We start from the raw sequence: 56,855 nt of genomic DNA on the forward strand, positions 1-56,855 counted from the left end.
GCCGATCAGCTTCTCGAACCGGTACCACTTGACTAACCCCGACAGCCGATCCAGCGCTGCATTGGCACCTGCTCCCTTCGGGAGCCAAGCCTCAATAAAACTCGGCTGCCCCGTCTGCTTCACCGCCATCGTCATTCCTCCAAGGCTTTGCCTTAGAGAATCACAATTGACGGATTACGCAACAGGCCCACAAGGGGAGAAGGAAGAAAGTGTTAGAAACACCTCACCTCGGCTTCCGCCTGTGCTCGCCGCAAATCATTCACGGCCGAGTTCGCCTGCTCCGAGGTGCGGAACTGGACGCCGAGATTGCCGCGGACCTGGGACATACTGAGCGCGGTTTCGGCGGTGACGTAGCGCTCATAGGACACGATCGAGGCCACCACGTCGATCGAGCAGGAACATTGTTCGATTGCCTGCCGGCTCTCGCCATTGGCCTTCATGCAGCCATAGACATACTCGGCACGCGCCGACGTCGGATAATCATTGGCCTCTTCAGCCTGTGCACCGAGCGCGGTCGCAGCCCACACCGCCAATGCGGCGACAATCGGTCGTAGCTGTCCGGCCAGATTCATGAGCGTCCTCCCGCTGGTTGCGACGGAAGCTATGCTATGCGTATTGTCCTGAAAAGCACCCTACCAGAGGAAACGGCTCACAAGGTGATGAGAGCATTTGGTCGATCATTGGCGCTCGCGACGACGCTGGCGCTGACACTAGCCGGGCCCGGCCGCGCCGCGGATACGATTCGCCTTGCGGTGCAGAAGACCGGAACATTCTCCTGGGAGCTGGCCGCGATCCGCGCCGGCGGCCTCGACAAGGAGGCCGACCTGTCGCTCGACGTCACCGAGCTTGCGAGCCCCGAGGCCGGCAAGATCGCCCTGCGCGCTGGCAATGCCGACATCATCCTGTCCGACTGGCTGTGGGTGTCGCGCGAGCGCACGCTCGGCGCCAAGCTCACCTTCTATCCCTATTCCAGCGCGCTCGGCGCGGTGATGGTGCCGGCCGCCTCGCCGATCAAGTCGCTGGCTGATTTGAAGGGCCGCAAGCTGGCGGTCGGCGGCGGTCCCATCGACAAGAGCTGGCAGCTGCTCCAGGCGCGCATGAAGCAGGACGGCATCGACCTGAAATCGGAGGCGACCATCGTCTATGGTGCTCCGCCTCTGATCGCCGCCAAGGCGCTCGACGGCGAGATGGATGCGAGCCTCAACTTCTGGAATTTCTGTGCACAGCTGGAGGCCAAGGGCTTTAGACGCCTCACCGGCATCGAGGACATATTGCCAAAACTCGGCGCCAAGGGCGCGGTCTCCGCAGTCGGCTATGTCTTCGACGAAAGCTGGGCGGCAGGTCATCGCGATGCGGTGGCGCGCTTCATCGCGATGACCCGCAAGGCCAAGCAGCTGCTGGTGACCTCGGATGCAGCCTGGGACAAGATCGCACCGCTCACCGGCACGAGCGATGCCACCCTGCTGAAGACCTATCGCGAGCGATATCGCGACGGCATTCCGCGCCGGAGCATCGATGACGAAGAACAGGACGCGCGCGTGCTCTATCGCGTGCTGGCCGAGACCGGCGGACGCGACCTCGTGGGCCCCGCTGCCGAGCTCGATCCCGGCACGTTCTATCACGCAGTTGCCGGAGACTGAGGTGCTGCGTCTTCTGTCGTTTGTCCTGTTGCTCGCGATCTGGTGGACAGCCGCCCTGTTCGTCGGCGCCGCAAAGCTGCCCTCTCCGTCCGCCGTGCTCGACGTCGTCATCGCGGAAGCATCGAGCGGCGCGCTGTTCCTGCATCTCGGCGCCACGCTCGCCCGCGTGAGCCTCGCCTTCTTGCTGGCGATGTCGCTCGGCAGCGCCATCGGCTATCTGATGGGACGGGTGAAGCTCGCCGACCGGCTCGGCGATCCCTGGTTGATCCTGCTCCTGAACCTGCCCGCGCTGGTCGTGATCGTGCTGGCCTATATCTGGGCCGGCCTCACCGAGGCCGCAGCGATCGCGGCGATCGCGATCAACAAGCTGCCGACCGCCATCGTCACCCTGCGCGAGGGCGCACGCGCGCTCGACCGCTCGCTCGACGAGATGGCGAGCGTGTTCGCGATGCCGCGCTGGCGCGCGTTCCGCCACGTCGTGCTGCCGCAACTGGCACCCTATATCGCAGCCTCAGCCCGCTCCGGATTGTCGCTGGTGTGGAAGATCGTGCTGGTCGCCGAACTCCTGGGCCGGCCGAACGGCGTCGGCTTCGAGATCGGCGTCGCTTTCCAGCTGTTCGACACGCCGCGGCTGCTGGCCTATTCGCTGACCTTCGCCGCCGTCGTGCTCGTGATCGAGACCGCGCTGGTGCAACCGTTCGAAGCCCGCGCAACACGATGGCGACCCCGTGCGGCTTGAGGTCGATATCACAGGCAAGAGCTTCAAGAGTGCCGCGGGCGGGACGCAGGAGGTGCTCGCGCCGGTCAGATTCGCGCTTCAATCCGGCGAGGTCGGCGTGCTGATCGGTCCCTCCGGCTGCGGCAAGAGCACGATGCTGCGCATCATCCTCGGGCTCGACCGCGATTTCGAGGGGCACGTCTCGCGCCCGCCGGAAGCGCGGATCGGCATGGTTTTCCAGGAGCCGCGGCTGCTGCCATGGCGCTCGGTCGAGCAGAATGTACGGCTTGCGGCACCCGATGTGACCGACGCCAAGCTCGCCGAGCTGTTCAGGATCCTGGAGCTGGACGCGCATCGCAGTCATTTTCCAGGCGAATTGTCACTGGGCCTCGCCCGGCGCGTCGCGCTCGCCCGCGCCTTTGCGGTGGAGCCTGACCTGCTCGTGCTCGACGAGCCCCTCGCCTCGCTCGACGACGCACTCGCCGGCCGTTTGCGCGACGAGATCGCGACGCTGGTGGCGCGCCGTCCGGTGATGACGTTGCTCGTCACCCACAGCCTGGATGATGCGATCCGGCTCGGCGACCGCCTGTTCTTGCTATCGCCGCGACCGGCGCGCATCGTGCGCGAGGTGCCGATTGCCATCCCGCGCGCGGAGCGCAGCGAGGCCGAGCTCGGCAAGATCAGGGCCGAGCTCGCCGCGTTGCAGCTTGAATCGAAATGAGAACTCATGGTCAATTGGATCAACGACATCTTCGCGGGAGGGTCATCATGCGGCGTACGCTGATTGCGATCGGCATCCTGTTGGTTGCGATGCCCGGCGCGGCGCTCGCGCAGGCCAAAGGCAAGGGTATCCGGCTCTGGAATCTGACGACGGAGACGATCTCCGGTTTCCAGCTCTCGCCGGCCGGGAAGACCGAGTGGGGGCCGAACCAGTGCTTGAACGACAAGGACAAGGAGGTCGATCACGACGAGCGGCTGCGCATCACCGGCGTCGAGCCCGGCCGCTACGATGCCAAGGTCAGCTATCCCAATGCACGGCAGTGCATCGTGCGCGACATCGAGATCAAGGCGGATGCGGTGTTCTCGATCGCCGACAAGGATCTGAAGGACTGCAGCAAATAACGCGGGCTGCGTTACGAGCGTTTCGCCTCATGGTGAGGAGCGCGGAACGCGCGTCTCGAACCATGCAGGCCCGTCTGTCACCTGCGGCCATCCTTCGAGACGCCTGCTTCGCAAGCTCATCAGGATGAGGACCTAAGCCAGTCGCGACCGGGAAGGCGGCGCAGCTCTTCACGCCTTATCGTTCGGGTGCGGATATTCGCAGCGCCACCGCACCGCTTGCCACTTCGGATGGTCGCCAACCCATTGCGCGATATAGGGCGGCGCAGCCATCGCGCATTGCGTCGGCGACCCCGCATAGTTGAACACCAGATGCTGCTCCTCGCAGGTCGCAGGCGAGAGCAACGCACACACAGTCACCACCAGGTCGATCGGGTTCATGCCGGGATCCTCGCAGAGCCGATGAAGAATAGCACAAAAGGCTACGCTCCGAGGAGCCGGAAGTTTCAATCCCGCCACGCGAAATCGAGCGGGAATTGCCCCATCGCCTCTCCCCGCAACCGGGGCGCGAGCGCTAGAAATTAACTCCAAACACCAGCCTCGCCTGGTGGCGCTCGAAATTGACGAGGTCGAGATTGCCGCCCGATCCGGCCGGACGGCCCCAGGCCTGCATGCTCCAGCTCATGGTCAGGCGCGAGCGATCGGAAAGCTGGAAATAAGCAGTCGGACCGACAAAGAGGGCCTGTCCTGCGAACTCGTCGAGGCCGATGCCTTCGTACTGCCGGAAGTAGCGCACCTCGCCGCCGAGCAGCACATCGGGCCGCACGCGGACGAGGCCGGCGAAGGCCGCGCCGATGGTCGAACTCTTTTCGGACAGTCCCGCCATTTCGAAACGCGCCCATTCGGGTTGATAGATCAGGTTGAGCGCGCCGATGGCGAAGTTCGGGATCAGCTCGCGATCGAAGGCGAGCGTGAAATCGGTACCGTACATCCGCCCTTTTGCGCCGGAAGTCTCGTCGATGCGATCGCCATGGAGTTCGGCGGCGACAGTCAACCCGAATGGCGCGCGCTCGCGATCGAGCAGGCGATAGCGCACGTCAAGCGAAGCGCCCTGGAAATTGAACTGGCGGCGGTCGCCGATATCGGGGACGCCGGTGATGTCGTGCAGCGTGGCGGTGCCGCCGACCTCGATGCGGAAGTTCGGCAGCGGCACGATCTCTATCTCGACCTCCTGCGACAGGGCGCGATAGGTCCCGCCGCCTTTGCCGAATCGTCCTGTCGTCTGGGTCTGGAATTCGCGCTCGCCGGGATTGCCGACATCGGTGCCGATCATGAAGCCGAAGATGTGCTCGGTATCAAAGCCCTCTTCGGCGCTGACGCATGCCGGCGCGAGCGCGACGGTGCAGGCGGCTATGGTCCAGAATGTAAGGGCTCTCGCGCGCATCCCCGACACTACCACGGCTTCGATGGTAGTTGCCATCGAAGCCGCGGCAGGTCGCAAGTCTTACTTGCAGTCTTACTTGTGGTCCTACTTGCGCAAAGCGCAGGCGTACATGTTGATTTCCATGCCGACCGACACTTCCACGATCTTCGGAGCTTTCCAGGCCATTCGGGGACTCCCAAGGGATTGAGCGCGACATCGCGCCGGCCAAAACCTAGGGCTGCGTCAGGCACAGCGCAAGTCGGGAATCGCGCCGTCGACACAGCGAACTGTCGCATCGCGCTTGCAAACTTCTCTCTCGGGCAACTCGCCTTCGCTCCCAGTCAAGCGGCGCGGCGCTCACTGCAACAAGCGCAGCAGCGCGCGGCCGGCGCGCGAGTTCAGCTCCTTGGCATCCAGCGTTCCATCCTTGTCGGGATTCGCCGCGTTGAAGCGCTGCTCCACCACGGAGAGATATTCGTCGAGCGTGAGAGTCCCGTCGCGATCGGGATCGGCGGCGGCGAGTTCTTTCGCCGTTAACCGTCCGCGCAACTCGCGGGCGTCAAGCGTGCCGTCATGATCGGGATCGAGCTTGGCGAACAACGCGGTCGCCGCCTTCTTCACCTCGGCAAGGTCGAGCGTGCCGTCATTGTCGGTATCGAACGTCTTGACCGCGTTGCCGGAGGCCGACCATGCCGGACCGGACATCAGTGCAATCGTGAGCGCAAGTGCAACAGAGCGACGCGATATCATGAAAACCTCCCAGACCAAGAGCTCCGATTCGAGCCGGATCGAAACGACATAAGTCCACAAGCGAGCCTCGGTTCAAGCCCCGAATTGCAGGCTACGCCCGTACAACTTGCGGAACCCGTCGGCCCGACCATTGCCGTGGCGCACGCGCCCTGCTCCATGCCGCGGAATTTCTTCAGCGCGTGCGCACAAGTGAGAGTTGCTTGTCAGCTCTCCGTCAGGTGACCGGCTTCCGGCCGCCCACCAGATCGGCGTCGCAACTACGACTTTCGTATTGACGCGTTTTGCATTCGGGCGGAGTGTTGCTGCCGCAGCGTCAATAGGCGCGCATATTGGGAGGAACGGATGAAACGCTTTGCGATGGCCGCGAGCCTCGTCATGCTTGCATCGACTTGTGCAAATGCACAAACCAGCGAGCAGCTGGTCAAGGGTGCGACCGATACATCGAACGTTCTCAATTACGGAATGGGCTACAATCTCCAGCGTTTCTCGACGCTGAACCAAATCAACAAGGACAGCGTCAAGAACCTTGTCCCGGTCTGGAACTACTCTTTCAACGACGATCGCAGCGAGGAATCGCAGCCGCTAGTGTACCAGGGCGTGATCTATGTGACGTCGCACAACGCGACGATGGCGGTCGACGCCAAGACCGGCAAGCAGATCTGGAAATCCAAGGTCGAGTATCCTGCCGAAACGCCGCGCATCGTCTGCTGCGGCATTATCAATCGCGGCGCCGCACTCTATGACGGCAAGGTGTTCCGCACCACGCTCGACGCCAACGTGATCGCGCTCGACGCCAAGGACGGCAAGGAGCTGTGGCGGCAGAAGGCTGCCGATATCAAGGAAGGCTATTCGATGACGGTGGCGCCGCTGGTCGCCGACGGCGTCGTGATCACCGGCATCTCCGGCGCAGAGTTCGGCACCCGCGGCTTCATCGACGGCTGGGATCCGGCAACGGGCAAGCACCTGTGGCGCACCCATTCGATCCCCTCCCCGGACGAGCCCGGCGGCGACACCTGGAAGGGCGATACCTGGAAGCTCGGCGGCGGCTCGACCTGGATCACGGGCTCCTATGATCCCGAGCTCAACACGGTCTATTGGGGTATCGGCAATCCCGGACCGTTCAACTCTGCGGTACGCCCGGGCGATAACCTCTACACCTGCTCCGTGCTGGCGATGGATCCCAAAACCGGCAAGATCAAGTGGCACTACCAGTTCTCGCCGAACAATCCGTTCGACTATGACAGCGTGGCCGAGATGGTCCTCGCCGACATGAACGTCGAGGGCAAGCCGACCAAGGTGTTGATGGACGCCAACCGCAACGGCTTCTTCTACGTGCTCGACCGCACCAACGGAAAGCTGCTTGCGGCCAATCCTTACGTGAAGGTCAACTGGGCGACGGGAATCGACATGAAGACGGGCCGGCCGATCGAGACCGATGTCAGCAAGGACGCGCGCGAGGGCAAGAAGGTCGTTGTCTTTCCGTCGCTGCTTGGAGGCAAGAACTGGGAGCCGATGTCCTTCAACCCGCAAACCGGGCTCGCCTACGCCAACACGCTCGCCTTCGGCGGGCACTACAAGACCGAGCCCGTCACCTTCAAGCAGGGTGAATGGTATCTCGGCATGGACCTCACCGACCTCTGGGAATGGGGTGATGGTCCGCGCGGGCATCTGAAGGCGATCGACCCCATGACCGGGAAGGCCAAGTGGGAAGCGCCCAGCGACATCCCGCGCTTCTCGGGCGTGCTGTCGACCGCGGGCGGCGTCGTGTTCTCGGGCGCGCTGACCGGCGAGTTCGAGGCCTTCGATGCCGACACCGGCAAGAAGCTCTGGCAGTTCCAGACCGGCTCGGGCATCGAGGGACAACCGGTGACCTGGCAGCAGGACGGCGTGCAGTATGTCGCCGTGACGAGCGGCTATGGCGGCGTCTACTCGATCTTCTCCGGTGACGAGCGGCTTGCCACGGTACCGGCTGGGGGCTCGCTGTGGGTTTTTGCGGTCAAGCAGTAGCCACGGCACGATGCTGAAAGAGGTGACGTACAGGACGGTGGCGATCCTTGCCACCGTCGCGGTGCTGACGGTCGCGCTTGCGGCGACGGTTCGTGCCGCGGATGATTCAACCGGCAATCCCGTGCAGGCACAGATCGACCACGGCAAGTCGACCTATGCCGAGAAATGCTCGCACTGCCACGGCCCCAACATGATGAACCCCGGCACCATCACGCCGGACCTGCGCGCCTTCCCCGACGACAAGACGCGCTTCGTCACCACCGTGAAGAACGGCAAGAACAACAAGATGCCGCCCTGGGCCGACATTCTCAGCGACGAGGAGATCGGGAATCTCTGGGCCTTCATCTCGAGCCGGAGAAAACCATGAGGCGCTGGCTGGCCGCTTGGAGCATTGCCGCGATCCTCGCGGCGGCGGCCGCGGCTGCACGCGCGGCCGACGATCCGCTCAAGATTTGCCTCGACGAGGACCGGCCACCGCTGTCGGTGCACCACAAGGGCAAGCCGGACTCGGGTTTCGACGTGCTGCTGGCGGAGGCGATCGCCGACCGGCTCGGACGACCGCTGACGATCCAGTGGTTCGAGAGCAAGCTGGACGAGGATTCGAGCCCGCAGCTCGAGGCCAATGCGCTGCTGTCCGACGGGCGCTGCTCGCTCGTCGGCGGCTACGCGCTGACGACGGACTCCCTCGTCAAGCCCGGCATGAAAACGGCGCGCCTGCCGGATTTTGCCGGCGCCACGCGCGACGACCGGCGCCGCCGCGTCGCGCTCGGCGTGCTCGCGCCGAGCCAGCCTTATGTCTACTCGCCGATGACAGTCGTGCTCGGACCCAAGGCGCGGGGTCGCAAGATCGGCGACATCGGCGACCTCGCCGGCCTGCGCCTGGTTATCGAGAGCGGCTCGCTCGGCGATGCGATCCTCATGACCTTCGACAAGGGGCGCCTGATCGACGACATCACGCATCTCGTCCCCGGCCGCGATGATCTTCTCGGCGCACTTGCCCGTGGCGACTATGACGCGACGCTGATCGACCTGGGCCGCCTCGACGCCCATCGCGCCGCGCACCCCGATACGGCGATCACCGCGTCCGGCTACTACTATCCGATCGGGGCCAATCGCGGCTATGTCGGGCTGGCCAGCGATCCCACGCTGATCGACGCCGTCAACAAGGCGCTCACCGGACTTGCTGCCGAGGGCAAGATCGCCGAATTCGGCACACAGGCGGAGCTGACCTATCTGCCGCCGCGTGAGCCTGCGATCCTCGGCGACGTCTGGATGAAGATCATTCAGCGTTGACCGGAGCGTCCGGCTCCCGGAATGACGGATAAAGTGCTCGGCGATGGGCCCGCTACAACCATGGCTGGCTCGGCGACATTCTGCACCCTATGATGCCGCCGTTTTCATTCGGCCATCTGGTGGCATCGTGAATCCTTCCGCAGGAAGCCTGCGCGATCTCCTCTCGCGCGAAATCAAGACCGGCGAGCTAGTGCGGGCGCTGATCGTCGTCGGCCCGATGGTCGCCGCCTATTTCGTCGCGCGCGAGACGGCGCTGCTGAATCTCGGGTTGGTCGCGGTCTCGCTGCTCATTCCGGCGCTACGGCTGCACCTGCCGCCGAAGGTTATCGTATGGCACTACATTGCCATCCTCCTCACTTTTGCCGCGCTCTTCCTTGCCGCCCCGATCAAGCCGCTATTCGCAGTGCTGACGGCGCTCGCCGGATTCCTTGCGGTCGCGGTGACACGCCATGGCGAACATTTCCGCACGCTCGGAAATTGGGTGTTCATCCCCGCCGTGTATCTCGCCTGCGAGGTGCGGGAGGGCGTGAGCGCCTCGGAAGCCCTTGCGCCATGCCGGCATGATCATCGTGTCCTCTCCGATCGCGCTGGCTCTGGTCTGCGCCATCCGGATTTACGACCAGCGACGGTGCGGCGATGCCGCGACCTCGTTCGGAGCGCCCGCGGCCGAGTGGTTTGTGCCCGCGGCGGCAACCGCCCTTGCAGTGTTCGCTGCGGCGGCGCTGGTCGAGATCCTCGATCTCGCGCAGGGCCAATGGGTGATGTGGTCGGCCGCAAGCGTCGTGGTCGGCGATCTCGCCGCTTCGACCGGCAAGCTGAAACAGCGGGCGATCGGCGCCGTCGCCGGCGCGCCGCTCGGTTTCCTCGGCCGCAAAGCCGGGTCGGCTATGCGCTCGCGGTTCTCGCGGCCACCCTCACGCTGATCGCGTTCTCCCGCTACATCGTCGGCTTCGGCCTGCGCTGCTTCTTCATCGCGCTGGCCGCTTCCTTCGCCGGCAGCGCCAGCGGCATCGCGGAGGAGCGCATCGTCAACGTGCTGATCGGTGGCCGCTTTGGCTTGCTTGCGGTAGCCCTGACCGAAATCGCCTGGCTGCGTGTCATGCGAAAAGTGCGATTGTCCGGATGACGCCCGAATAGGCACAGCGCGGCCCTTCGAATGCGCCAATCTGTCTCGCCTGCCACCCATGGCAGAGGCGACCCGATGCAGTACCGTCGCCGACAACCCGGGAGAGAATCATGTCCGCAAAACTCGATCGCCGCCACTTCATCGCCGCCGGCACCACCACACTCGTGATGCCTTTCGTCTCGCGCGGCGCCTCGGCGCAGGCTGCGTGGCCATCGCGGCAGATCCGCATGATTTGCAGCTATCCCGCCGGCGGACAGACCGATCTGCTCGCGCGCGCCTATGGTGAATTCATTGCCAAGCAGGTTGGAAAGACCGTCGTCGTCGAGAACAAGCCCGGTGCCGCGGGCGCGATCGGGACGGCGGAGGTCGCCCGCGCGGAGCCCGACGGCCACACCATCCTGTGCTCGATCTCGACCACCTACATCATGAACCGGGTGGTGATGAAGACTCCCGGCTACGACATGGACAAGGATTTGACGCTCGTCAGCGTCATTCCGGGCGCCGGCCTGTTGCTGGTGGCGAACCCGAAAACCGGCGTCAAGACGTTGGAGGATTTCGTCGCCTTCGCGCGCAAAAGCGGCAAGGTCAACTTCGGCACCTATAGTGCGGGCTCGGCTCCGCATATGACGGTCCACGAGCTCAACAAACAGTATGGCCTTGCCATCGAGCCGATCCACTATCGCGGCGAAGCCCCGATGTGGACGGGCATGCTGGAAGGTACGCTCGATGTGGCCATGGGCAGCTACACGGCAGCGCAGTCGGTTTTGCAGAGCGACCGTGGCACCGTGTTCGCGGTGCATTCGAAGAAGGTCGACGCCATCCCCGATATCAAGACCCTCCCCGAGCAGGGCGCGACGTCGAAATTCTTCACCGTTAGCGGCTTCTCCGGCTGGGCCGTGCCGAAGGCTACACCGCAACCGGTCGTCGACCGCTTGGCGGAGCTTTGCGTCGCTGCCAACAACGACCCGAAGGTGAAGGAGGTTCTCAACACGTTCGTGCTCGAACCCGCGATCGGCTTCAAGGACACCAACGCCCTATATCAGCGCGAGCTGCCGATCTGGATCGAGAGCGCGCGGTCGCTCGGCCTGGAGCCCTCCTGAACCGGGAGACAAGACGCCCCTTCGCGGCGCAGCATCCGACCAAAGCCTAGTGCCGGAAACGCATTTTCCCGCTATGATTGTGCGATGCCGGCGGAAAGGTCTCGCCGGCGCGGACCAGAAAGGCCGATCCCATGACACCGGATGGCGTCGCCGTAGCCGTCATGATCATCCTGCTCTTTCCGATGGGCTATTTCACGCTGGCGTCTCCGGCCTTCCTGCTGGTGAAGCTGGATATCCAGCCCGTCGCCCAGCTTTTGCGCGGAATGTTCAATGCCCATTTTCTGGTGATGCGCGTTGCCGGAATTATCGGAGCAGTAGCTTTCCTGCTCGACGGTCGTCTGGTCGCAGCGATGGGCGTCGGCCTCCTTGCAGCCTTGGCGATCTACGGACGCCGCGGGTTCATGCAGCGGATGGACGAGCAGCTCAGCGCCACGGACGCCGGCGATGCCGAGGCCCCGCGTCGGCTGCGCCGGCTGCATTGGAGCGGGATGCTGGGCAACGCGGTGCTGCTCGCCGCTCTCCTGATAAGCATTCCCTACATCGCCATATCGGCGTGAGAGACATCGCGGGCGCGTGAGGGGCAACCGCTGTCGTCGACGCCGAACCTGGCGTTTGCCTAGTGCTCGTCCGCCGCAACCGCGCCCTGTTGCGCCTTGTGGATCGAGGACGGCACCACGCCGAAATATTTCCGGAACACCCGGCTGAAATGCGATGAGCTGGAGAAGCCCCAGGAGAATGCGACGTCGGTGATGGTCTTGCCGGCGTGGGCCTCGAGCTCCTGGCGGCAATTCTGAAGACGCGCCTGCCAGATGTAGTCGCTCACCGTGGTGCCGCGCTCCGAGAACAGCATGTGCAGATAACGCTTGGAGCAGCCGAGCTCGCCTGAAATCTGGTCGATGCACAGATCCGGATCGCGCAAATGCTCGCGGATGAAGAACTGCGCGCGCACATAGGTCGCTTCGGGCCCGACGCGATCGAGCATCGTGTCGGCCTCGCGCAGCGGCAGCAGCAAGAGATCGATCAGCGAATCGGCGACGCCGACCGCACTGTTCGCCGACAGCTTCGCCGCCTCGTCGAAGGTCGCATGGACGAAATCATGGGCGATCCGCCCCGTCCCGGTGCGTGAGGTCAATTTGCAGGCGGGCATTCGCTGCGACGGGAATCCGCGGTCGCGCAGCAGCGCCTTCGGCACGATCACCACGTCGTGGCGCGTGAAAGCGGGGCTGATGATCGAATGCGGACAGGAGACGTCATAGGCGATGATGTCGCCCGGGTTCAGCTCGATGTGGCGGCCTTCCTGCTCGAAATAGGACACACCGTAAGTCTGGAAGTGGATCTTGATATACGGGTGTTCATTGGCCTTGGCGCGCGCCAGCGTGTGCGCAATCCGATGCTGGCTGACCTCGATCTGGCAGAGCTTCAGGCGCGAGACGCTGGTGTAGTCGATGCGGCCTTCGAGCGAAGACGCTTCGAGCGGATCGACGTCGAAATGCCCGCACAGGCTCGTCAGCCCGTCGATCCAGCTTTGGATCTGACGTTTCGGCGTCATGCCCGTCGTCGAGAGCGTGTGAATCGTGTCGGACATTAATCCAGCCACTGGTTTGATCCGGAGATTTTACGCGAATCGCGAGCCGCGCTGCCGGAGCCCTGAACCGTGATTGCGTGACGTTTACCTCGATTTTGAGCGATCTTCCAGAACGAGCGCCGTCGTTCCAATGCCACCCTTGTAAGTTAATCCTCCGCCTTAGTTGCAGCGCCGTCAAGGGGAACCTAAGCGTGGGAGACGGTCCCAAAGCGCTGCGGAAGCCGCTGAATTCGCTACTGCAAAATCAAAATCTTCGCGGCCGTGCGCTGTCAAGCAAACCAGCTTCTCTCTTGGGCAAGTTTCCCGATAACGAAGTCGTTAGGGATTGCATCAGGAACAACAAGAACGGGCCGCTCCGCACGTGGACCCGTGGCTCTCATCAGGAGGAGGAAACACCACAGCATCGTTTCTGGTCCCAATCGTGACCGCCCTGCACGAGCAGACGCCGGACGAAAAGCCCGGCGATTAAGCAATGCTTCGGAAACAATAAACGAGACCAATGGAGGAATGACTATGCGCAAGGTACTACTCGCGGCCTATCTTGGCTCCGCGGCGGCCCTCGCCGTCGGCAGCGCGTCGGCCAACGACGAAGTGCTCAAGATGTCGCAGAACCCGAAAGACTGGGTGATGCCGACGGGCGACTACGCCAACACCCGCTATTCCAAGCTGAACCAGATCAACGCACAAAACGTAGGCAAGCTCCAGGTCGCCTGGACCTTCTCGACCGGCGTGCTGCGCGGCCACGAAGGCGGCCCGCTGATCATCGGCAACATGATGTACGTCCACACGCCGTTCCCGAACAAGGTCTACGCTATTGACCTTTCCAACGAGAACAAGATCGTCTGGAAGTACGAGCCGAAGCAGGATCCGAATGTGATCCCGGTGATGTGCTGCGACACGGTCAACCGCGGCTTGGCCTATGGCGACGGCAAGATCTTCCTGCATCAGGCCGACACCACGCTCGTCGCGCTCGATGCCAAGAGCGGTCAGGTGGCATGGACCGCGAAGAACGGCGACGCCAGCAAGGGCGAGACCGGTACTTCGGCCCCCATGGTCGTCAAGGACAAGGTGCTGATCGGCATCTCCGGCGGCGAGTTCGGTGTTCAAGCCCATATGACCGCCTACGACATCAAGACGGGCAAGCTGGCTTGGCGCGGCTACTCCGAAGGACCGGATGATCAAATCCTGGTCGATGCAGAGAAGACCACCGCGCTCGGCAAGCCGATTGGCAAGGACTCCAGCCTCAAGACCTGGCAAGGCGATCAGTGGAAGATCGGCGGCGGCGCCACCTGGGGCTGGATCTCCTACGATCCCGAGCTGAACCTCGTCTACTACGGATCGGGCAATCCCTCGACCTGGAATCCGAAGCAGCGTCCCGGCGACAACAAATGGTCGATGACGATCTGGGCTCGCAACCCTGACACCGGCCAAGCCAAGTGGGTTTATCAGATGACGCCCCACGACGAGTGGGATTATGACGGCGTCAACGAGATGATCCTCTCGGACCAGGCCATCAACGGCCAGCCGCGCAAGCTGCTGACGCACTTCGATCGTAACGGCCTCGGCTACACGCTCGATCGTGCCACCGGTGAGCTCCTGGTCGCCGAAAAGTACGATCCGAAGGTGAACTGGACCTCCGGCGTCGATATGGACAAGAACTCGGCCACCTACGGCCGCCCGAAGGTGCTCGACACCGCTTCGACCGACAAGGCGGGCGAGGACCACAACGTGAAGGGCATCTGCCCGGCCGCGCTCGGCACCAAGGACGAGCAGCCGGCGGCCTACTCGCCGGACACGCAGCTGTTCTACGTTCCGACCAACCACGTCTGCATGGACTACGAACCGTTCAAGGTGAGCTACACTGCGGGCCAGCCCTATGTGGGCGCGACGCTCTCGATGTATCCGCCGCAGGGTGAAACCCACATGGGTAACTTCATCGCCTGGGACGGCAAGACCGGCAAGATCGTCTGGTCGAACAAGGAGCAGTTCTCGGTCTGGTCGGGCGCGCTCGCAACCGCAGGCAACGTGGTGTTCTACGGAACGCTCGAAGGCTACCTGAAGGCAGTCGACGCCAAGACCGGCAAGGAGCTCTACAAGTTCAAGACTCCCTCCGGCATCATCGGCAACGTCACCACCTATGAGAACGGCGGCAAGCAGTATGTCGCAGTGCTCTCGGGCGTGGGCGGCTGGGCCGGTATCGGTCTGGCGGCAGGCCTGACCGATCCGACCGCCGGTCTCGGCGCAGTCGGTGGCTACGCGGCGCTCAGCAACTACACGGCACTCGGCGGAACGCTGACCGTGTTCTCACTGCCCAACTAGGCCTCTCAGCATCGCTCCGGCGCGTGGATCAACTCCACGCGCCGGCTCGTCTCACCGAATGCCTTCCGAGGAAAATCTCTTGCGTAAAATCTGCTCTGCCATTGCTGCGATGTTCTTGGTCGCGTCCGGGGGAATTGCCGTCGCGGACGGCTCAGGCGATCCGACTGCCGTCAAGCAGAACGAAACCGGCGAATGGTCCGACAAGGAAGGCAATCCAACCTATAAGATCACCGACGGATCCGTCGACTGGTACACCTATTCCGGATACCGCCGCTATCACTCGGACTGCCATGTGTGTCACGGCCCGGATGGCATGGGCTCGACCTACGCCCCGGCGCTGAAGGATTCGCTGAAGACGATGAGCTATGCCGACTTTCTCGGCGTCGTCGCCTCCGGCCGCAAGAACATCTCGACTGCCGCAGAGAACGTGATGCCGGCTTTCGGCGATAACCCGAACGTCGCCTGCTACATGGACGATCTCTACGTCTATCTGCGCGCCCGATCCAACGAGGCCTGGGGCCGCACAAGACCCGGCAAGCACGAGGACAAGAACGACGCCTATACCAAGAACGAAGATTCGTGCATGGGCAAGAAGTGAACGAGCGGAGCCCGACCAGGACCTGGTTCTTGGCGCCCTGCTGGAATTTGAGGAGCTTAAGATGAAGACACGTGCCGCCGTCGCTTTCGAAGCCAAGAAGCCGCTCGAGATCGTCGAAGTCGATCTGGAAGGACCGAAGGTCGGCGAAGTCCTGGTCGAGGTCAAGGCGACGGGCATCTGCCATACCGACGCCTACACGCTCGACGGCTTCGACAGCGAGGGAATTTTCCCGTCGATCCTGGGCCATGAGGGCGCGGGCATCATTCGCGAGATCGGTCCTGGCGTGACCTCGGTGAAGCCGGGCGACCATGTCATCCCGCTCTACACGCCGGAATGCCGGCAATGCAAAAGCTGCCTTAGCCAGAAGACCAATCTCTGCACCGCGATCCGCGCGACGCAGGGCAAAGGCGTGATGCCCGACGGTACCAGCCGCTTCTCCTACAAGGGCAAGCCGATCTACCACTATATGGGCTGCTCGACCTTCTCGAACTTCACCGTGCTGCCGGAGATCGCGGTCGCCAAGATCCGCCAGGACGCGCCGTTCGACAAGAGCTGCTACATCGGCTGCGGCGTCACCACCGGCGTCGGTGCCGTCGTCAACACCGCCAAGGTCGAGCCGGGCTCCAACGTGGTCGTGTTCGGGCTCGGCGGCATCGGCCTGAACGTGATCCAGGGCGCCAAGATGGCTGGCGCGGACAAGATCATCGGCGTCGACATCAACGACTCCAAGGAGGAATGGGGACGCCGGTTCGGCATGACCGATTTCGTCAATCCCAAGAAGATCACCGGCGACATCGTCCCACATCTCGTGACCCTGACCGACGGCGGCGCCGACTACACCTTCGACTGCACCGGCAACACCACGGTGATGCGCCAGGCGCTGGAGGCCTGCCATCGTGGATGGGGCACCTCGATCATCATCGGCGTTGCCGAATCCGGCAAGGAGATCGCTACCCGCCCGTTCCAGCTCGTCACCGGGCGAAACTGGCGCGGCACCGCCTTCGGCGGCGCGCGGGGCCGCACCGACGTGCCGAAGATCGTCGACTGGTACATGAACGGAAAGATCCAGATCGACCCGATGATTACCCACACGCTCAAGCTCGAAGACATCAACAAAGGCTTCGACCTGATGCATGAGGGTAAATCGATCCGTTCAGTCGTCGTGTTCTAGCTCGAAAAGCGTCACCCCAAGGAGGATCGACCCATGACTGTTGCACTCCATCCCTCGATCGATAACGGCATCAAACAGGGCAGCGGCAGCTTCGCCGGCGGCACGCTCGTATGCAAATGCAGCGACCATCAGGTCAAGGTCGCCGTCAAGGGCGACGTCGCGCATAACCATGCCTGTGGCTGCACCAAGTGCTGGAAACCGCAGGGCGCTAATTTCTCCGTCGTCGCCGTGGTACCCCGCCAGAACGTCACCGTGCTCGAGAACGGCGACAAGCTCCAGATCGTCGATCCATCGGCGGCGATCCAGCGCTACGCGTGCAAGGCCTGCGGTACGCATATGTACGGCCGCATCGAGAACAAGGGTCACCCGTTCTACGGCCTCGATTTCATTCACCCCGAACTGTTCCAGGAGCAGGGTTCGCAGGCGCCGCAATTCGCCGCCTTCGTCTCGTCGGTGATCGAATCGGGCGTGAAGCCGGAGCAGATGGGCGGAATACGGGCTCGGTTCAAGGAGCTTGGACTTGAGCCCTATGACTGCCTGTCGCCGGCGCTGATGGACGCGATCGCGACCCACGTCGCGAAAGCCAAAGCCGCCTGAGCAAAGGCCGCCTGACGTTTGCCGCGCCCCATTCGCTCGCTGGTTCCACCACACCCAGCGAGCGGACGGAGCCGGCCGGGACGATCGCGGCGATGCCGCCGCTTCTCGACTGCACCTGTGTGGGGGCCGTCAGCTCCCTCAGTCCTGGTCTCTGAATGACTGCGCAGGGCCACCACTTCCCGCTTGAAGTGCGCGGCGCTTGCGTTTCTCCCTCCCTCGACTGAGGCATCCTGCTTCGTCCGCACAGGTGTTCTGGCGGACGAAGCTTTTTTTCGTTGTCCCCATATCGAGATGCGCGCGGCGAGATGCGGCGCCCTGCTTTTGACAAACCTTCGTTGCAATCTTTTCCCATCGAGAACAGCTGACTAGAGAACACTTGGCTGTGAATGCTAGACCGAAGCGATCCTTGCTAAGATCGCGACGTGACGATGCCGCGCGAATTCAATAATCAAGAACACGACGGGAGGTATCGAACACATCCGGACATGACATTGGCATTCCTGAGTCCTGCCGGGATCTGCCCGCGCGGGATGACCGCTGGAATGCGACGCCGCGCAGCGGACATTGCACCGACCGGCATCTGGAAAATCTGAAATCAACAAGCTTATGAAGAGCGAGGGACGATCATGATCAAGGTGAAGATCAACGGCCAGGAACAGAGCTGGGACGGCGACCCGGATCTCCCGCTACTCTGGTTCCTGCGCGACGAGGCCGGTCTGACCGGCACCAAGTTCGGCTGTGGCCAGGCCCTGTGCGGCGCCTGCACTGTCATCGTCGACAAGGAAGCCGTGCGCGCCTGCATCACGTCGATCAACGACGTCGCCGGCCGCGAGATCACGACGATCGAGGGACTGCATCCGAACGGTGATCACCCGGTGCAGAAGGCCTGGCGTCAGGTCAACGTTCCCCAATGCGGCTTCTGCCAGGCGGGCCAGATCATGCAGGCGGCTGCGCTGCTGATGGACAACCCAAAGCCGTCGCACGACCAGATCCGCGAAGCGATGTCCGGCAACATCTGCCGCTGCGGCTGCTACCAGCGCATCGAGAATGCGGTCCATCTCGCATCGACGGGAGTGTGACATGAATTTCATCGACAACCCGAAGAAGCTTCGTGGCTTCGAGAAGAACATCAAGGTCGAGAAGGTTTCGCGCCGCAGCATCCTGAAGGGGCTCGGCATCACAGGCGGCTTCGTGCTCGCGGCGCCCGTGATGTCGCGCCAGGCGTTCGCCTACGAGACCGGCGCCGGCAAGATGCCGCACGGCGTCGTGGTCGATCCGCGCGTATTCGTCGCGGTCGCACCCGACGGCACCGTCACCATCCTTGCTCACCGCGCCGAGATGGGCACAGGCGTGCGCACCAGCCTGCCGCTGATCGTGGCCGAGGAGATGGAAGCCGACTGGGCCAGGGTCAAGGTGGAGCAGGCCCATGGCGACGAGGTCAAATTCGGCAACCAGGATACCGACGGCTCGCGCAGCACGCGGCATTATTTGATGCCGATGCGCCAGATCGGTGCCTCCGCCCGCACCATGCTGGAGCAAGCCGCCGCGAAACGCTGGGGTGTGCCGGCAACCGAGGTCAAGGCCGTCAATCACGAGGTCGTCCACAGCGCAACGAGCCGCAAGCTTGGCTTCGGCGAGCTCGCAGCCGATGCCGCCAAGGAACCTGTGCCGAGCATCGAAGGACTCAAGCTGAAGGACCCCAAGGACTTCCGCTATCTCGGCAAGGGCCAGATCGGCATCGTCGATCTCCACGACATCACCACCGGCAAGGCGCGTTACGGCGCCGACATCCGGCTGCCTGGCATGAAGTATGCCGTGATCGCGCGCCCGCCAGTGACCGGCGGCAAGCTGGTCTCGTTCGATCCGGACGCGGCGTTGAAGGTCCCCGGTGTCGAGAAGGTGATGCAGGTGCGCGGCTGGCCGTGGCCGTCGAAATTCCAGCCGCTCGGCGGCGTTGCCGTGATTGCGCGCAACACCGGTGCGGCGATCAAGGGACGCGACGCGCTGAAGCTGACCTGGGACGACGGCGCCAACGGCAAATACGATTCCGTCGCCTACCGCAAGGAGCTCGAGGAGGCCTCGCGCAAGCCGGGCCTTGTCGTGCGCCAGGAAGGCGACGCCGAGGCTGCTCTGAAGGGCGCCGACAAGGTCGTCGTCGGCGAATATTATCTGCCGCATCTTGCCCATGTCAGCATGGAGCCGCCGGTGGCGGTCGCCGACGTCAAGGGCGACAAGGCGGAGATCTGGGCGCCGGTGCAGAGCCCGGGCGGCACGCGCGAGGACGTTGCGAAGACGCTCGGCATTCCCGAGGGCAATGTCACCGTCAACGTCACGCTGCTCGGCGGCGGCTTCGGCCGCAAGTCGAAATGCGACTTTGCGCTCGAGGCCGCGCTGCTGTCGAAGGAGCTCGGCGTCCCGGTCAAGGTGCAGTGGACGCGCGAGGACGACGTCCGCCACGATTTCCTGCACACGGTCTCCGTGGAACGGATCGAGGCGGGGCTCGACAAAAGCGGCAAGGTGATCGCGTGGCGCCATCGCAGCGTGGCCCCGAGCATCGGCTCGACGTTTGCGGCAGATGCAAAGCACCAGGCGCCTTTCGAGCTCGGCATGGGCCTCGTCGACATGCCCTTCGAGATCGCCAACATCTCCTGCGAGAACCCGGAGGCCGCGGCGTTCACCCGCATCGGCTGGTTCCGCTCGGTCTCGAACATCCCGCGCGCCTTCGCGGTCCAGTCGATGGTGGGCGAGATCGCCCATGCAACCGGCCGCGACCAGAAGGAGACGCTGCTCGCGCTGATCGGTAGCCCGCGCATCGTCAAGCCTGCTGTGAAGGACATGTGGAACTACGGCGAACCGATGGATAGCTATCCGATCGACACCGCGCGCCTGCGCAAGGTGGTCGAGCTGGTCGCCGAGAAGGGCGAATGGGGCCGTCAGGTGCCGAAGGGCCATGGCCTCGGCATCGCAGTGCACCGCAGCTTCGTCAGCTATATCGCGACCATCGTCGAGGTGGCCGTCGACGACAAGGGCAAGCTGACCGTGCCGCGGGTGGACACCGCCATCGACTGCGGCACCTATGTCAACCCGGAGCGCATCGCCTCACAAATCGAGGGCGCGGCGATCATGGGGCTCAGTCTCGCAAAATACGGCGAGATCACCTTCAAGGACGGCAAGGTGCAGCAGAAGAACTTCGACGACTTCCAGGTCCTCAGGATCGATGAATCCCCTGCGGTGACCAACGTCTACATCGTGCCGCCCGGACCCGACACGCCGCCGAGCGGCGTGGGCGAGCCCGGCGTCCCGCCATTCGCGCCGGCGCTGATGAACGCCATCTTCGCCGCGACCGGAAAGCGCATCCGCAGCCTTCCGCTCGGCAAGCAATTGGAAGCATAAAGGCGGGAACACAAGGCGGCCTCGCGCCGTTTGCATCGATCTGACAGGAGCAGATCGATGACCAACATCTCAAGGGCGCTCGCAGTCTCCTTGCTGTCGAGCGCCTTTTTCTTGACTGCCGCAGGCGCATACGCCCAGAGCAACGCCACGCCGCCGACAACGGCGACGCGCCCCAGCACGCCGGACCAGAACTCTCTGCCCAACGCCAATGCCACGCCGCCCTCGACCAGCCAGACCACCGGGCAGCACAATCCCGATCCCAAGGTTCGCGAGATGAACCAGAAGGCAAAGGACAAGGTCGAGCGCGAGGGGAAGTAGCGATCTCGCGCATCGGCGTTTTGACGCCGTGAATGTCGGATCTACTTCTTCGCCGAAGCGCAGCGATATGCCTTCTCCCCTTGCGGGAGAGGGCAGCGGCGCCGGTTGCCACGACCCCGCTTGGGTGAGGGGTATGCCTGCGTGAGTCTCGCACATTGTGATGCGCGGATAGAACCCCTCATCCGGCGCTTCGCGCCACCTTCTGCCGCAAAGGGAGAAGGGAGGACGCCGACGCAAAATGCGGCGGACGTTGCCGTCCGCCGCATTTGCCCCCTAACACTCCGCTTCTTTCGATCCGCCAGCGGAGCTTACTTCTTCAGCGCGAACACCCAGATCACGCCGCCCTGCGGCACGTTGGCTTCGATGCCGATGTTGTTGGTCACGAGTGCATCCTGGATGCGCTGCGCATCCACGCCCCATCCCGACTGGATCGCGATGTATTGCGTGCCGTCGATCTCATAGGACACCGGCATGCCCATGATGCCGGAGTTGGTCTTCTGCTCCCAGAGCAGCTCGCCACTCTTGGCGTTGAAGGCGCGGAAGTTGCGGTCGTTGGTCCCGCCCACGAAGACGAGATCGCCTGCGGTCGCCGTCACCGATCCGAACAGCTGCGACTTGGGGAAGTTGTGCTGCCACACCTTCTTGCCCGTGGCGGGATCCCAAGCCTGGAGCTCGCCGAAATGATCGGCACCCGGCTTCGTCTTCAGGCCGATGTCCTCCGGCTTGGTGCCGAGCCAGAGCTCGCCGGGCTTGAGCGGAACCTTCTCGCCGGTGAACCCACCGCAGAAATTCTCGTTGGCGGGCACGTAGACGAGGCCGGTCTTCTGGCTGTAGGCCGCCGACGGCCAATCCTTGCCGCCCCACAGCGATGGACAGAACTCCACGCGCTTGCCGACCACGGGCTTGTGCGCGGGATCGACGATCGGCCTGCCGCTCTCGGCGTCGATGCCCTTCCAGACGTCAGTGGAGACGAACGGCCAGCCGGCGACGTAGTTGATTTTGGTCGGCGTGCGCTCGAGTATCCAGAAGATCGCATCGCGTCCCGGATGGACCAGGCTCTTGATGTTGCGGCCGTCGCGTTGCAGGTCGATCAACATCGGCGCTTCGACTTCGTCCCAGTCCCAGGAATCGTTCTGGTGATACTGGTGATGGGTCTTGATCTTGCCGGTGTTCGGATCGAGCGCGAGCACCGAGGAGGTATAGAGATTGTCGCCGGGATGCATCTCGCCGGGCCACGGCGCGGCGTTGCCGACGCCCCAATAGATCGTCTTGGTGTCCTTGTCGTAATTGCCGGTCATCCAGGCCGAGCCGCCGCCGTTCTTCCAGTCCTCGCCCTGCCAGGTGTCGTGGCCGGGTTCGCCTTCGCCCGGAATGGTATAGGTCCGCCACAGCTCCTTGCCGTCCTTGGCATCATAGGCGGCGACATAGCCGCGCACGCCGAACTCGCCGCCGGAGCCGCCCACGATGACCTTGCCGTCGACGATCAGCGGCATCAGGGTCATGTACTGGCCCTTCTTGTAGTCCTGCACCTTGGTGTCCCACACCACCTTGCCGGTCTTGGCGTCGAGCGCGACGACATGGTCGTCTGTGGTGGCGAGATAGAGCTTGTCCTCCCAGAGGCCGACGCCGCGGCTGGTCGGATGCAACTGGAACAGGTCGTCGGGAAGCTGCCGCTTGTAGCGCCAATATTCGTCGCCCGTTTTGGCGTTCAGCGCGATCACCTGTCCCATCGGGGTCGCAACGAACATCACGCCGTTGTTGACGATCGGCGGCGCCTCGTGACCTTCGACCACGCCGGTCGCGAAGGTCCAGACCGGGGTGAGGTTCTTCACATTCGAGGTGTTGATCTGGTCGAGCGGGCTGTAGCCCTGCCCGTCATAGGTCCGCCGGTAGAGCATCCAATTGGCGGGTTCCGGGTTTTCCAACCGCTGCGCGGTGACCGGCGCGTAGTTCTCGATCTGGCCTGATACGGCGGCGGTCGAGGCAAGAGTCGATGCAAGACACGTGAAGGCGACGAAGCCGGACAGTAACCACTGCTTCCTGGTCATGGCGTTCCCCTTTTTCATCCGTTTTGAATTCTTGTTTTGAATTCTTGTCGTTCGTCCCGTCGTCCACCCATCGGCGGATGCGGTCTCTCATGACGCGGGCACAACCCGCACGCCCATCATCCCGGCTGCGCGCCACCTACCTTTCCGACGAAGTTTCCGGCGACGCTGAGCGAGCCGTCAGCCAGCGCCAGCGGCAGCGCAGCGAGCCGTCGCGGCGCCGGCCCGAACACGACCTGCGCGCCCGCGCGAGGATCGTATTCGGAGTTGTGGCACATGCATTTGAGCACCTCCTTGTCGCCGACATCGCTCTTCACCCACGCCGTGACAGGACAGCCGGCATGCGAGCAGATTGCCGAATAGGCGAGGATGCCGTCGACGGCGCGCGCTTTTGTCTGCTCGTCGAGCTCGGCGGGGTCGAGGCGGATGATCAAGATCTCGTTGAGGCGCGAGGCGCTGCGCACGACCGATGTCTTTGGATCTTTCGGCCAGGCATGCACCGGCGGTCCGCCGGCCGACAGAGCGGCCGCGGTGACGGGCTTTCCCTCCTGATCGCCTTCGGAGAACACGAGCAGATCGCCTTTCTGAGGCCGCTCGTCGGAGCCGGGCGCATCCTCGCCCGCGTGGACCTGCGTGGAACAGGCGAAGCACGCCGTGGTGGCCAGCGCACTCTTCAAGAGTGCCCGCCGGGTTTGCTCCGTGCAAGCGTCAGCTTCGGATTCCGCTGTGTTGTCGGAGGATGAAGAGGATGGGTTGAACGATGCACTCGACATGTTCACAAGCAGGCGCTGGAACTCTGCCGAAAAAAAGGCAAAGATTTTTTCCCGCAGTGCATCACACGGTTATGCTCGCACTGATTGAACGCGAACACGCGCATTTGCGCGCATTTTTCTAATTGCAACGTCACGCTACGCGACCGGCATGATGATTTTGCAGATCAGATCAATGCTGCCGGTATTGGTGCAATGCGCCGACGCTCGGCGCGATCGTAGCGCCATCAATGCGGCTGCGCATTTCTCAGGCAGGCATTCTGTATTCTAGGAGCGGAGCACGTGACGCGGCGCAGCGATGCGTCCGGCCAAGGTCGCCGACGCCATCTCGAAACTGTCGGCGATGCGGCGCGCCCTGTCGATGAACAGCGCGGCTGCCTGCGGCGGGCAGACCTCGCGCGCGGTCTGTTCAAACAAATCGAGCCAGCGGTCGAAATGATCCCCGACCAGGTTCAGTGGCATATGCGCCCGCATCGGCGAACCATGGTAGCGGCCGCTCATCAGCACGACCGACGACCAGAAATCCCGGAGCTTGGCCAGATGCTCGTCCCAATTCTGCACGATCGCGAACACCGGCCCCAGCAGCGCATCCTCGCGGACGCGGCCATAGAAACGGGTCACGAGTTCCCCGATCATCTCTTCGGTGATCCCCGTGCGCTCGATCGCATCCTGGGTCAGCAAATTCCGCCGCGCGGCCGCAGCCTCGCGCTCGGCCTTCAGTCGATCCGACATGTCCCTTGTTATCCGTTCCGTTGTTCCCGCAGGACGCCCGTTCGACATTGTCAGGCCGATTGCGCGCGGCGTCTTTGTCGCAGCGCAAATCGCGGGGGCCGGCGGCGAGCACTCAACGCCCGTCGCCTGCGCCATTGTCAGGCGCCGTAGGTGTAAAAGCCCTGCCCCGTCTTGCGGCCGAGATGGCCGGCGTCGACCATTTCCTTGAGCAAGGGGGCTGGACGGTATTTGGGGTCGTTGAAGCCTTTATAAAAGACCTCCATCACCGACAACATGGTGTCGAGCCCCACGAGATCGGCGAGCGCCAGCGGCCCGATCGGATGGTTGCAGCCGAGCTTCATGCCGGCGTCGATCTCTTCCGCCGTCGCAATCCCCTCCTGCAGCGCGAAGATCGCCTCGTTGATCATCGGGCACAGGATGCGGTTGACGGCAAAGCCGGGGCTGTTCTTGGCCGTGATCGCCACCTTGCCGACGCGCTTGGCGAAATCGAGCGCCTTGGCGTGGGTGTCGTCGGAGGTCTGCAAGCCGCGGATGAGCTCCAGCAGCGCCATGACCGGAACCGGATTGAAGAAGTGCATGCCGATGAAGCGGTCGGGGCGGTCGGTCGCCGCGGCGAGCTTCGTGATCGAGATCGACGAGGTGTTCGTGGCGAGCAGCGTGCGCGGCGACAGCGTCGCACAGAGATCCTTCAGGATCTTGACCTTGAGTTCCTCGTTCTCGGTCGCCGCCTCGATGACGAGATCGCAATCGACGAGCTTGGCGCGGTCGGTGGTGCCGGTGATGCGCTTGAGCGTGGCGTCGCGATCGCCCGCCGACATCTTCTCCTTCTTGACCAGGCGCTCGAGACTGCCGCCGACCGTCGAAATCCCGCGGTTCACCGCCGCATCGGAAATATCGACCATCACGACCGAAAGCCCGGCCGCGGCACAAATCTGCGCGATGCCGTTCCCCATGGTCCCTGCCCCGATGATGCCAACGGTTTGGATCATTGCCTCAAATCCTTCATCCTTGCGGACGTGCCATACCGGCCTCGCCCATTGTTCCTGCATCAGGGTCTAGCACCGCCCCCGGGCTGGTGCGACCTGATCTTGTCCCTTCCTTAAAGCATCCAAGGCGGGAATAAAGCCGCCTTTCGGTCGCGAAACGGCATGATTTGGCGACCTCCTGGCCTGTTTGGCCCGGCCATCCGCGGCATCCCGTCTCCGGGAGCGCCGAGCGTTCGGGAGCACCGGGCTCACGGTGGGCGCGCCTCAACCGAGACGAAGCACCTTGCCCGGATTCATGATGTTCTTGGGATCGAGCGCCCGCTTGATCGTGCACATGATGTCGAGCTCGATCCGGGAGCGATAGTGCTGGAGCTCGTCGAGCTTCTCGATGCCGATGCCATGTTCCGCCGAGATCGAGCCGCCCATCGAGGTGACGAGGTCGTTGACGGCCCGTGTGATCGCCGCGGAGTACTGGTTGAGCGTATCGAGGTCCATGCCCTTCGGACCCATGAAGGAGAAGTGCACATTGCCGTCTCCGATATGGCCGAGCGGATAGGGGCGGATCGCCGGCAGGATGGCGAGCACGGCCCCGAGACCGCTGTCGATAAACTCGGGAATCCTGGAGACCGCGACGGACACGTCGTAGCTCAAGCCCGGCCCTTCGGTGCGCGATGCCTCGGCCACGCTCTCGCGAATCCGCCACATGTTGCGCGACTGCGTTTCGGTTTGCGCGATCACCGCATCCAGCACCCGGCCGGCCGCGAGTTGGTCGGCCAGGAACTGCTCCATCCTGTCCGACATGCCCGTGCCTCCGTCCTGCCGTGGCCGAGCCGACGACCATTCGAGAAGGAGATACCATTCGGTCTCAGCCTTGAGAGGATCCTGAGTGCCGGGAATGTGGCGCAGCACCATGTCGGTGCACGCACGGCTGATGAGCTCACAGGAGCCGACATTGTCATCGGAAGCGGCATGCGCCTGCGACAGAAGGTCGATGGCAGCCTTGGGATCGCGGATTGCAAGCCATGCCGTGCATACGTCTTTCGGCGCCGGCCAGAGTTTCAGCACCGCCTTGGTGATGATGCCGAGCGTCCCTTCGGCGCCCATGAACAGATGCTTGAGGTCATAGCCGGTGTTGTCCTTCTTGAGCGCACGCAGGCCGTCCCAGACATCGCCGTTAGCCAGCACGACCTCCAGACCCAACACCAGATTTCGCGCATTGCCATAACGCAGCACCTGCACGCCGCCGGCATTGGTGGACAGATTACCTCCGATCATGCACGAGCCCTGAGCACCGAGGCTGAGCGGAAAGAGGCGGTCGTGGCGCGCGGCTGTGTCCTGAAGCGTCTCGAGGATGCAGCCTGCCTCCACAGTCATGGCATAGCCGACGGGATCGATATTCAACACCTGGTTCATGCGACCGAGCGACAGCACGATGCCGCGGTGCATGGGCCACGGCGTGGCACCGCCCATCAGGCCGGTGTTGCCACCTTGCGGAACGATGGCAATGCCGTTGTCGTAGCAGAGCTTGACGACAGCGGAGACTTCCGCGGTGCTGGCCGGACGCACGATCGCCGCGGCCTGCCCCGCCAGCGTGCCGCGCCAGTCGGTCACGAAGGGCAGCTTGTCCTGTTCGTCCAGGATCAGGCCTTTGTCGCCGACGATGGCCCGCAAGCGGTCGAGAACGGCTGAGGTCACTGGCGCGGTCGGAATCGAGGGAGCGGTGGGAAGGGCTGCACCCGGCATGTGTTCCTCTCTTTTCGGCCGTTCCGCGCCCTGGGGCGCGCCAGCCTTCGTTCTTGTTTTCATTCTGGGCGGTGGTGCGATGACCCTAGCATAGGGGGCGCGCTTGGGAACGTCTCCGGCAGTAAGCCTCGTGCAGATTTGCCTGGAATTGCTGAATGCAGGCGCACTTCCGCGGAGCTCCCGTATACCCTACTGTGCCCGATCACATTCGGATTGGAGATCATGAGCCGTTTCTGGAGTCCGGTCGTCCACACGCTTTCGCCCTACGTCCCCGGCGAGCAGCCCAAGCAGGACGGCATCGTTAAGCTCAATACCAACGAGAATCCCTACCCGCCCTCGCCGCGCGTGCTGGCGGCGATCGCAGCGGCCGTGGAGCGGCTGCGCCTTTATCCCGATCCGCGCGCAACGCGCCTGCGTGAGGCGATCGCGGCCCATTGCGATGTGGCGCCCGAGCAAGTGTTCGTCGGCAACGGCTCCGACGAGGTTCTGGCCCACACCTTCCAGGCGCTTCTGAAGCACGAACCACCGCTTCTATTCCCCGACGTCACCTACAGCTTCTACCCTGTTTATTGCGGCCTCTATGGAATAACGCATGAGGAGGTGCCGCTCGATGCTGCGATGAGGATCGATATCTCCGACTACAGGCGGCCATCGAGCGCCATCCTGCTTTGCAATCCGAACGCTCCTACCGGCATTGCCCTTCAGCGCGACGCAATCGCATCGCTGTTGGCCGAACAGCCGGACCGGCTGGTGGTGGTTGACGAGGCTTATGTCGATTTCGGCGCGGAGAGCGCCGTGCCGCTGGTTGCGCGCCACGACAATCTGCTGGTCATCCAGACCTTCTCGAAGTCGCGCTCGCTCGCTGGCCTGCGGGTTGGTTTTGCCATCGGCCAACGACCGCTGATCGAAGCGCTGGAACGCGTGAAGGACAGCTTCAACTCCTATCCCGTCGATTGCCTCGCGATCGCCGGCGCCGCCGCCGCCATCGAGGACGACGGCTGGTTCCGAGACACCCGTGCCCGTATCATCGCGAGCCGCGAAACCTTGGCCCGCGACCTCAGACAACTCGGCTTCGAGGTGTTGCCGTCGCTCGCCAACTTCGTCTTCGCGCGCCATCGAAGCCGGAGCGGAGCAGATCTCGCGGCAGCGCTTCGCCAGCGTGGCGTTCTGGTCCGGCATTTCGGCAAGCCACGCATCGAGAACTTCCTGCGCATCACGGTCGGAACGGAGGCAGAGTGTGCCCGGCTTGTTGAAGTGCTGCGCGACTTGATCTGATCCGACGCACGCATCGCGGTAGGTGCGCCAAAGGCTCTCGTGCCGACCCTCGTCGTGTGCTGCTCGTGACGCGCCTCACACAAGCAATCGCGACAGTTTTGTGACATAGACCACATCTGCTTCCTGCCCGAGCTGTTAGCGTCGCGCACATGAAGAAACACATCGCACTCCCCATGATCCTCGCCGCTCTGCTCGTCGCTACGCAAAGCCTGGCAGCTGAGACCAAAGGGGCCGGCTCAACTTTCGTTTCGCCCGTGATGGCGAAATGGATCGATGCGTATAAAACGAAGACCGGCAACACCGTCAGCTATCAGGCGGTCGGCTCGAGCATCGGCGTCGGCCTGATCAAGAAAGAGGCCGTCGATTTCAGCGCCAGCGATATGCCGCTCGATCCCAAAGAGCTCGACAAGCTCGGCATGATGCAATTCCCGATCGTGATCGGGGGCGTGGTGCCAGTGGTCAATATCGACGGAGTCAAGCCCGGCCAGATCCGCTTCACCGGCCAGATGCTCGCCGATATCTATCTCGGCAGGCTCAAATCCTGGAACGACCCGGCCATTCGCGCGGTCAACCCCGACATCAGGCTGCCGAACACGCCGATCACGGTGGTCCATCGCATCGACGGATCCGGGACGACATTCAACTGGTCGAACTACCTTTCCAAGGTCAGCCCGCAGTGGAAGACGAGCGTCGGAGAAGGGACCTCCGTCGAGTGGCCGCTTGGCCTCGGCGGCAAGGGCAATGATGGCGTAGCCTCGCTCGTCAGCCTCGTTTCCGGCGCGATCGGCTATCTCGAATACAGTTACGCATTGCAGCGGCTCGACCGGATCTCCTTTGGCCGAGTGCAGAACAGCGCCGGCAATTTCGTCGTTCCCGACGCCACATCGTTCCAGGCTGCGGCCGCGAGCGCGGACTGGAAGGCGGAGAAGGATTTTCATCTCGTGCTCACCAATGCGCCCGGCGAAGACGCCTACCCGATCACGGCCACAACTTTCGTGCTGATGCCGAAGGCGCCCAAATCCGTCGACAGGTCGGCGGCCGCCATCGATTTCGTCCGCTGGTCGCTGAAGAACGGAAAACAGCAGGCCGAGACGCTCAACTACGTTCCGCTGCCGCACGCTTTGGTCGAGCAGATCGAGCATTATTGGCAGCAGAGCATTGGGGCAGCCCCCACGCTCTCGGCATCGGCCAACGTCAAGCGGTGATATCAAAGGGAAGCTGCTGCCAAACGGCCCGCGACTTTGATATCCGGTCGAATTCGGTTTCCAAACCGGTCCGCGCGAGTATTCTGTGACTGGCCTGCTGCCTGGAAGCTTTTCCTGCGGCGGGCCGGGCCACTGGATACTTGCAGGGAATCAGACGTGACGCAGCTCCGCAGTCCTGGAATTGACGGACCCCAGCCATGGCGGCGGGCGCCGAAGCTCAGGCACGGATGAACGAATTCGCGCGATCCATCGGCGCCGCCTTCACGCTGATCGGCGGAGCCGACGCAGAGCTTCTGGGCATCGTCGGACTGTCGGTGCGCGTCAGCCTGACCGCCAGCATTGTCGCGCTTCTGATCGGGGCACCGTTCGGGGCGCTGCTTGCGATCACCCGGTTCCGCGGGCGGCAGGTCATCATCGTTCTCACCAATGCCTTGCTTGGTCTTCCGCCGGTCGTGGTCGGGCTCGCACTCTATCTTATGCTGTCACGATCCGGCCCGTTCGGGGCCGCCGGCCTGTTGTTTACGCCAACGGCCATGGTGATTGCGCAATCGCTGCTCGCCACACCGATCGTGGTCGCGCTGGTGCACCGGCCGGCGAGCCTGCTGTGGGCGGAGTATGGCGACTTGGCGCGGATCGACGGGCTGTCGACGTTGCGCAGCATCGGCTTGCTGTTCGCGCTGGGCCGGACCTCGCTGCTGACGGCCTTTCTAGCAGCCTTCGGGCGCGCGATCGCGGAGGTTGGCGCCATCCTCATCGTCGGCGGCAACATTCGCGGTTTCACGCGCACGATGACGACGGCGATCGCGCTGGAGACCAGCAAGGGCGACCTGCCGCTGGCGCTCGGGCTCGGGCTGATCCTGCTTGCACTCAGCGTCGCAGTATCAACCGTCGCCTTCCTGCTAGTGGGACGCGTTGGGGAAAAATAGCTGCTCGCCGCCGACCTTGTAGCCGGCGATGGCCTCCTGCCCCCCAGGAGAGATCAGCCAGTCGATGAAGGCCTGTCCGTCCCTCGCCTTCACGTTCGCATGCTTGGCCGGATTCACCAGCATGACGCCGTACTGGTTGAACAGCCGCTTGTCGCCTTCGGTCAGGACGGCAAGCTCGCCGCGATTCTTGAATGACAACCAGGTGCCGCGGTCCGACAGCAGATAGGCGTTCGACGACGACGCCATGTTGAGTGCCGGGCCCATGCCCTGACCGATCTCGCGATACCAGCCGTCTTTGGCGGCACCGAGATCGATGCCCGCCTCCTTCCAAAGCCGTAGCTCGGCCGCGTGCGTGCCGGACTTGTCGCCGCGCGAGATGAACGGCGCCTTCGCGGCGGCGATCTTGCGCAGCGCATCGGCCACGTCCTTGCCGCCGGCGATCTTCGCGGGATCGCTCTTCGGCCCGACAATGACGAAGTCGTTGTACATGACATCGAAGCGCTTCACGCCCTCCCCTTCGGACATGAACTTGTCCTCGGCAGGCCTGTCATGGACGAACACGACGTCTGCATCGCCGCGCCGCCCGATGTCGAGCGCCTGGCCCGTACCGACGGCAACGATCTTCACGTCGATGCCCGCGGCCTTCGAGAACAGCGGCAGCAAGTAACCGAACAGCCCCGACTGTTCCGTCGACGTCGTCGAGGCCACGGTGATGGCGCGCTCCTGCGCGACTGCGATCGTGGACCAGAGCAGAATCGCTCCGAGAGTCATTATCTTTTTCATGCCTCGTCCTTACACCAGATGCCCGATGTTCCAAACTCTACCGTCGATAGAGCCGTACAGGGAACCTCGACAAGCGCCGCAACGCGCTTGGTCATGATCCTCGCGACGCTTCCCTGTGAGGAACGTCCGCTCCGCGCGCAAGTTGTCCTCAAGTCAACCCAGGAGGAAACCAGATGAAGAAGATCATTTTGGCATCCGCGTGCATCATGGCGCTGGCGACCGGCGGCGCCTTTGCGCAGACACAACCCGCCCCAGGCGCATCCGGCCATGGCGACGTCGGCCCTTCGTCGCGGGGCCCCGCGACCAAGGGCATGACGACCGGCGCGTCGTCGAACATGCAGAACGAGGCCGCCGACAGCAAGGGCAAGCAGACTCCGTCGGCCGGCGGCAGCAACACCAACAACATGGGCAGCCAGGCCGGCGGCGGCGCGGGCTCCGGAAAGTAGGCTTGCATCGATCGGAAGTCCGGAGAGGGGCGATCGTCCCCTCTCCAAAAGCTTTCATGCCGTCAACGCTTGTCGACGTCTGCGCATAGGTCTTGGTGTCGAACAAAGCGTATTGGCGGGGCTGCAGCTTGACTACAGTCACGCCGGCTAACTCGCAGCCGCGCGCTCTAAAGGCTTGGATGTTCTGCAATTGGTCCCACCTACATTGACATCAGTGTGACAGCCGGGGATTTTTACATTGCTGGCGAATCAGCGATGGCCTCAAGCCGAGTACCTCTTGGACAACTCCCAGTGCTTTCGAGACTGATATCGTTGCTGCGCCGCATCCCCGCGGTGAAATGGGCGTTGACCCGGCTTCGGCCTGCGCCGCACGGCGGCAGCATCGCGGTCGCGCCTGATACCGCAGACGCCTCATCCGCCATTGTTGCTGACATTGCAGTAGCCGCGGAGGTTCTCGACACCAGCATCGGCGTGGATACGTCGCACTGCGACGCCGCGGTCGCGGCTTCGGCCGAAGACGACAGCGCCAGCCCTGTCATCGCGGAGAGCCCGTCGGAAGCGCCAGCCGATATCAGCGGCAGCGACGAATCCTCCCGGGAGACGGCGGCGGGCGTCGAGCCGGTCGTCGTGGAGGAAGCATCGGTCGCGACCGTCGAGGTCGTGCGCGAACCGGTCGACGTCCCCGAACTCATCATCAACAGCGATCTATCTTCCGAACTCGCGGACGGCGTTGAGCCCGTTGTCGCGGAGGAGGCCTCGTCCGCCGATGCCGCGGTCGAGATCGTCCCGGTTGATGCCCCCGCTCTCGCCGCCAACGACGAGCATTCCGCTACCGTCGACGTGGATACTCGCTCAACTCTTGACGATGCGTGTGTGGCGCTTGCCGATCGCGAAATCTCGGCGGAGCATGTCGCTGAGGATAGCATCGACAGCGATCCCTCCCCCAGCGCCGCGAAAGTCGCCGACGAGACGCCCAGCGTCGTCACGGATGTTGCGCCGGAGCCGGCCCTCGAGGCTCCCGCTCCGGAGATCACTGGCGCGCCGAAGATCCGTGCAAAGATCGCAGAACCAGCCGACCGCGCCGCGCTGATCCGGCAGCGTTGGGCGGAGACCGGGATCAGGATGTGGAATCCGCGCCTTCACGGCGCCGGTGATGCCACACTGAACATCCAGGGCAGTGTCGGGCTGCTGCCGCCCGCGCCCGGCGAGACGATGCCGCGCTACGACAAGCTGGAATTCCGGATGCTCGGTGGACAGATCGTTTGCGAAGGCGTCATTGTCGAAGCACCCGCGCATGCAAGCCAGCGCAGTTTTACGCGGCTCGCCGAGCCGGGGAAACCCGATCGGGTCCGCGAACCAATGCGGGAACGCCAGGCCGCTCTCGCCTGACCCTTTACTCCCTGCGCTCAGGGGATCGGATAGCCCTTCCAGACCCACTCCAGCGCCGACGGCAGCGTCTGCGCGATCGTGGGACGGTCGACGTGCTTGGCGTTGCGCACGAACAGAAACTGATAGTGGTAGCCCTTCTCCGCCAGCACCTTGGCCATCAGCGCGTTGGAGAGGGTCCAGTCGTGCATGCCGTCGGGAATGGTGGGGTTCGGATAGAACAGGTCCTGGTCGCCGCCGAAGAACCAGAAGCGGATCGGCTTGGCCGGCGCAGCGACGATCAGCGGCACGCCGGGCGGCTCGGCCGGCGTGAGCACGCCAGCCTTGGAAATGAGATTGGGTGTGGCCGCCCCCGTCCATGCGCTGTGATATTCCCAGGCGCCGCCGCGCAGCGACGGGTCGTGCGGCCATTGCTGGTTGACCATGGTCGGCGAGAACGCCAGCACGCGGTGATAGAGATCGGGATAAAACCACGCCATGGTGAAGGCTGCCACGCCGCTCGAACTCAGCCCCATGGTCGCACGCCCATCGGGATTTCTGGTCAGCTTGACGTCGGCGTTCTTTTCGACCAACGGCAGCACTTCACGCTCGACGAACTGCGCGTAGGTACCTGACACCGCGTCATATTCGCGGCCACGCTGACTGCCCTGCGCGTCCTGCCCGCCATTGCCGATCTGGATCGCGATCATCGGCGGCACGCGGCGCTGCGCGATCAGATTGTCGAGCGTAGTGGCGAGATCCTTGTAGGCGTTCGAGCCGCCGTCGCCGACCACGATGAACGGCGCCTCGGTGCCGCGCACATATTGCGCCGGCACATAGACGTCGATGGTGCGCGACCAGACGCCGGGATGGCTGGTGGTGACGATCATGTGCGACTTGTCCTCCGGCGCCGTGACCGTCGTCATGATCGAGGAGTTGGTGCAGCCGGCGACGTCGTCGCGGATCAGGCCGGGATTGTAGATGGCGCTCTCCTTCGACGGCAGCGTGAAGGATTTTGTCGTCCCGCGCGGCACACCCTCCCTCGCGATCGTCTCCGGCGCAGGATTGTGGGTGGGGCCGATGATAAAATTGCCCTCGGCACCCGGTGGCGGCAGCGTTCCGTCAGGAAGCTCGGTCGCGCGCGGGTAATTGGGATTGGATGGATCGCGCGTCGGAGGCGCCGTCTTGAAATCGAGACCCGTCGTATCGATAAAGAACGGGGCCGCCTTGTCGGTGCTGTTGGCCCCAGGCGGCATCACCATGTTCTGGGTGACGCAGGCCGGCTGCGAGTAGGCAATTGAAGTGAAGGAGACGAGGAAACTCAGCGTCCCCGCAAGGACGGAGGATGATCTGGTCATTTCAGCTCCCGATGCCGACGAGTCTTTCTGGCTCGCCTTGGGGCAAAGTATGGCGAGCCGACTGCGCGCGGTCAAACCCCAACCGGCCGCGTTGCAGCGATGGCCGCCATGCTCAAAACGGACGGGCACGGTTATTCCGCGCATGCCACGACATTTTTCAGACATGTGGCCGTTGCTGCCGCACCTCGCACGACGTAGCTTGCCGGCCGGCCGCGCGAAGGCCGCGCCCGATCAAGACGACAAGAACAATCTGCAAGAACAATCTGGGAGACAAACGATGAAAAAGCTCAGGGCCGCGCTCTGTGCATTGGCGTTCCTCGCAACCGGCGCGCAGGCGCAGACCGTCAAGGATTTCATTGCGGCGGTCACCAAGAAATGGACCACGCCGTTCGAGCCGTTCCAGCTCATCGGCAACATCTACTATGTCGGCACTGACGGCATCGCCGTCTACATCATCAAGACCTCACAGGGCCTGATCCTGATGGATACGGCGCTTCCGGAATCCACCGGCATGATCAAGGACAACATTGCCAAGCTCGGTCTCAAGGTCTCCGACATCAAGATCATCCTCAATACGCACGCGCATTTCGACCACACCGGCGGCTTCGCCGAGATCAAGAAGGAGACCGGTGCACAGCTCGTGGCCGGTGAACGCGACAAGCCGCTGCTGGAGGGCGGCTATTATCCTGGCGACGAGAAGAACGAGGACCTCGCCTTCCACGCAGTGAAGGTCGATCGCGCCGTGAAGGAGGGCGACAAGGTCACACTCGGCGACACCACGCTGACCGCGCATGCGACTCCTGGCCACTCGCCGGGCTGCACGAGCTGGGAAATGACCGCCAAGGACGGCAATCAGGACCGCGACGTGCTGTTCTTCTGCAGCGGCACGGTGGCATTGAACCGGCTGGTCGGCCAGCCGACCCATGCCGGAATCGTCGACGACTACCGTGCGACCTACGCCAAGGTGAAGGCGATGAAGATCGACGTGCTGCTCGGGCCGCATCCGGAGGTCTATGGCATGCAGGCCAAGCGTGCCGAAATGAAGGACGGCGCACCGAACCCGTTCGTCAAGCCGGGTGAGCTCGCAGCCTACGCCACAACCCTGTCGGAGGATTTCGACAAGCAGCTCGCCAAGCAGACCGCCGCGCTCGAGAAGAAATAGCGGTCATCCGGGCATCCGCACACCTTTCCTCGACAAGGAGAGGTGTACGAGCAGATCGCCTCGCACCATTGGCGATGCGACAGAATGCTGCGCCGACACCGATGGTTAGCAGAGCGTCACCAACGTTTTTGCGGTCTTTTGCAATCGATACGCTCGTTTTCGCCGCCACATATCGTTAACCCGGCCTCACCAATGCAGGCGGCCGGAAAACTCCCGGTAGCGTACAACCTTCGCCGGCTTTTCCTGCGAGACCCGCCTAACGCGACCTTTACCCTCGCCGTGCAACATCCCCAGCGTTTTGAAGGGGATCCGGGGCTCGTATTGCAATGCCTGTCACCAATTTGAAGTCTCATCTCGCCGCCGCGTTGCAGCTGTTTCGCGTGCCCGCTGACCCCGACCTCACGCGCGCGCAATTCGACGCCTTCTCCAAGCAGATCCCGTTGCTCTATTTCATCCTCATGAGCAACACGATCGCTGTCGCCTATACCTATGTGAGCGTGGCGCCGGACTGGTTGACGCTCATCGTGCCATCCGTGCTGACCGCGCTCGCGGCGCTTCGCACCTTCTGGTGGCTGCGCCAACGGCACCTCGTGCGCACCGATGCCGACATCCTACGCAATCTGCGCGCCACCAACTGGATGACATTGCCGATCGGCGCGGGCTTCACAGTCTGGTCCTTCGCGCTCTACCCTTACGGCGACCCCTTCGCCAAGAGCCAGGTTGCCTTCTACATGGCGGTGACCGTGATCGGCTGCATCTTCTCGCTGATGCATCTGCGCTCGGCGGCACTGATCGTGACGCTGGTCGTCGACGTGCCCTATGTGCTGTTCTTCTGGGCCACCGGCGAGCCGACGCTGAAGGCGATCGCCGTCAACAATCTGCTCGTGTCGGGGGCGATGGTGACGGTGCTGTTCATCTACTATCGCGACTTCGCCGATCTCGTCGCGAGCCGCAAATCGCTGCTGGCACAACAGGCAGCCACCCAAGCCCTCTCGGACGAGAACTTCCGCCTCGCCAACCTCGATTCCCTGACCGAACTGCCGAACCGCCGCCGCTTCTTCGCCGAGCTGTCGAGCGCGTTCACCGATGCCGAGCGCAGGAACGTTCGCGTCGCGGTCGGGATCATCGACCTCGATGGCTTCAAGCCGATCAACGACAATTACGGCCATTCGGTCGGCGACCGCGTTCTGATCGAGGCGGGCCGGCGCATCCGCGAAGTCTGCGAGGGCTTCGGCCCGCAGCGGGTGGAATTCGCCAGGCTCGGCGGCGACGAGTTCGGCCTCGTCGTGTGCGGCGACCCTGACGATGCGAATCTGATGCGGCTCGGCGAACGCGTTGGTGACCAGCTCAAGCTGCCCTACCAGCTCGACACCGCCCATACCGGGCTGTCCTGCTCGATCGGCTTCGCGCTATTCCCGCAATCGGCAACGACGGCGGAAGCGCTCTATGAATGCGCCGACTATTCACTTTATCACGCCAAGCGCCATCTGCGCGGCCGCACCGTGATCTTCTCGGGCGAGCTCGAGGCCGAGATCCGCAGCCGCGGCGTCATCGAGAATTTGCTGCGCACCGCCGATTTCAGCACCGAGATGGACCTGGTGTTCCAGCCGATCGTGGACGCCATGAGCGAGCACACCGCCGGCTTCGAGGTTCTGGCGCGCTGGCGCAGCTCCCGCCTCGGCCTGGTTTCGCCGGCCGACTTCATTCCCGCCGCCGAGCGCATCGGCCTGATCCGGCCGCTGACGCAGGCTCTGCTGGTGCGCGCGCTCGCGACGGCCAGGACCTGGCCCGACCACATCCGCCTGTCGTTCAACCTGTCCGCGCACGACATCTGCTCGCCCGAGGGCATCCTGCCGCTGATCACCATCGTCGAGAAGAGCGGGCTGTCGCCGCGCCGGATCGATTTCGAGATCACCGAGACCGCCGTCACCTTCGATTTCGTACGCGCACAACAGTCGATCGCGGCATTGAAGGCGATGGGCTGCGGCATTTCGCTGGACGATTTCGGCACCGGCTACTCCTCGCTGAGCCACGTGCACTGGCTGCCGCTCGACAAGATCAAGATCGACCGCAGCTTCATCGCCGACGTCAACGACAATGCAGTGAGCCACAAGATCATCAAGTCCCTCACGGGCCTCTGTAACGACATGGAGATCGCCTGCGTCGCCGAGGGCATCGAGACCCGCGCTCAGCTCGACACCCTGCGCCGGCTGGGATGCGACTTCATCCAGGGCTACTACTTCGCAATGCCCATGCACGGCGACGCGATCGGCGAGTATCTCGCAAAGGAACGCCAGCGCCTTGGCGGCGCCGGAGCCAGGGTCGTGGCCTGAGTCGCGCCTGGACTAGCGCAGGCTCGGCAGATCGAGCCCCTTGTCGCGGGCACATTCGATCGCTGTGTCGTAGCCCGCGTCGGCGTGGCGCATGACGCCGCTGGCAGGGTCGTTCCAGAGAACGCGCGCGATCCGCTTCGCCGCCTCCGGCGTCCCGTCGGCGACGATCACCATGCCGGCATGCTGGGAATAGCCGATGCCGACGCCGCCGCCATGATGCAGCGACACCCAGGTCGCGCCGCTGGCACAATTGAGCAGCGCGTTGAGCAAGGGCCAGTCGGACACGGCGTCCGACCCGTCCTTCATCGCTTCGGTTTCGCGGTTGGGGCTCGCCACCGAGCCGCTGTCGAGATGATCGCGCCCGATCACGATGGGGGCCTTCAATTCGCCGCGCGCTACCATCTCGTTGAAGGCAAGGCCCAGGCGATCGCGATCGCCGAGCCCGACCCAGCAGATCCGCGCCGGCAGGCCCTGAAACTTGATGCGCTCCCTGGCCATGTCGAGCCAATTGTGCAGGTGCTTGTCGTCAGGCATCAGCTCCTTGACCTTGGCGTCGGTCTTGAAGATGTCCTCGGGATCTCCCGACAGCGCCGCCCAGCGGAACGGCCCGACGCCGCGGCAGAACAACGGACGGATATAGGCGGGGACAAAGCCCGGAAAATCGAAGGCATTCTTCAGGCCCATGTCCTGGGCCATCTGGCGGATGTTGTTGCCGTAGTCGAGGGTCGGGATGCCTTGCGCATGGAAATCCAGCATGGCCTGGACGTGCTCGACCATCGAGGTTTTCGAGGCGCGCTCCACGGCCTTGGGGTCGGCGGCGCGCGTGGCTTCCCACTCCGCGAGCGTCCAGCCCTTCGGCAAATAGCCGTTGATCGGATCGTGCGCGCTGGTCTGGTCGGTGACGATATCGGGCCTGACGCCGCGGCGGACCAGCTCGGGAAAAATCTCCGCGGCATTGCCGAGCAGGCCGACCGAGACCGCCTTCTTCGTCTTGGCCGCCTCCGCCGTGATCGCAAGTGCCTCGTCGAGCGTGGCGGCCTGGCGATCGAGATAACCGGTGCGCAGACGCATCTCGATGCGGCTCGGCTGGCATTCGACTGCCAGCATCGAGGCTCCCGCCATGGTCGCAGCCAGCGGCTGCGCGCCGCCCATGCCGCCGAGACCGGCCGTCAGAATCCATTTGCCGGCGAGGCTGCCGCCGTAATGGCGACGCCCGACCTCAACAAAAGTCTCGTAGGTGCCCTGCACGATGCCCTGGCTGCCGATATAGATCCAGGAACCCGCCGTCATCTGGCCGTACATCATCAGGCCCTTGCGATCGAGCTCGTTGAAATGATCGAGCGTCGCCCAGTGCGGCACGATGTTGGAGTTGGCGATCAGGACGCGCGGCGCGTCAGCATGGGTGCGGAACACCTCGTCAGGCAAGCGTCGGAAACGGGTCGGTTGAAAGTACGGCGAGCGCCGCAGCCGGCAGCGCGTCGGCCTCGATCATCGCTGCAGCCTTGGCGAGATCGCCGGCCATGTAGCGGTCTGCGCCGAGCGGCGCTACCTGCTCGCGCAGTGCCGCAATGACGGCAACGAGCGGCGCACTCGTCGCATGCGGCGCGCGTAGCGTGATGCCCTGGGCGGCGACCAGGAACTCGATGCCGAGGATGGCAGCGAGATTGTCGGCCATATCGGACAGCCGCCGTGCGGCATGCGCGGCCATCGAGACGTGGTCTTCCTGGTTGGCACTGGTCGGCGTCGAGTCGATCGAGCAGGCGGCCGCGCGCTGCTTGTTCTCGGCATAGAGCGCGGCCGCCGTCACCTCGGCGATCATGAAGCCGGAATTGATACCGGGATCGGGAGTGAGGAACGGCGGCAGGCCGAAATTGAGCGCGGGATCGACCAGCGTCGCGATGCGCCGCTCGCTGATCGCACCGATTTCCGACAGCGCAAGCGCGATGGTATCCGCGGCAAAGGCCACCGGTTCGGCATGGAAGTTTCCGCCGGAGACGATCTCGCCGGTCTCGACCAGCACGAGCGGATTGTCGGTGACGGCATTGGCCTCGACGATCAGCGTCCGCGCCGCCTGCACGATCAGGTCGAGCGCCGCGCCCGCGACCTGCGGCTGGCAGCGCAGGCAATAGGGATCCTGCACGCGCTCGTCGCCTTCGAGATGCGACAGGCGGATGTCGCTGCCCTCGAGCAGCGCCATCAAGGCTGCCGCGGCCGCGATCTGTCCCGAATGGCCGCGCAGCGCCTGGATTTCGGGGCGGAACGGCGCCGTCGAGGCCATCGCCGCATCGACCGACAGCGCGCCGGTGACGAGCGCGGCGCGGGCCAGGCGAAATGCGCGCAGCACGCCGGAGACGGCGTAGGCAGTGGAGAATTGCGTGCCGTTGATCAGCGCGAGCCCTTCCTTGGGACCGAGCGTCAGTGGCGGCAGGCCGGCCGCGGCGAGCGCCTCGCGGCCCGATACGATCTTGCCATCGACGATCGCCTGCCCTTCGCCGATCATCACAGCGGTCATATGCGCGAGCGGCGCGAGGTCACCGGAAGCGCCGACCGAACCCTGCTGCGGCACCAGCGGTGAGACGCGCCGCGCCAGCATGGCCTGCAGCTGCTCGATCACCTCGCGGCGCACGCCGGAGGCGCCGCGCCCGAGCGAGATGATCTTCAGTGCCATCATCAGGCGGACGATGGGCTCGGGCGTCGCCGCACCGACGCCGCAGCAATGCGAGACGATGAGGTTGCGCTGGAGCAGCGCGGTCTGGTCCGGCGGAATGCGCTTCGAGGCAAGTTTGCCGAAGCCGGTGTTGATCCCGTACACGGGAGCGTCGGCGCGCGCGGCCCTTGCAACGATCTCCGCGGCCGCGTCGACGCGCGGCCAGAACGAGGGATCTAGAACAACAGACGCGCCTTCGAGCACGCGCGCGAGGTCATCGAGGCCGACGGTTCCCGGCTTGACGACGATCGGCGCGCGCTTCTCCGTCATTGTCCCCTCCACACCCGGCGGTGCAGCGGATTGAAGCCGATACGGTAGACCAGCTCGGCGGGGCACTCGATGTCCCAGATCGCAAGATCACACCATTTGCCTGCCTCTAACGTGCCGGTATCATGGAGCACGCCGAGCGCTCGCGCGCCTTCCCGGGTGACGCCGGCAAGGCATTCGGCCACATTCATCCGGAACAGCGTCGCGCCCATGTTCATGGCAAGCAGGAGCGAAGTCAGCGGCGAGCTGCCCGGATTGCAGTCGGTCGCAAGCGCCATGGCAACGCCGTGCTTGCGGAACGCCTCGACCGGCGGTTTTTGCGTCTCGCGGATGAAGTAGAAGGCGCCGGGCAGCAGCACGGCCACCGTTTTAGCTTTTGCCATCGCCGCTGCACCGGCTTCGTCGGTGTGCTCGAGGTGATCAGCCGATAGCGCCGAGAATTTCGCGGCAAGCGCAGCGCCGCCGAGGTTCGAGAGCTGGTCGGCATGCAGCTTGACCGGCAGTCCGAGCCGCCCCGCTGTCTCGAACACCTGCGCCGTCTGCTCGCCGGAAAATGCAATCCCCTCCATGAAGGCATCGACGGCATCGGCCAGGCCGGCCTTTGCAATCGCAGGCAACATCTCCCTGCAGACGAGATCGATGTAATGATCCTTGTCGCCCTCCGCCTCGATCGGCAGCGCATGCGCGCCGAGGAAGGATGTGCGGATCGCGACCGACCGCTGACAGCCGAGGCTTCGCGCGGCGGCCAGCTGCCGCATCTCGGTCTCGGTATCCAAGCCGTAGCCGGACTTGATCTCGACCGTGGTGGCACCCTCGGCAATCAGCGCATCGAGCCGCGGCAGCGCGTGTGCTACGAGCTCGGCCTCGCTTGCCTTGCGCGTCGCGGCCACTGTCGAGACGATACCGCCGCCGGCGCGCGCGATCTCCTCGTAGCTCGCGCCCTTCAGGCGCAGCTCGAATTCATGGGCGCGGTTGCCGCCATAGACCAGATGGGTGTGACAATCGACGAGACCGGGCGTGATCCAGCGCCCTCCGCAATCGATCCGTTCGGCTGCATCGGCATCCGCCGGAAAATCAGTCTGCGCACCTGCATAGACGATACGGCCGGCGCGCGCGGCGATCACGCCATGCTCGATCTCACCAAGATCGGCGCGGTCGGCCCGCATCGTGGCGAGCCGGGCGTTATGCCAGATCCGGTCGAAGCGCTCTGCCATGCAACTGTCCCTTCGCGGATGCCCCTGCGCCCTGGGATGCTTGACTTATATGTCTAGACATATAATCGTGTCGCGGTTCTGTCCAGCCGGCATGGAAACATGACACGACTGCATTTCGCCTCCGCGCTCCTGCCCTCGGGCTGGGCCAATGACGTGCAGGTGGTGATCACCGCCGGCGCGATCGCCGAGGTGACGCCGGGCGTGGCCCCGGCCTCCGGGGACGAACACCACGACATCGCGCTTCCGGGACTTGCGAGCCTGCACAGCCACGCCTTCCAGCGCGGCATGGCGGGTCTCGCAGAACTGCGCGGCGACAGCACCGACACCTTCTGGACCTGGCGCGAGGCGATGTACCGCTTCGCGCTGGCGATGACGCCTGACGACGTCGCAGCGGTCGCGACACTGCTTTATGTCGAGATGCTGGAGCAGGGTTTTACCCGCGTCGGCGAATTCCATTATCTGCATCATGACCGCGATGGCTCGCCCTACGCCGACATCGGCGAAATGGCCGCACGCATCGCGCAGGCCGCCGAAGCCTCGGGTATTGCACTGACATTGCTGCCGAGTTTTTATGCGCACGGCTCATTTGGTGGCGCAGCACCGCATGCCGACCAGCGCCGCTTCATCTGTACGGTTGATCAGTTCGCCGCGCTGGTGAGCGCCTCGCGCAAGGCGATTGAACAATTGCCGGGCGCAAATATCGGTATCGCGCCGCACAGTTTGCGCGCTGTGACGCCGGCCGAGCTTGCAGCGATCATTCCGCTCGCGGACGGCGGCCCGGTGCACATTCATGCCGCCGAGCAGGTGAAGGAGGTCGAGGATTGCCTGGCCTGGTCTGGACAGCGTCCAGTGCAATGGCTGCTTGAGCACGCGCCAGTCGACCGACGCTGGTGCCTCATCCACGCGACCCACACGACGGATGAAGAAGTCACTGCATTCGCCAAGACTGGCGCGGTCGCGGGACTCTGCCCTATCACCGAGGCAAGCCTTGGCGACGGCATTTTCTCGGCTCGCGAATTCGTCGGTGCCGGCGGTGCCTTTGGCATTGGCACGGATTGCAATGTGCTGGTCGGCGTCGCCGACGAGCTGCGCCAGCTCGAATATGGCCAACGGCTCAAGCACCGCGAGCGCAACGTGCTCTCCGCCGGCGCAGGCCGCTCGACGGGACGCGCCCTGTTCGATCATGCGCTTTCAGGCGGCGCGCGGGCACTAGCACAGATGTCAGTCGGTCTCACGCCAGGTGCGCGCGCCGACATCGTCACGCTCGACACCACGCATCCCTCGCTGGCGGGGCGCGCGCGCGACGCCGTCATCGACGGCTGGATCTTTGCCGCAGGCAGCGGTGCGGTCGATTGCGTCTGGGCCGGCGGCGACAAGGTCGTCGAGGGCGGACGGCACCGGCTGCGCCAGACCGCACGCGAACGCTTCAACGCGTCGGTCCGGAGGCTCGTCGCATGAGCCTCGCCACAGATGCCGCCGACAAGCCGACGCTCTACAAACGGATCCGCGCCGACATCGAGAAGCGCATCCTGACCGGGGAATGGCCGCCGGGCCATCGCATCCCGTTCGAGCACGAACTGGTCGCGCGCTACGGCTGCTCGCGCATGACCGTGAACAAGGCGCTGTCGGAGCTCGCCCAAGCCGACCTGATCGAGCGGCGGCGACGTGCCGGCTCCTTCGTCCGCCGGCCGCAACACCAGTCCGCCGTGCTCAAGATCGCCGACATGCGCGCCGAGATCACTGCGCTCGGGCGTGCTTACGGCTACGAGCTGATCGGTCGCAAACTCCGCGCCGCAACCGCTGCCGACCGCGACCGCCTCGGCGTCAAGAAGGCGGGCAAGGTGGTCGCGATCACCTGCCGCCACAGCGCCGACAACGTGCCTTTCGCCGTCGAGGACAGACTGATCGATCTCGCGTCGGTGCCGGATGCGGCGACCGCGGATTTTTCGCGTGAGCCACCCGGCTCATGGCTGCTTCACCATGTTCCATGGACAGAGGCAGAGCATACGATCAGCGCTATCGTTGCGGACGATCGCACGGCCGAAGCGCTCGACATCGCCGTCGGCGCACCCTGCCTCGTGATCGACCGCTATACCTGGCGCAGCGCGCGCACGATCACCGCCGTGCGGCTGCTCTATCCCGGTGACTCTCACCGCCTTGTCGCCCGATTCAAGGGAGGCTGAGAGGACGATGTCGGCACAAATCGTGCAACGTTTCGGGCAACGGTCCATTGGGACTGACAATGATCAACAGGACGTCAATCCATCGATCGGCAAGAGGACGACAATCATGCGTAGTTCGAAAGTATTTGCGGCAGTCATTGCGCTTACGGTCTCCACCCCCGTGCTCGCCGACGACGTCAAGGTCGGCGTCGGCATCTCCGGATGGACCGGCTTCGCGCCGCTGACGCTGGCGAAGGAGGCCGGCATCTTCAAGAAGAACGGCCTCGACGTCACCATCAAGAAGATTCCGCAGAAGGATCGCCATCTCGCGATCGCGTCCGGCGACGTCCAGTGCGCGGCAACGACCGTGGAGACCTGGATCTCCTGGAACGCCAACGGCGTCGCGACCAAGCAGATCTTCCAGCTCGACAAGAGCTACGGCGCCGACGGCATGGCCGTGCGGAACGAGCTCGCCGCGATCAAGGATCTGAAGGGCAAGACGGTTGCGGCTTCCGCGCCCGGCACCTCGCCCTATTTCGCGCTGGCCTGGATGCTCAAGAAGAACGGCCTGTCGGTGAAGGACGTCACCGTCGTGAACCTCGAGCCGGCCGCGGCCGCGCAGGCCTTCGTCTCCGGCCAGAACGATGCCGCGATGACCTACGAGCCGTATCTGTCGACGGTTCGTGCCGCCCCCGACAAGGGCAAGATCATCGCCACCACGCTCGACTATCCGATGGTCATGGACACGTTCGGCTGCACGCCGAAATTCCTCACCGAGAACCCGAAGGCCGCCAAGGCGCTCGCCGACAGCTATTTCGAGGCCCTCGACATGATCGCCAAGGACCAGGCCAAGGCCTACGATATCATGGGCGCCGACGTGAAGCAGAGCGGCGAGGCATTCGGCAACTCGGCGAAGTATCTGCGCTGGCAGGACAAGGCCGCGAACCAGAAATTCTTCGCCGGCGACTTCCTGACCTTCAACAAGGAGGCTGCCGACCTCCTGCTGGAGATCGGCATCATCAAGGCCGCGCCGAAGGTCGAGGATCTCTTCGACGCGAGCTACATCAAGTAAATCTCCCAGGAGCCGCCGGCCCCGTCTCGCGGCGGGGCCGGTAGACTTGTTCACCACCCGGATACACAGTTTGATGCGTCCCCTCGATCCCGTGACGTCAAGGCAGCGCGTGGCTTACGGCCTTGCGTTCTTCGTGGTGTTCGTTGCCCTCTGGTCCTGGGCAACCTTCGGCGGCCACGTGTCGAAAGTGTTCCTCGCCAACCCGCTGACCATGGTGCAGGAAGGCGTCGATCTGATCGTCAAACAGGGCTTCCTGTTCGACATCGGCATGACGATCTGGCGCGTCGTCGGCGGCTTCGTACTGGCCGCCATCATCGCCGTGCCGTTCGGCGTGCTGATGGGGGCCTACAAGCCGGTCGAGGCATTCCTTGAACCGTTCGTCTCCTTTGCGCGCTATCTGCCGGCCTCCGCTTTCATTCCCCTCCTGATCCTGTGGGCCGGCATCGGCGAGTTGCAGAAGCTGCTCGTCATCTTCATCGGCTCGGTGTTCCAGATCATCCTGATGATCGCGGTCACCGTCGGCACCACGCGGCGCGACCTGGTCGAGGCGGCCTATACGCTGGGGGCCAGCGACCGCGGCATCATCCGCCGCGTGCTGTTGCCCTCTTCCGCGCCGGAGATCGCCGAGATCCTGCGGCTGGTGCTGGGCTGGGCCTGGACCTATGTCATCGTCGCCGAACTGATCGGCTCCTCCTCCGGCATCGGCCACATGATCACCGACAGCCAGGCGCTGCTCAACACCGGCCAGATCATCTTCGGCATCATCGTGATCGGGCTGATCGGCCTGGTCTCGGACTTCCTGTTCAAGGCATTCAACGCGTGGCTGTTTCCCTGGAGGCTCGCATGACGATCCTCAAGATCGAACAGGTCTCGCGAACCTTTCCCGCGCGCCACGGCAACGCGCCGACGAGGGCGCTGGAGCCGACCGATCTTGTGATCGGCAACAACGACTTCGTTACCATCCTCGGCCCTTCCGGCTGCGGCAAGTCCACGCTGCTTCGCATCGTCGCCGGCCTCGATCGCCCGACCGGCGGACGCGTGGTCCTCGACGGACGCGAGGTCACCGGCCCGGGCGCCGACCGCGGCATGGTATTCCAGTCCTACACGCTGTTTCCCTGGCTGACGGTGCGCGAGAACATCGCCTTCGGCCTGCGCGAGCGTGGCGTGCCCGAGGCGGAGCGAAACAAGATCGCCGACGCCTTCATCCGCCAGGTCGGCCTGTCCGGCTTTGAGAACCATTGGCCAAAACAACTCTCCGGCGGCATGCAGCAGCGCACCGCGATCGCGCGCGCGCTCGCCAATGATCCCAAGATCCTGCTGCTCGACGAGCCCTTCGGCGCGCTTGACAACCAGACGCGCGCCCTGATGCAGGAAATGCTGCTCGGGATCTGGGAGCGCGACCAGAAGACCGTGCTGTTCGTGACCCACGATATCGAGGAAGCGATCTTCCTCGGCAGCCGCGTCATCGTCATGAGCGCACGCCCCGGCCGCATCAAGGCCGAGATCAACGTGGACCTGCCGCATCCGCGCTCCTACAAGATCAAGACCACGCCCGAATTCGTCCAGTTGAAGGAACGGCTGGTCGAGGAGATCCGCACCGAGGCGTTGAAGGTTGCCGAGCATGCCTGAGACCTTTTCACGCGCAAACGGGATGCGCGTTCTCGCCGATCTCCATGCGCTCCGTGCCATCGGCGCCTACAAGACCGGCGTGCACAAGCCGACCTTCTCCGAGCCGCACAAGCTTTCGCTGGATTGGCTGGTGCGGAAGCTACCCGACGCGGGCCTCACCGCCGCGATCGACGGCATCGGCAATGTCTTCGGCACCAGCGCAAAGCCCGGACCCAAGCTGCTCGCGGGATCGCATCTCGAAAGCCAGAACTACGCCGGCTGGCTCGACGGCCCGCTCGGTGTCGTCTACGCGCTCGAAGCGGCCCGCGTGCTCAATGCCGATCCCTCGCTCGAAGGTGCGGTCGAACTTGCCGCCTGGTGCGACGAGGAAGGACACTTTGGGCATTTCCTTGGTTCGCGCTCCTATGTCGGGCAAGTGACCGAGGCCGACATTGATGCCGCACGCGACCGCACCAGCGGCCGCACCATGCGGGACGCACTCGCCGACATGGGGCTCGCAGGACGACCGCGCGCCACCGCCGAGCCGGGCCGGCACGTCGGATATCTGGAAGCCCATATCGAGCAGGGCGACACGCTCGAAAGCGGCCGCCTTGCGATCGGCGTTGTCACCTCCATCGTCGGCATCTGGCAATACCAGATCAATTTCGTCGGTGAGCAGAATCACGCCGGCACGACCCGCATGGCTGCACGGAAGGATGCCGGGCTGGCGCTGGCGAAGTTCTGCGTCGCCATCGACGAACGTTTCCCCGATAGCTGCGGGCCGCGCACGGTCTGGACCACCGGCCGCATCACGCTCGATCCCGGCGCGCCCAGCATCATTCCGGGGGAAGCCGAAATGCTGTTCCAGATCCGCGACGACGATCCTTTTGTCATCGCCCGGCTGGAGCAACTGCTGCGGAGCATGGCGGACGAGGCCAGCGCGAACGGTCCCTGCACCGTCACCGTGGAAAAGATTCGCACTGGCGCGCCGGCCATGATGAACGCGGGCATCCAGGACGCGATCGAAGCCGCGAGCAAGGCCCTGGCCGGCGGACGATCCATCCGCATGCCCAGCGGCGCCGGCCACGATGCGCAGATGCTTGCAGCCGTCATGCCCGCGGGCATGCTGTTCGTGCCGTCGATCGGCGGCATCAGCCATCACTGGACCGAGAACACCGCCGAGGTCGACATCATCACCGGAGCCCAGGTGTTCGTCGACGCTTGCAGGCGGATACTCGGCGGCTAGAACGGCGCGCTGCCCCACTCTCTCCCCATCGTCATTGCGAGCGAAGCGACTTGTCCGCCGAAGCTTTAGCGAAGGCGGAAGCAATCCAGAATCCCTCCGCGGCGGCCGACTGGATTTCTTCGCTGCGCTCGCAATGACGGAGTATGAGGTGACGGCTTCGTCCTCCCAGCACCACTGTCATTCCCCGCGAAAGCGGGGAATCCAGTACGCCGCGGCTTCTCGGTTCAATCATAACTGTCTCGGAATACTGGATCGCCCGGTCAAGCCGGGCGATGACAGGGAGTGTGTAGCCGCAGACACGCCTTCGCGTCCTCGCGGCGCACTTCGCCCGAGCTTTGCTTCGTCATTCCACCCTCTTGTCCAAGAGGGCGCAGGGAAGGCCGGGTGCTGACCTCGCACCCGCGGTCCGCTGCGCGAAAATGTAGCGCAAGGAAACCGCACAGCAGCATACAGGTGTAGCCAATCACTCGGCCTTCCCTGCGCGATGGTTGGACGGCTTATGCCGTGCTCTCCCGGGAGCCGAGTTCCTTTTGGCCTCCCTCGCCCTCGCGAAATTCACCGGCACCGCGCCGGTTGACGCAGATGCCGCATTCGCCAGGGCTTGACCGTAGCAACGACGGCCAGGACCACACGGTTTTGCCGTACGCACGGCTCGCCATTTCGCCGCAGTTTTTCCAGCCCTGTCGACGGAGCCGGAAACTTACAGACGAGACGAAGCCTAGCAGCGCCGCTCGTCGGAACGAAGCCTTGGGCTCACGGAGAGCAATCCGCCCTGCCCTTGGCCACTCGCACCCGAACGCTGCCGCGTCCACCGCAAGCCCGGCTCGCGAACGTGACGACCACAAGATCGCCCCTCAAGGATGAGCCGGGATGAGCAGCACATACGCCAAAACCGAATTTCGGTAAAGTAGAATATATTTGCGGTGGGCGATTGACAGGGGGCGACACAGGCGCGGTCCCGTAGCCCGGATGGAGCGCAAGCGTAATCCGGGACGGTGCCGAATGCCGCGCGAGCGGCCCCGGATTGCGCTGCGCTCCATCCGGGCTACGAAGCCTCACTCCTTGGTTCGCACTGGCGTTCCGTCCGCCCCACGGGCCGCCTGCGACAATCCGAGTCCGCCGCGGACATAAAGACGCGACAATTGCGAGGCTTTTCGATTGCCCCTGCCCTGATTCCCTCTCCCCGGAGTTCCCATGTCTTCTGCCGACAGGCCAGCGACACGCCTTGCGACCAGGCTTGCCTTCCTCGTCGCGGGCTTCGGCATCGCGTGCTGGGCACCGCTGGTGCCGTTCGCGAAGGCGCGGCTCGCCGTCGACGACGGCATCCTCGGACTGCTCCTGCTCAGCCTCGGCATCGGCTCGGTCGTCGCGATGGTTCTGACCGGCGTGCTGAGCGCGCGCTATGGCAGCAAGCCGATCATCATTGCGGGCGGGCTCGGTCTTGCCCTGGTCCTGCCTCTGCTGACAATCGCGAGCTCGTCCATGACGCTCGCGCTGGCGCTCTTCGCGTTTGGCGCCGCGCTCGGCTCCATCGACGTCGCCATGAACATCCACGCGGTTGAGGTGGAGCGCGCCGCGGGACGTCCGCTGATGTCCGGCTTCCACGCGCTGTTCAGCATCGGCGGCTTCGCCGGATCCGCGCTGATGACCGCACTGCTCTCGCTGCGACTCGGCGCGCTCGCATGCACACTGATCTGCTCCGTCCTGATGCTGATCGCGACGCTGGCGGCCTGGCCGCGGCTGCTTCGCTCCGTGCAGGTGCAGGAGGGGCCGTTGTTCGTGTTGCCGCATGGCGCCGTGCTCCTGCTCGCGCTGCTTTGCGCCATCACCTTCCTGGTCGAAGGCGCAATGCTCGATTGGGGCGCGCTGCTCGTCATCGGCGCGGGCCTCGTCTCCGAAGCGCAAGGCGGGATCGGCTACATCGTGTTCTCGGTTGCGATGACGATCGGGCGGCTCGGCGGCGACGCCGTCGTCGCACGGATCGGAGACCGCACGACATTGGTCTGGGGCAGCCTGATTGCGATCGCGGGTTTCGTGGTCCTGCTCACGGCTCCCGTCGTGGCGGTCGCCGTAGCCGGCTTCCTGCTCATCGGCCTCGGCGCATCGAACCTCGTGCCGGTGCTGTTCCGCCGGGCGGCGAGGCAGACGGTGATGCCCACGGGGCTCGCCGTCGCGGCGATCACGACCGCCGGATATGCCGGCGTTCTCGTCGGCCCCGCCGGTGTGGGCTTCGTCGCACGTCTTGGCGGATTGCCGATGGCGTTCTGGCTCCTGACCGCGCTGATGGGCCTCGTCACGCTGACGGCGCGCATGGTTACGCGCGCCGACGGCTGAGCGGCCTCACAAATTGCTCAGCCCGATCGATTTGATCAGGGGCGCGAGGCTTGCGGATGTGGCCTCGACGATGCGCTGGAATTTGTCCGGACTTGAATCGTTGTCCGGCTCCATGCCCTGGGCGCGATAGCTCGCCAGAAGCGCCGGTTCGGCCATGGCGAGCCGCGTCGCCTGCGCGATCCGGTCAATGATCGCATCGTCGGTGTCCTTGGGCGCGAACAGACCGAACCATCCCTCATACCGGATGCCGGGCATGCCGGATTCGACGGCGGTCGGGATCTCCGGCGCGCCGCTCAGCCGCGTTTCGGTGGTGACCGCAAGCAGCCTGACTTTCCCCGCTTGAGCCAGCTGCTGCAATTGAACGGACATGACGGCAATGACGAGCGATATCTGGCCGCTGACGAGGTCGTTGGTCGCTTGCGCGATGCCCCGATAGGGCACGTGGACGATGTCCAGCGCGCCGGCCTGCTGCTTGAAGGATTCGCCGACCAGATGGTTTCCGGTGGCGATCCCCGGCGTGCCATAGGACAGCTTTCCCGGATTGGCTTTCGCATAGTCGATCAACTCGCGCAGGTTTGCGGCGGGCACTGAAGGATTGACGGCGAAAACCAGCGCGCTGTTGATCAGCCGGTAGATGGCGCGGAAATCGCCAACCGAATATCCGGGATTCGCCGACGTCATGGGAATGATGACCTGCGTGCTGCCGTTGCCGAGCAGCAGCGAATAGCCGTCGGGCTCCTCGCGTGCGACCGCCGCGGTCCCGATGGCGCCGCCCGCACCGCCGATATATTCGACGAAGGTCGGCCCCAGCAGCGACGGCATCCTGTCAACCCAGGGGCGCGCGATCTGGTCACCCGATCCACCGGGTCCGTAGGGAATCACCAGGCGAATGGGACGAGACGGATAGTCGGCGGCTTGTCCGCTGCGGGGAAGCGCGGCGAGCGCCGCTGCGCTTGTCAACGCGTGCACGAATTGTCGCCGCGTGAAAGAGGCCATGCTGGAAATTCCGGAAGTCGGCAGTCGATGTGGTGGCGGGACCGGCTCCCGGACGATGCCATCGCAGCAATCCGGCATCGCAGTCAATGCTCCATCCGGGCGAGCCTCGGCGTCATCGCATTGTCACATCGGCCTAACTCTTTACTTTCCAAGCACAATTTCGCGAGCGAGCCGACCCAAGCCGTCCACGCAGGGCTGCCAGCCCTGCCCACTGCTTTCGGCCAGTTTACTGTACGCCTCGTTCTGGTAGACCAAAAAGTAATACCTTTTGACTCCCTTCGAGGGGGCGATGGCGCGTGCCAGATCGTAGCGAAGACTCGGCCATTTCCTTTGGGCCATTTCGACTGTTTCCGAAGTCCCGGCTCTTGGAGAAGGAGGGGGCGCCGCTTCATGTCGGCGGCCGCGCGCTCGACATTCTCATCTTCCTTGCCGGACGCCCCGGAGAAGTCGTCGACAAGAGAGAGCTGGTCAAGCGCATCTGGGCCGGCGTCAATGTCGATGAGGGCAGTCTGCGCTTCCACGTCGCGGCGCTGCGCAAAGCGCTCGGCGATACCGGCAAGTCGGCCCGTTACGTCGTTAACGTGCCGGGCCGCGGCTATTGCTTTGTCGCCTCGTTCGCTCAAGCAGCTGCGCCAGCCGCCCCGCTCCCGGCCGAAACCGCCCCTCCCCGCTCCCTGCCCGCTCAGCTAACCAGGATGGTCGGCCGGGAAGATGTCATCGAGAAGATCTCGAACGGACTTTCGCTCTTTCGCTTCATGACCGTCGTCGGCCCGGGCGGCATCGGCAAGACCTCGGTCGCCGTCACCGTCGGGCATCGCCGGTCCCAGGATTTCGGCGGGCGAGTCTTCTTTGTCGATTTCGGTCCGCTGAGGGATGCCAGTCACATCGCGACCACCATTGCTTCGGCGCTCGGACTGACCATCAGCGCGGAAGATCCGACGCCGGCCCTTCTGACTTTTCTCAAGATCGGCCCGGCCCTGCTGATCTTCGACAGTTGCGAACATGTGCTGGATCAATTGGCGCCTCTCGTCGAGCACATCGTTCGCGAAGCACCGCAGCTTCGTGTTCTCGCAACCAGCCGCGAGTCGTTCCGGAGCGAAGGCGAGCGGATTTTCCGGCTGTTCCCACTGGATTGTCCGCCCGAGCGCGAAGGGCTTGCCATCGACGAGGTTCTTGCCTATCCCGCGGCTCAACTCTTTGTGGACCGCATTGCGCAGAGCTCGGGACCGTTTCAGCTCAGCGCAGAAGAGGCGCCCCTCGTCGCGAGCATCTGCCGGCGCCTCGACGGCATCGCGCTGGCGATCGAGCTCGCGGCGGGCCGCGTCAATGCTTACGGCATCGCCGGCACGGCATCTTTGCTCGACAGCCGCTTTTCCCTGCAATGGCGCGGCCGGCGCACCGCCGTGCCACGGCACCAGACGCTCGCTGCGGCTCTCGACTGGAGCTACGACCTTCTGCCTGCCGCGGAGAGCGCCACGCTGCGACGCCTGTCGGTCTTTGCCGGGCCTTTCGCGCCGGAGGCGGCGGCCGCGGTCGCGTCCGGTGACGGCCTCAACGCATCCGAGACCCTCGAAGCAATCGACAGCCTGGTGACCAAGTCGCTGATCTCGCCGTCCGGCTCGCGGACGCTGCGCTATCGGCTGCTCGACACCACGCGCACCTATGCATACGGAAAACTCAACGAGCTCGGCGAAGCCAGGCAGTTCGCGCGGCGTCATGCCGAGCATTTTCGCGATTTATTCCAGCGCGCGGAGGCCGATATTTCGACGCCGCTGCCCGAATGGCTGAGCGTCTATGGCGCGGAGCTGGACAATGTGCGCGCGGCCTTGGACTGGGCCTTCGGGCCCGACGGCGAGGCGACACTCGGCATCGCGCTAACGGCGGCCGCGATCACGCTGTGGGTGCGTCTTTCACTGTTCGCGGAATGCCGTGAGCGCAGCAGAACGGCACTCGCAGCGCTCGGAGACACCGCCGACGATGACCGCATCCGCATGCAGCTCCTGTCGGCACTCGGCTGGTCGCTGATGTATGGCGAGGGCCGCGCGCGCGAGGCGCGGCCGATCCTCGAGACGACCCTCGAGCTGGCTGACAGGCTCGACGACAAGGATTTCCGGCTGCGCGCGCTCTGGGGCTTGTGCATCGACCAGTTCAACAACGGACAGTTCGGCAAGGCCCGTGCGCTCGCCGATCGCTTTGCGAACGCAGCGGCGAATTCGTCCGACAGGACCGACGTCATGCTGGGCGACCGGCTGATGGCCGTGGCGCTGCACTATCTCGGGGATCAGAACGAAGCTCGGCTACGCATCGACCGGGTCAATGCATCGCTGCATGTGTTGGCGGAGAAGCCGAAAATCTTCCCGCTCGATCTGAGAATCTCGACCCAATATTTTCGGGCTCGCATCCTGTGGCTTCAGGGCCTGACCGATCAGGCTCAGGCCCTCACCGCCAGGAACATCGAGGAAGGCCGCGCCAATGGCCACGCACTGACCTTCTGCAGCGTGCTCGGACAGGCCGCCTGCCCGATCGCCTTCTGGTCCGGCGATTTCGAGGCCGCGCAGCGTCACGGCGCCGAGCTGCTCGAACACACCGAGCGACACGCGATCCGGCTGTGGGGCCTGTGGGCTAGGGCCTTCAACGCCGCAGTCATGGTCAAACGCGGCGACTCGACCGGCCTGCCACTGCTGCGCGAGGAGCTCAATCGCGCCGGCGATGCGCGCTTCCTGCCGCGTTTTCTGCCCCTGCTCGGCGAGCTCGCCGCGTGTTCTGGAGAAGCCGACCAGGTCGATCGCGGCCTCGACGTGATCGAGGACGTCCTGACCCGCTGCAACGACCGGCAGGAGCTCTGGTATCTGCCGGAGCTGATCCGCATCAAGGGAGAGTTGATGCTCAGGAGCACCCGGCATTCAGGAGACGCCGAGCCGCGCTTTCGCGAGGCCATGGACATTGCCGGCCAGCAAGGCGCGCGCTTCTGGGAGCTGCGAAGCGCGGTCAGCCTGGCGCGGTACATGATCGGCGCTGGCCAGACCAAGGAGGCCTTGGCAATTCTGGAACGCGCATGCCGGCCGTTCACCGAAGGTGCCGGCATCGCCGAAATCCGCAGCGCCCACGATTTGATCGAGCAGCTCCGAGCTTGACGAGTCGGCTGGCCGGCGCCGATTCATCCGGCGCGCGGAATGAATCCGGGCACGCCGGTCTCGACGACCGTGTTGAACCTGATGTTTGTCGTGATCTCGTCCCTCATCTCTCGCATGGCGTCTTTGGGCAAAGCCGAAATATCGAAGTTCTCCTGGATGCGCCGGGGATTGGTCGAAGTCGTCAGGAAAGCGGTGCCGCGCTGGACGGCCCACGCCAGCGCAATTTGGGCCGGTGTCTTGTGCAAACGCTCCGCGATGGCAGTGATCACCGGATCGGCCAGGACGTTCGGCTTCATCGCGTGCCCCAGCGCTGCAAACGCCTGCAAGACGATCCCGTGCTCTCGACAGAAGTCGAGCAGGTCCCACTCGGGAAGATACGGATGCGATTCGACTTGCACCATGGCGGGCCTGATCCGCGCGACCGAAACGATCTCGCGCAGCTTGTCCAGGGTGATGTCCGACAGACCGATCGACTTGCAGTGCCCCTCGTCGACCAGGCGCTCCAGCGCCCCCCACGTCTCCGCCAGCGTAACCCCTGAATCATAGATGACCCGACCGTGCTCATCTCTCGGATCCTGTTCGTCGCCGGGTTGAAAGGCAAAGGGCGTATGGATGATGTAGCAATCGATCTCGTCGACTTGCAGCCGCCGGCGACTGGCGTCGAAGGCAGGCCTGACCCGTTCCGGCCGATGATTGGTGTTCCATAGCTTCGTCGTAACGAACAGGTCCTTGCGCTGAAGCGTTCCCTCCTTGAACGTCTCCTGCAGCGCATCGCCGACCGCTTCCTCGTTGCGATAGCGCTCCGCGCAATCAAGGTGTCGAAATCCGGCCTCCAATGCAGCCTTGGTGGCCCGCCTGGTCACGAGCGGATCCGGAATGAGCGTGCCAAATCCCACCGCGGGAATCGTCCCGGATTGATGAGTTGGAATCCTCGCATAACGAAGCGTATCTGACGAAGTCATGCTCATACTCCTTTGTTTGTCCTCGGCTCCCTCAAAAGCGAGGGACGAGGTATTCGATGCGATGTCATTCCACGGCTCCAGGCGTTAACCGGTCGGCCGCGGCTTACGGAGAAAAAACACGAGCGGAATCACGACGAGCATGGCGAGCATCAGGATCTCGAACTGGTCGATGACCGCGACGGTCGCCGCCTGACGCGTGACCATGCCGTTGAGGGCGGCAAGGCTTGGCTTCGCGATCGGCCCCCCGACGAATGCAGCGACTCGGTAGGGCGTGAGGTTCTTTGCGAGTGCGACGTGCACAGCCTGCGTGTTGGCGTAGAAGAAGAGCTGGACCACCGCGATGCCGATGGTGCTGCCATAGAGGCGCGACAGGTTGATCAGCGCGCTGCCTTCCGGGCGGAGCTTCGGATCGAGCGTGCCGAACGCGGCCCTGGCGAGCGCGGGCAGCAACATGCCGAGGCCCGCTCCCTGGAGCAGGCCGGCCTCGACCACCGGCCGCCAATCCATCGCCGGTGAATAGCCAAGCATCAGCCAGTTGGCATAGACCACCAGCGTCATTCCACCCACGAGGAACGGCCGGTAGTCGATCTGCGCCGGGACCAGGCTCGTCAGCACCAGCGCTCCCACCAGCGCGACGCCGCGCGGAACGGTCATGTATCCGGTGGTGTCAACGGGGTAGTTGAGCAATTCCTCCAGCATCGGGGACGTCAGGGCCAAGGTCGGCAGCAGCACGAAGCCAACCGCGAAGGAGATGACCGTCGAGAGCACGAGATTGCGGTCCCTGAACAGCGCCGTGCGGAGAAAGTGCTCCTTTGTCGTCATGACGTGCACGACGAAGAGATAGAAGCCGAGCACGGAGGCGCCCGCCTCGATCCAGATTTCCGTCGAGGCAAACCATTCGAGGCGCTCCCCGCGGTCGAGCAACAT

General features: G+C 64.1%; 50 protein-coding genes and 1 pseudogene (1 of these 51 running past the window's edge). 32 read left to right on the forward strand and 19 right to left on the reverse strand.

The genetic code is table 11. The annotated features are described in order from the left end of the window. Window positions 1-212 precede the first annotated feature (212 nt). Complete coding sequence (locus ABIB90_RS19170; RefSeq protein ID WP_354170572.1) at window positions 213-572, reverse strand: hypothetical protein; 360 nt, start codon at window positions 570-572, stop codon at window positions 213-215. Window positions 573-659: 87 nt separating this feature from the next. Between ABIB90_RS19170 and ABIB90_RS19175 the strand changes: the two genes are divergently transcribed. From ABIB90_RS19175 to ABIB90_RS19190, 4 genes are read left to right on the forward strand one after another with little or no spacing between them, the layout of a single operon-like run. Then, window positions 660-1,640 carry an ABC transporter substrate-binding protein gene (locus ABIB90_RS19175; protein WP_354170570.1) on the forward strand — a complete coding sequence of 327 codons (981 nt, stop codon included), beginning with the start codon at window positions 660-662 and terminating at the stop codon, window positions 1,638-1,640. A gap of 1 nt (window position 1,641) precedes the next feature. Continuing rightward, window positions 1,642-2,379 (forward strand): ABC transporter permease, encoded by a 738-nt coding sequence (locus ABIB90_RS19180; RefSeq protein ID WP_354201184.1) that lies wholly within the window; start codon window positions 1,642-1,644, stop codon window positions 2,377-2,379. Beyond that, complete coding sequence (locus ABIB90_RS19185; RefSeq protein ID WP_007601388.1) at window positions 2,369-3,079, forward strand: ABC transporter ATP-binding protein; 711 nt, start codon at window positions 2,369-2,371, stop codon at window positions 3,077-3,079. The genes ABIB90_RS19180 and ABIB90_RS19185 overlap by 11 nt, the downstream gene beginning before the upstream one ends. Window positions 3,080-3,126: 47 nt before the next feature. After that, window positions 3,127-3,480, forward strand: coding sequence for a hypothetical protein (locus ABIB90_RS19190; RefSeq protein WP_027566546.1), 354 nt, complete (start codon window positions 3,127-3,129; stop codon window positions 3,478-3,480). 168 nt (window positions 3,481-3,648) lie between these two features. On the opposite strand, the gene ABIB90_RS19195 is transcribed toward ABIB90_RS19190, so the two are convergent. The 4 genes from ABIB90_RS19195 to lanM form a co-directional block, all read right to left on the reverse strand. Next, window positions 3,649-3,858 carry a hypothetical protein gene (locus tag ABIB90_RS19195; protein ID WP_007601386.1) on the reverse strand — a complete coding sequence of 70 codons (210 nt, stop codon included), beginning with the start codon at window positions 3,856-3,858 and terminating at the stop codon, window positions 3,649-3,651. 133 nt (window positions 3,859-3,991) lie between these two features. Then, the gene (locus ABIB90_RS19200) at window positions 3,992-4,897 is read right to left on the reverse strand and encodes a DUF6662 family protein (protein WP_354201185.1); all 906 of its coding nucleotides are present in this window, start codon (window positions 4,895-4,897) and stop codon (window positions 3,992-3,994) included. Window positions 4,898-4,945: 48 nt separating this feature from the next. Further along, window positions 4,946-5,026 carry a pyrroloquinoline quinone precursor peptide PqqA gene (pqqA, locus tag ABIB90_RS19205; protein WP_035994375.1) on the reverse strand — a complete coding sequence of 27 codons (81 nt, stop codon included), beginning with the start codon at window positions 5,024-5,026 and terminating at the stop codon, window positions 4,946-4,948. Window positions 5,027-5,197: 171 nt separating this feature from the next. After that, the gene (lanM, locus tag ABIB90_RS19210) at window positions 5,198-5,590 is read right to left on the reverse strand and encodes a lanmodulin LanM (protein ID WP_007601381.1); all 393 of its coding nucleotides are present in this window, start codon (window positions 5,588-5,590) and stop codon (window positions 5,198-5,200) included. Window positions 5,591-5,932: 342 nt separating this feature from the next. Between lanM and ABIB90_RS19215 the strand changes: the two genes are divergently transcribed. The 6 genes from ABIB90_RS19215 to ABIB90_RS19245 all read left to right on the forward strand — a co-directional run bounded on the left by ABIB90_RS19215 (window position 5,933) and on the right by ABIB90_RS19245 (window position 11,673). Then, window positions 5,933-7,597, forward strand: coding sequence for a methanol/ethanol family PQQ-dependent dehydrogenase (locus tag ABIB90_RS19215; RefSeq protein ID WP_354170565.1), 1,665 nt, complete (start codon window positions 5,933-5,935; stop codon window positions 7,595-7,597). A gap of 10 nt (window positions 7,598-7,607) precedes the next feature. Then, entirely contained in the window at window positions 7,608-7,964 is a 357-nt protein-coding gene (locus ABIB90_RS19220) for a c-type cytochrome (RefSeq protein ID WP_247475188.1), read from the forward strand. Beyond that, window positions 7,961-8,890, forward strand: coding sequence for a substrate-binding periplasmic protein (locus ABIB90_RS19225; protein WP_354201186.1), 930 nt, complete (start codon window positions 7,961-7,963; stop codon window positions 8,888-8,890). The genes ABIB90_RS19220 and ABIB90_RS19225 overlap by 4 nt, the downstream gene beginning before the upstream one ends. 190 nt (window positions 8,891-9,080) lie before the next feature. Continuing rightward, window positions 9,081-10,016 carry an FUSC family protein gene (locus tag ABIB90_RS41635; protein WP_502918241.1) on the forward strand — a complete coding sequence of 312 codons (936 nt, stop codon included), beginning with the start codon at window positions 9,081-9,083 and terminating at the stop codon, window positions 10,014-10,016. A gap of 110 nt (window positions 10,017-10,126) precedes the next feature. Next, entirely contained in the window at window positions 10,127-11,116 is a 990-nt protein-coding gene (locus ABIB90_RS19240) for a Bug family tripartite tricarboxylate transporter substrate binding protein (protein ID WP_007601374.1), read from the forward strand. Window positions 11,117-11,247: 131 nt separating this feature from the next. Further along, a complete protein-coding gene (locus ABIB90_RS19245) occupies window positions 11,248-11,673 on the forward strand; it encodes a hypothetical protein (protein WP_007601372.1) in 426 nt (141 codons plus the stop codon). 59 nt (window positions 11,674-11,732) lie between these two features. Here ABIB90_RS19245 and ABIB90_RS19250 read toward each other — a convergent pair whose 3' ends face one another. Further along, entirely contained in the window at window positions 11,733-12,701 is a 969-nt protein-coding gene (locus ABIB90_RS19250) for a helix-turn-helix domain-containing protein (protein ID WP_007601369.1), read from the reverse strand. A 513-nt stretch (window positions 12,702-13,214) separates the two neighbouring features. Between ABIB90_RS19250 and xoxF5 the strand changes: the two genes are divergently transcribed. The 7 genes from xoxF5 to ABIB90_RS19285 all read left to right on the forward strand — a co-directional run bounded on the left by xoxF5 (window position 13,215) and on the right by ABIB90_RS19285 (window position 21,097). Next, window positions 13,215-15,020, forward strand: coding sequence for a lanthanide-dependent methanol dehydrogenase XoxF5 (xoxF5, locus tag ABIB90_RS19255; RefSeq protein WP_007601367.1), 1,806 nt, complete (start codon window positions 13,215-13,217; stop codon window positions 15,018-15,020). Window positions 15,021-15,129: 109 nt separating this feature from the next. Beyond that, window positions 15,130-15,618: a c-type cytochrome, methanol metabolism-related gene (locus ABIB90_RS19260; protein WP_007601366.1), complete on the forward strand. Its 489-nt coding sequence runs from the start codon at window positions 15,130-15,132 to the stop codon at window positions 15,616-15,618. Window positions 15,619-15,679: 61 nt separating this feature from the next. Further along, on the forward strand, window positions 15,680-16,789 hold the full coding sequence (locus ABIB90_RS19265; protein WP_354170556.1) for an S-(hydroxymethyl)glutathione dehydrogenase/class III alcohol dehydrogenase: 1,110 nt from the start codon (window positions 15,680-15,682) through the stop codon (window positions 16,787-16,789). Window positions 16,790-16,822: 33 nt separating this feature from the next. Next, window positions 16,823-17,386, forward strand: a complete 564-nt coding sequence (gene gfa, locus ABIB90_RS19270; protein ID WP_354201188.1) for an S-(hydroxymethyl)glutathione synthase — start codon at window positions 16,823-16,825, stop codon at window positions 17,384-17,386. Between the two features lie 626 nt (window positions 17,387-18,012). Beyond that, window positions 18,013-18,465, forward strand: coding sequence for a (2Fe-2S)-binding protein (locus ABIB90_RS19275; RefSeq protein WP_007601363.1), 453 nt, complete (start codon window positions 18,013-18,015; stop codon window positions 18,463-18,465). A 1-nt stretch (window position 18,466) separates the two neighbouring features. Then, window positions 18,467-20,779, forward strand: a complete 2,313-nt coding sequence (locus ABIB90_RS19280; RefSeq protein ID WP_354170552.1) for a xanthine dehydrogenase family protein molybdopterin-binding subunit — start codon at window positions 18,467-18,469, stop codon at window positions 20,777-20,779. A gap of 57 nt (window positions 20,780-20,836) precedes the next feature. Next, window positions 20,837-21,097: a hypothetical protein gene (locus ABIB90_RS19285; RefSeq protein ID WP_354201189.1), complete on the forward strand. Its 261-nt coding sequence runs from the start codon at window positions 20,837-20,839 to the stop codon at window positions 21,095-21,097. Between the two features lie 308 nt (window positions 21,098-21,405). Here ABIB90_RS19285 and ABIB90_RS19290 read toward each other — a convergent pair whose 3' ends face one another. From ABIB90_RS19290 to ABIB90_RS19310, 5 genes are all read right to left on the reverse strand, one after another. Then, the gene (locus ABIB90_RS19290) at window positions 21,406-23,145 is read right to left on the reverse strand and encodes a methanol/ethanol family PQQ-dependent dehydrogenase (protein ID WP_354201190.1); all 1,740 of its coding nucleotides are present in this window, start codon (window positions 23,143-23,145) and stop codon (window positions 21,406-21,408) included. Between the two features lie 116 nt (window positions 23,146-23,261). Further along, a complete protein-coding gene (locus ABIB90_RS19295) occupies window positions 23,262-23,915 on the reverse strand; it encodes a QcrA and Rieske domain-containing protein (protein WP_354170548.1) in 654 nt (217 codons plus the stop codon). A gap of 264 nt (window positions 23,916-24,179) precedes the next feature. Further along, window positions 24,180-24,644 carry a group III truncated hemoglobin gene (locus ABIB90_RS19300; protein ID WP_007601358.1) on the reverse strand — a complete coding sequence of 155 codons (465 nt, stop codon included), beginning with the start codon at window positions 24,642-24,644 and terminating at the stop codon, window positions 24,180-24,182. A gap of 137 nt (window positions 24,645-24,781) precedes the next feature. After that, window positions 24,782-25,693, reverse strand: coding sequence for a 3-hydroxybutyryl-CoA dehydrogenase (locus tag ABIB90_RS19305; RefSeq protein ID WP_354201191.1), 912 nt, complete (start codon window positions 25,691-25,693; stop codon window positions 24,782-24,784). A 201-nt stretch (window positions 25,694-25,894) separates the two neighbouring features. Then, complete coding sequence (locus ABIB90_RS19310; RefSeq protein WP_354201192.1) at window positions 25,895-27,373, reverse strand: FAD-binding oxidoreductase; 1,479 nt, start codon at window positions 27,371-27,373, stop codon at window positions 25,895-25,897. A 222-nt stretch (window positions 27,374-27,595) separates the two neighbouring features. Between ABIB90_RS19310 and hisC the strand changes: the two genes are divergently transcribed. The 3 genes from hisC (at window position 27,596) to ABIB90_RS19325 (ending at window position 30,779) form a co-directional block, all read left to right on the forward strand. Next, complete coding sequence (hisC, locus tag ABIB90_RS19315) at window positions 27,596-28,648, forward strand: histidinol-phosphate transaminase (protein WP_354201193.1); 1,053 nt, start codon at window positions 27,596-27,598, stop codon at window positions 28,646-28,648. Between the two features lie 149 nt (window positions 28,649-28,797). Then, window positions 28,798-29,853, forward strand: a complete 1,056-nt coding sequence (gene pstS, locus ABIB90_RS19320; RefSeq protein ID WP_354201194.1) for a phosphate ABC transporter substrate-binding protein PstS — start codon at window positions 28,798-28,800, stop codon at window positions 29,851-29,853. 227 nt (window positions 29,854-30,080) lie between these two features. Beyond that, window positions 30,081-30,779 carry an ABC transporter permease gene (locus ABIB90_RS19325; RefSeq protein WP_354201290.1) on the forward strand — a complete coding sequence of 233 codons (699 nt, stop codon included), beginning with the start codon at window positions 30,081-30,083 and terminating at the stop codon, window positions 30,777-30,779. Here the strand turns inward: ABIB90_RS19325 and ABIB90_RS19330 are convergent. After that, the gene (locus tag ABIB90_RS19330) at window positions 30,753-31,562 is read right to left on the reverse strand and encodes an ABC transporter substrate-binding protein (RefSeq protein ID WP_354201195.1); all 810 of its coding nucleotides are present in this window, start codon (window positions 31,560-31,562) and stop codon (window positions 30,753-30,755) included. The genes ABIB90_RS19325 and ABIB90_RS19330 overlap by 27 nt on opposite strands. A 173-nt stretch (window positions 31,563-31,735) precedes the next feature. Here ABIB90_RS19330 and ABIB90_RS19335 point away from each other — a divergent pair, with 173 nt between their 5' ends. Next, window positions 31,736-32,008, forward strand: coding sequence for a hypothetical protein (locus ABIB90_RS19335; protein WP_007601345.1), 273 nt, complete (start codon window positions 31,736-31,738; stop codon window positions 32,006-32,008). A 291-nt stretch (window positions 32,009-32,299) separates the two neighbouring features. Beyond that, window positions 32,300-33,397 carry a hypothetical protein gene (locus ABIB90_RS19340; protein WP_354201196.1) on the forward strand — a complete coding sequence of 366 codons (1,098 nt, stop codon included), beginning with the start codon at window positions 32,300-32,302 and terminating at the stop codon, window positions 33,395-33,397. A 17-nt stretch (window positions 33,398-33,414) separates the two neighbouring features. Here the strand turns inward: ABIB90_RS19340 and ABIB90_RS19345 are convergent, their stop codons facing one another. Continuing rightward, window positions 33,415-34,731: an alpha/beta hydrolase gene (locus ABIB90_RS19345; protein ID WP_354201197.1), complete on the reverse strand. Its 1,317-nt coding sequence runs from the start codon at window positions 34,729-34,731 to the stop codon at window positions 33,415-33,417. Window positions 34,732-35,008: 277 nt separating this feature from the next. Between ABIB90_RS19345 and blaBJP the strand changes: the two genes are divergently transcribed. Together blaBJP and ABIB90_RS19355 are read left to right on the forward strand one after the other, a co-directional pair. Continuing rightward, on the forward strand, window positions 35,009-35,893 hold the full coding sequence (gene blaBJP, locus ABIB90_RS19350) for a BJP family subclass B3 metallo-beta-lactamase (protein WP_354201198.1): 885 nt from the start codon (window positions 35,009-35,011) through the stop codon (window positions 35,891-35,893). A 326-nt stretch (window positions 35,894-36,219) separates the two neighbouring features. After that, complete coding sequence (locus tag ABIB90_RS19355) at window positions 36,220-38,226, forward strand: putative bifunctional diguanylate cyclase/phosphodiesterase (protein ID WP_354201199.1); 2,007 nt, start codon at window positions 36,220-36,222, stop codon at window positions 38,224-38,226. Between the two features lie 12 nt (window positions 38,227-38,238). Here the strand turns inward: ABIB90_RS19355 and hutU are convergent. The 3 genes and pseudogenes from hutU to hutI all read right to left on the reverse strand — a co-directional run. Beyond that, window positions 38,239-39,642, reverse strand: a pseudogene (gene hutU / locus ABIB90_RS19360) (urocanate hydratase); the annotation flags it as partial. A gap of 1 nt (window position 39,643) precedes the next feature. Then, a complete protein-coding gene (gene hutH, locus ABIB90_RS19365) occupies window positions 39,644-41,203 on the reverse strand; it encodes a histidine ammonia-lyase (protein ID WP_007601333.1) in 1,560 nt (519 codons plus the stop codon). Further along, window positions 41,200-42,414, reverse strand: coding sequence for an imidazolonepropionase (hutI, locus tag ABIB90_RS19370; protein WP_354201200.1), 1,215 nt, complete (start codon window positions 42,412-42,414; stop codon window positions 41,200-41,202). Before hutI ends, hutH begins: the two co-directional genes overlap by 4 nt. 99 nt (window positions 42,415-42,513) lie before the next feature. Here hutI and ABIB90_RS19375 point away from each other — a divergent pair, with 99 nt between their 5' ends. From ABIB90_RS19375 to ABIB90_RS19405, 7 genes are all read left to right on the forward strand, one after another. Next, window positions 42,514-43,872 (forward strand): formimidoylglutamate deiminase, encoded by a 1,359-nt coding sequence (locus ABIB90_RS19375; RefSeq protein WP_354201201.1) that lies wholly within the window; start codon window positions 42,514-42,516, stop codon window positions 43,870-43,872. Then, window positions 43,869-44,597, forward strand: a complete 729-nt coding sequence (hutC, locus tag ABIB90_RS19380; protein WP_354201202.1) for a histidine utilization transcriptional repressor HutC — start codon at window positions 43,869-43,871, stop codon at window positions 44,595-44,597. The genes ABIB90_RS19375 and hutC overlap by 4 nt, the downstream gene beginning before the upstream one ends. A 106-nt stretch (window positions 44,598-44,703) precedes the next feature. Continuing rightward, window positions 44,704-45,648, forward strand: a complete 945-nt coding sequence (locus ABIB90_RS19385; RefSeq protein WP_354201203.1) for an ABC transporter substrate-binding protein — start codon at window positions 44,704-44,706, stop codon at window positions 45,646-45,648. 73 nt (window positions 45,649-45,721) lie between these two features. Further along, complete coding sequence (locus tag ABIB90_RS19390; RefSeq protein WP_027519414.1) at window positions 45,722-46,495, forward strand: ABC transporter permease; 774 nt, start codon at window positions 45,722-45,724, stop codon at window positions 46,493-46,495. Further along, entirely contained in the window at window positions 46,492-47,277 is a 786-nt protein-coding gene (locus ABIB90_RS19395) for an ABC transporter ATP-binding protein (RefSeq protein ID WP_007601311.1), read from the forward strand. Before ABIB90_RS19390 ends, ABIB90_RS19395 begins: the two co-directional genes overlap by 4 nt. Then, the gene (locus ABIB90_RS19400) at window positions 47,270-48,502 is read left to right on the forward strand and encodes a Zn-dependent hydrolase (RefSeq protein ID WP_354201204.1); all 1,233 of its coding nucleotides are present in this window, start codon (window positions 47,270-47,272) and stop codon (window positions 48,500-48,502) included. The genes ABIB90_RS19395 and ABIB90_RS19400 overlap by 8 nt, the downstream gene beginning before the upstream one ends. A 1,194-nt stretch (window positions 48,503-49,696) precedes the next feature. Next, entirely contained in the window at window positions 49,697-50,836 is a 1,140-nt protein-coding gene (locus ABIB90_RS19405) for an MFS transporter (RefSeq protein WP_354201206.1), read from the forward strand. Window positions 50,837-50,842: 6 nt separating this feature from the next. Here ABIB90_RS19405 and ABIB90_RS19410 read toward each other — a convergent pair whose 3' ends face one another. Then, the gene (locus tag ABIB90_RS19410) at window positions 50,843-51,832 is read right to left on the reverse strand and encodes a Bug family tripartite tricarboxylate transporter substrate binding protein (protein WP_354201207.1); all 990 of its coding nucleotides are present in this window, start codon (window positions 51,830-51,832) and stop codon (window positions 50,843-50,845) included. A gap of 296 nt (window positions 51,833-52,128) precedes the next feature. On the opposite strand from ABIB90_RS19410, the gene ABIB90_RS19415 reads away from it, so the two are divergent. Continuing rightward, complete coding sequence (locus tag ABIB90_RS19415) at window positions 52,129-54,966, forward strand: ATP-binding protein (RefSeq protein WP_354201208.1); 2,838 nt, start codon at window positions 52,129-52,131, stop codon at window positions 54,964-54,966. A gap of 23 nt (window positions 54,967-54,989) precedes the next feature. Here the strand turns inward: ABIB90_RS19415 and ABIB90_RS19420 are convergent, their stop codons facing one another. Together ABIB90_RS19420 and ABIB90_RS19425 are read right to left on the reverse strand one after the other, a co-directional pair. Then, complete coding sequence (locus ABIB90_RS19420) at window positions 54,990-55,928, reverse strand: aldo/keto reductase (RefSeq protein ID WP_354201209.1); 939 nt, start codon at window positions 55,926-55,928, stop codon at window positions 54,990-54,992. A gap of 84 nt (window positions 55,929-56,012) precedes the next feature. Further along, a protein-coding gene (locus ABIB90_RS19425) for an MDR family MFS transporter (protein WP_219683095.1) crosses the window boundary here: on the reverse strand, window positions 56,013-56,855 show its 3' portion. 654 nt of this gene lie beyond the right edge of the window; only the last 843 of its 1,497 coding nucleotides appear in the window; the start codon falls outside the window, past its right edge — the gene reads right to left on this strand; the stop codon is at window positions 56,013-56,015.

It is taken from the genome of Bradyrhizobium sp. JR4.1, from assembly GCF_040548605.1.
Classification (GTDB): Bacteria; Pseudomonadota; Alphaproteobacteria; order Rhizobiales; family Xanthobacteraceae; genus Bradyrhizobium; species Bradyrhizobium canariense.

What these genes read in the sequence shown, in the direction of transcription:
- gfa (WP_354201188.1), top strand. Translation starts at nt 16,823, where the DNA reads ATGACTGTTGCACTCCATCCCTCGATCGATAACGGCATCAAACAGGGC.
- ABIB90_RS19410 (WP_354201207.1), bottom strand. Translation starts at nt 51,832, where the DNA reads ATGGCCTCTTTCACGCGGCGACAATTCGTGCACGCGTTGACAAGCGCA.
- ABIB90_RS19280 (WP_354170552.1), top strand. Translation starts at nt 18,467, where the DNA reads ATGAATTTCATCGACAACCCGAAGAAGCTTCGTGGCTTCGAGAAGAAC.
- ABIB90_RS19200 (WP_354201185.1), bottom strand. Translation starts at nt 4,897, where the DNA reads ATGGCAACTACCATCGAAGCCGTGGTAGTGTCGGGGATGCGCGCGAGA.
- ABIB90_RS19325 (WP_354201290.1), top strand. Translation starts at nt 30,081, where the DNA reads ATGAACGAATTCGCGCGATCCATCGGCGCCGCCTTCACGCTGATCGGC.
- ABIB90_RS19240 (WP_007601374.1), top strand. Translation starts at nt 10,127, where the DNA reads ATGTCCGCAAAACTCGATCGCCGCCACTTCATCGCCGCCGGCACCACC.
- ABIB90_RS19400 (WP_354201204.1), top strand. Translation starts at nt 47,270, where the DNA reads ATGCCTGAGACCTTTTCACGCGCAAACGGGATGCGCGTTCTCGCCGAT.
- xoxF5 (WP_007601367.1), top strand. Translation starts at nt 13,215, where the DNA reads ATGCGCAAGGTACTACTCGCGGCCTATCTTGGCTCCGCGGCGGCCCTC.
- ABIB90_RS19355 (WP_354201199.1), top strand. Translation starts at nt 36,220, where the DNA reads ATGCCTGTCACCAATTTGAAGTCTCATCTCGCCGCCGCGTTGCAGCTG.
- ABIB90_RS19405 (WP_354201206.1), top strand. Translation starts at nt 49,697, where the DNA reads ATGTCTTCTGCCGACAGGCCAGCGACACGCCTTGCGACCAGGCTTGCC.
- ABIB90_RS19345 (WP_354201197.1), bottom strand. Translation starts at nt 34,731, where the DNA reads ATGACCAGATCATCCTCCGTCCTTGCGGGGACGCTGAGTTTCCTCGTC.
- ABIB90_RS19390 (WP_027519414.1), top strand. Translation starts at nt 45,722, where the DNA reads ATGCGTCCCCTCGATCCCGTGACGTCAAGGCAGCGCGTGGCTTACGGC.
- hutI (WP_354201200.1), bottom strand. Translation starts at nt 42,414, where the DNA reads ATGGCAGAGCGCTTCGACCGGATCTGGCATAACGCCCGGCTCGCCACG.
- ABIB90_RS19420 (WP_354201209.1), bottom strand. Translation starts at nt 55,928, where the DNA reads ATGACTTCGTCAGATACGCTTCGTTATGCGAGGATTCCAACTCATCAA.
- ABIB90_RS19375 (WP_354201201.1), top strand. Translation starts at nt 42,514, where the DNA reads ATGACACGACTGCATTTCGCCTCCGCGCTCCTGCCCTCGGGCTGGGCC.
- ABIB90_RS19275 (WP_007601363.1), top strand. Translation starts at nt 18,013, where the DNA reads ATGATCAAGGTGAAGATCAACGGCCAGGAACAGAGCTGGGACGGCGAC.
- ABIB90_RS19260 (WP_007601366.1), top strand. Translation starts at nt 15,130, where the DNA reads ATGTTCTTGGTCGCGTCCGGGGGAATTGCCGTCGCGGACGGCTCAGGC.
- ABIB90_RS19245 (WP_007601372.1), top strand. Translation starts at nt 11,248, where the DNA reads ATGACACCGGATGGCGTCGCCGTAGCCGTCATGATCATCCTGCTCTTT.
- ABIB90_RS19220 (WP_247475188.1), top strand. Translation starts at nt 7,608, where the DNA reads ATGCTGAAAGAGGTGACGTACAGGACGGTGGCGATCCTTGCCACCGTC.
- ABIB90_RS19335 (WP_007601345.1), top strand. Translation starts at nt 31,736, where the DNA reads ATGAAGAAGATCATTTTGGCATCCGCGTGCATCATGGCGCTGGCGACC.
- ABIB90_RS19330 (WP_354201195.1), bottom strand. Translation starts at nt 31,562, where the DNA reads ATGAAAAAGATAATGACTCTCGGAGCGATTCTGCTCTGGTCCACGATC.
- ABIB90_RS19265 (WP_354170556.1), top strand. Translation starts at nt 15,680, where the DNA reads ATGAAGACACGTGCCGCCGTCGCTTTCGAAGCCAAGAAGCCGCTCGAG.
- pqqA (WP_035994375.1), bottom strand. Translation starts at nt 5,026, where the DNA reads ATGGCCTGGAAAGCTCCGAAGATCGTGGAAGTGTCGGTCGGCATGGAA.
- ABIB90_RS19385 (WP_354201203.1), top strand. Translation starts at nt 44,704, where the DNA reads ATGCGTAGTTCGAAAGTATTTGCGGCAGTCATTGCGCTTACGGTCTCC.
- hutH (WP_007601333.1), bottom strand. Translation starts at nt 41,203, where the DNA reads ATGACGGAGAAGCGCGCGCCGATCGTCGTCAAGCCGGGAACCGTCGGC.
- ABIB90_RS19305 (WP_354201191.1), bottom strand. Translation starts at nt 25,693, where the DNA reads ATGCAGGAACAATGGGCGAGGCCGGTATGGCACGTCCGCAAGGATGAA.
- blaBJP (WP_354201198.1), top strand. Translation starts at nt 35,009, where the DNA reads ATGAAAAAGCTCAGGGCCGCGCTCTGTGCATTGGCGTTCCTCGCAACC.
- ABIB90_RS19285 (WP_354201189.1), top strand. Translation starts at nt 20,837, where the DNA reads ATGACCAACATCTCAAGGGCGCTCGCAGTCTCCTTGCTGTCGAGCGCC.
- pstS (WP_354201194.1), top strand. Translation starts at nt 28,798, where the DNA reads ATGAAGAAACACATCGCACTCCCCATGATCCTCGCCGCTCTGCTCGTC.
- ABIB90_RS19225 (WP_354201186.1), top strand. Translation starts at nt 7,961, where the DNA reads ATGAGGCGCTGGCTGGCCGCTTGGAGCATTGCCGCGATCCTCGCGGCG.
- lanM (WP_007601381.1), bottom strand. Translation starts at nt 5,590, where the DNA reads ATGATATCGCGTCGCTCTGTTGCACTTGCGCTCACGATTGCACTGATG.
- ABIB90_RS19175 (WP_354170570.1), top strand. Translation starts at nt 660, where the DNA reads ATGAGAGCATTTGGTCGATCATTGGCGCTCGCGACGACGCTGGCGCTG.
- ABIB90_RS19190 (WP_027566546.1), top strand. Translation starts at nt 3,127, where the DNA reads ATGCGGCGTACGCTGATTGCGATCGGCATCCTGTTGGTTGCGATGCCC.
- ABIB90_RS19310 (WP_354201192.1), bottom strand. Translation starts at nt 27,373, where the DNA reads ATGCCGGGTGCAGCCCTTCCCACCGCTCCCTCGATTCCGACCGCGCCA.
- ABIB90_RS19215 (WP_354170565.1), top strand. Translation starts at nt 5,933, where the DNA reads ATGAAACGCTTTGCGATGGCCGCGAGCCTCGTCATGCTTGCATCGACT.
- ABIB90_RS19395 (WP_007601311.1), top strand. Translation starts at nt 46,492, where the DNA reads ATGACGATCCTCAAGATCGAACAGGTCTCGCGAACCTTTCCCGCGCGC.
- ABIB90_RS19290 (WP_354201190.1), bottom strand. Translation starts at nt 23,145, where the DNA reads ATGACCAGGAAGCAGTGGTTACTGTCCGGCTTCGTCGCCTTCACGTGT.
- ABIB90_RS19295 (WP_354170548.1), bottom strand. Translation starts at nt 23,915, where the DNA reads ATGTCGAGTGCATCGTTCAACCCATCCTCTTCATCCTCCGACAACACA.
- hutC (WP_354201202.1), top strand. Translation starts at nt 43,869, where the DNA reads ATGAGCCTCGCCACAGATGCCGCCGACAAGCCGACGCTCTACAAACGG.
- ABIB90_RS19195 (WP_007601386.1), bottom strand. Translation starts at nt 3,858, where the DNA reads ATGAACCCGATCGACCTGGTGGTGACTGTGTGTGCGTTGCTCTCGCCT.
- ABIB90_RS19170 (WP_354170572.1), bottom strand. Translation starts at nt 572, where the DNA reads ATGAATCTGGCCGGACAGCTACGACCGATTGTCGCCGCATTGGCGGTG.
- hisC (WP_354201193.1), top strand. Translation starts at nt 27,596, where the DNA reads ATGAGCCGTTTCTGGAGTCCGGTCGTCCACACGCTTTCGCCCTACGTC.
- ABIB90_RS19250 (WP_007601369.1), bottom strand. Translation starts at nt 12,701, where the DNA reads ATGTCCGACACGATTCACACGCTCTCGACGACGGGCATGACGCCGAAA.
- ABIB90_RS19300 (WP_007601358.1), bottom strand. Translation starts at nt 24,644, where the DNA reads ATGTCGGATCGACTGAAGGCCGAGCGCGAGGCTGCGGCCGCGCGGCGG.